Source organism: Streptomyces sp. 7N604, assembly GCF_052245475.1.
Taxonomy (GTDB): Bacteria; Actinomycetota; Actinomycetes; order Streptomycetales; family Streptomycetaceae; genus Streptomyces.
Genome location: NZ_JBQQBX010000020.1, coordinates 56,422 through 111,724 on the forward strand (window position 1 = coordinate 56,422; position 55,303 = coordinate 111,724).

The 55,303-nt window shown below is 71.0% G+C and carries 55 protein-coding genes, 4 tRNA genes, 1 other RNA gene and 1 pseudogene (2 of these 61 running past the window's edge); 32 read left to right on the plus strand and 29 right to left on the minus strand.

Annotated elements, in window-relative coordinates; genetic code table 11:
• From ACTWP8_RS22300 to ACTWP8_RS22325, 6 genes are all read left to right on the plus strand, one after another.
• Positions 1 to 207 carry the end of a bifunctional MaoC family dehydratase N-terminal/OB-fold nucleic acid binding domain-containing protein gene (locus ACTWP8_RS22300; protein WP_443323932.1) on the plus strand. It extends 762 nt beyond the left edge of the window, so only the last 207 of its 969 coding nucleotides appear in the window; its start codon lies off the left edge, out of view; its stop codon occupies positions 205 to 207.
• A gap of 4 nt (positions 208 to 211) precedes the next feature.
• On the plus strand, positions 212 to 628 hold the full coding sequence (locus ACTWP8_RS22305; RefSeq protein ID WP_443323933.1) for a MaoC family dehydratase: 417 nt from the start codon (positions 212 to 214) through the stop codon (positions 626 to 628).
• Complete coding sequence (locus ACTWP8_RS22310; protein WP_443323934.1) at positions 625 to 1,791, plus strand: lipid-transfer protein; 1,167 nt, start codon at positions 625 to 627, stop codon at positions 1,789 to 1,791. The genes ACTWP8_RS22305 and ACTWP8_RS22310 overlap by 4 nt, the downstream gene beginning before the upstream one ends.
• Positions 1,792 to 1,854: 63 nt before the next feature.
• Complete coding sequence (locus ACTWP8_RS22315) at positions 1,855 to 2,898, plus strand: DUF1906 domain-containing protein (protein ID WP_443323935.1); 1,044 nt, start codon at positions 1,855 to 1,857, stop codon at positions 2,896 to 2,898.
• Positions 2,899 to 3,079: 181 nt separating this feature from the next.
• Positions 3,080 to 3,610: a SigE family RNA polymerase sigma factor gene (locus ACTWP8_RS22320; RefSeq protein ID WP_443316316.1), complete on the plus strand. Its 531-nt coding sequence runs from the start codon at positions 3,080 to 3,082 to the stop codon at positions 3,608 to 3,610.
• 151 nt (positions 3,611 to 3,761) lie between these two features.
• Entirely contained in the window at positions 3,762 to 5,411 is a 1,650-nt protein-coding gene (locus ACTWP8_RS22325) for a long-chain fatty acid--CoA ligase (RefSeq protein ID WP_443323936.1), read from the plus strand.
• 170 nt (positions 5,412 to 5,581) lie between these two features.
• Here the strand turns inward: ACTWP8_RS22325 and ACTWP8_RS22330 are convergent, their stop codons facing one another.
• Together ACTWP8_RS22330 and ACTWP8_RS22335 are read right to left on the minus strand one after the other, a co-directional pair.
• Entirely contained in the window at positions 5,582 to 10,225 is a 4,644-nt protein-coding gene (locus ACTWP8_RS22330) for a PAS domain-containing protein (RefSeq protein WP_443323937.1), read from the minus strand.
• A 249-nt stretch (positions 10,226 to 10,474) separates the two neighbouring features.
• On the minus strand, positions 10,475 to 10,999 hold the full coding sequence (locus ACTWP8_RS22335; protein WP_443323938.1) for an SSI family serine proteinase inhibitor: 525 nt from the start codon (positions 10,997 to 10,999) through the stop codon (positions 10,475 to 10,477).
• Between the two features lie 291 nt (positions 11,000 to 11,290).
• Here ACTWP8_RS22335 and ACTWP8_RS22340 point away from each other — a divergent pair.
• A tRNA-Ser gene (locus ACTWP8_RS22340) sits at positions 11,291 to 11,380 on the plus strand.
• A 185-nt stretch (positions 11,381 to 11,565) separates the two neighbouring features.
• A tRNA-Arg gene (locus tag ACTWP8_RS22345) sits at positions 11,566 to 11,638 on the plus strand.
• A gap of 820 nt (positions 11,639 to 12,458) precedes the next feature.
• Here the strand turns inward: ACTWP8_RS22345 and ACTWP8_RS22350 are convergent.
• The 5 genes and pseudogenes from ACTWP8_RS22350 to ACTWP8_RS22370 all read right to left on the minus strand — a co-directional run.
• Complete coding sequence (locus ACTWP8_RS22350; protein ID WP_443323939.1) at positions 12,459 to 13,193, minus strand: ABC transporter ATP-binding protein; 735 nt, start codon at positions 13,191 to 13,193, stop codon at positions 12,459 to 12,461.
• Positions 13,190 to 13,747: a hypothetical protein gene (locus tag ACTWP8_RS22355; protein WP_443323940.1), complete on the minus strand. Its 558-nt coding sequence runs from the start codon at positions 13,745 to 13,747 to the stop codon at positions 13,190 to 13,192. The genes ACTWP8_RS22350 and ACTWP8_RS22355 overlap by 4 nt, the downstream gene beginning before the upstream one ends.
• Before the next feature lie 23 nt (positions 13,748 to 13,770).
• Positions 13,771 to 15,045, minus strand: a complete 1,275-nt coding sequence (locus tag ACTWP8_RS22360; RefSeq protein ID WP_443323941.1) for a hypothetical protein — start codon at positions 15,043 to 15,045, stop codon at positions 13,771 to 13,773.
• Between the two features lie 82 nt (positions 15,046 to 15,127).
• A complete protein-coding gene (locus ACTWP8_RS22365) occupies positions 15,128 to 15,577 on the minus strand; it encodes a hypothetical protein (protein WP_443323942.1) in 450 nt (149 codons plus the stop codon).
• 378 nt (positions 15,578 to 15,955) lie between these two features.
• A pseudogene (locus tag ACTWP8_RS22370) lies at positions 15,956 to 16,120 on the minus strand (IS982 family transposase); the annotation flags it as partial.
• Positions 16,121 to 16,215: 95 nt separating this feature from the next.
• Here ACTWP8_RS22370 and ACTWP8_RS22375 point away from each other — a divergent pair.
• The 4 genes from ACTWP8_RS22375 (at position 16,216) to ACTWP8_RS22390 (ending at position 18,457) form a co-directional block, all read left to right on the plus strand.
• On the plus strand, positions 16,216 to 16,719 hold the full coding sequence (locus ACTWP8_RS22375; protein ID WP_443323943.1) for an alpha/beta fold hydrolase: 504 nt from the start codon (positions 16,216 to 16,218) through the stop codon (positions 16,717 to 16,719).
• A 175-nt stretch (positions 16,720 to 16,894) separates the two neighbouring features.
• Positions 16,895 to 17,272: a helix-turn-helix domain-containing protein gene (locus ACTWP8_RS22380; RefSeq protein WP_443323944.1), complete on the plus strand. Its 378-nt coding sequence runs from the start codon at positions 16,895 to 16,897 to the stop codon at positions 17,270 to 17,272.
• On the plus strand, positions 17,269 to 17,925 hold the full coding sequence (locus ACTWP8_RS22385) for an IS630 family transposase (protein WP_443324017.1): 657 nt from the start codon (positions 17,269 to 17,271) through the stop codon (positions 17,923 to 17,925). Before ACTWP8_RS22380 ends, ACTWP8_RS22385 begins: the two co-directional genes overlap by 4 nt.
• The gene (locus tag ACTWP8_RS22390) at positions 17,915 to 18,457 is read left to right on the plus strand and encodes a plasmid pRiA4b ORF-3 family protein (protein ID WP_443323945.1); all 543 of its coding nucleotides are present in this window, start codon (positions 17,915 to 17,917) and stop codon (positions 18,455 to 18,457) included. The genes ACTWP8_RS22385 and ACTWP8_RS22390 overlap by 11 nt, the downstream gene beginning before the upstream one ends.
• Positions 18,458 to 18,485: 28 nt before the next feature.
• Here the strand turns inward: ACTWP8_RS22390 and ACTWP8_RS22395 are convergent, their stop codons facing one another.
• Positions 18,486 to 19,091, minus strand: a complete 606-nt coding sequence (locus ACTWP8_RS22395; protein ID WP_192583682.1) for a dihydrofolate reductase family protein — start codon at positions 19,089 to 19,091, stop codon at positions 18,486 to 18,488.
• A gap of 177 nt (positions 19,092 to 19,268) precedes the next feature.
• Here ACTWP8_RS22395 and ACTWP8_RS22400 point away from each other — a divergent pair, with 177 nt between their 5' ends.
• Positions 19,269 to 19,415, plus strand: a complete 147-nt coding sequence (locus ACTWP8_RS22400) for a hypothetical protein (RefSeq protein WP_443323946.1) — start codon at positions 19,269 to 19,271, stop codon at positions 19,413 to 19,415.
• Between the two features lie 67 nt (positions 19,416 to 19,482).
• Entirely contained in the window at positions 19,483 to 19,842 is a 360-nt protein-coding gene (locus ACTWP8_RS22405; protein ID WP_443323947.1) for an antibiotic biosynthesis monooxygenase family protein, read from the plus strand.
• An 88-nt stretch (positions 19,843 to 19,930) separates the two neighbouring features.
• On the opposite strand, the gene ACTWP8_RS22410 is transcribed toward ACTWP8_RS22405, so the two are convergent.
• Positions 19,931 to 20,815, minus strand: coding sequence for an LLM class F420-dependent oxidoreductase (locus ACTWP8_RS22410; RefSeq protein ID WP_443323948.1), 885 nt, complete (start codon positions 20,813 to 20,815; stop codon positions 19,931 to 19,933).
• A 139-nt stretch (positions 20,816 to 20,954) separates the two neighbouring features.
• Between ACTWP8_RS22410 and ACTWP8_RS22415 the strand changes: the two genes are divergently transcribed.
• From ACTWP8_RS22415 to ACTWP8_RS22430, 4 genes are all read left to right on the plus strand, one after another.
• On the plus strand, positions 20,955 to 21,692 hold the full coding sequence (locus ACTWP8_RS22415) for a response regulator transcription factor (RefSeq protein WP_443323949.1): 738 nt from the start codon (positions 20,955 to 20,957) through the stop codon (positions 21,690 to 21,692).
• 123 nt (positions 21,693 to 21,815) lie between these two features.
• Complete coding sequence (locus tag ACTWP8_RS22420) at positions 21,816 to 23,396, plus strand: sensor histidine kinase (protein ID WP_443324018.1); 1,581 nt, start codon at positions 21,816 to 21,818, stop codon at positions 23,394 to 23,396.
• A gap of 25 nt (positions 23,397 to 23,421) precedes the next feature.
• Positions 23,422 to 24,963 (plus strand): glycosyltransferase, encoded by a 1,542-nt coding sequence (locus tag ACTWP8_RS22425; protein ID WP_443323950.1) that lies wholly within the window; start codon positions 23,422 to 23,424, stop codon positions 24,961 to 24,963.
• Positions 24,960 to 27,248, plus strand: a complete 2,289-nt coding sequence (locus ACTWP8_RS22430; RefSeq protein WP_443323951.1) for an ArnT family glycosyltransferase — start codon at positions 24,960 to 24,962, stop codon at positions 27,246 to 27,248. Before ACTWP8_RS22425 ends, ACTWP8_RS22430 begins: the two co-directional genes overlap by 4 nt.
• A gap of 70 nt (positions 27,249 to 27,318) precedes the next feature.
• Here the strand turns inward: ACTWP8_RS22430 and ACTWP8_RS22435 are convergent, their stop codons facing one another.
• Entirely contained in the window at positions 27,319 to 28,206 is an 888-nt protein-coding gene (locus ACTWP8_RS22435; RefSeq protein ID WP_443324019.1) for an endonuclease/exonuclease/phosphatase family protein, read from the minus strand.
• Between the two features lie 392 nt (positions 28,207 to 28,598).
• Here ACTWP8_RS22435 and ACTWP8_RS22440 point away from each other — a divergent pair, with 392 nt between their 5' ends.
• Complete coding sequence (locus ACTWP8_RS22440; RefSeq protein WP_443323952.1) at positions 28,599 to 29,354, plus strand: TetR/AcrR family transcriptional regulator; 756 nt, start codon at positions 28,599 to 28,601, stop codon at positions 29,352 to 29,354.
• Between the two features lie 89 nt (positions 29,355 to 29,443).
• Here ACTWP8_RS22440 and ACTWP8_RS22445 read toward each other — a convergent pair whose 3' ends face one another.
• On the minus strand, positions 29,444 to 29,914 hold the full coding sequence (locus ACTWP8_RS22445; protein ID WP_443323953.1) for a PPOX class F420-dependent oxidoreductase: 471 nt from the start codon (positions 29,912 to 29,914) through the stop codon (positions 29,444 to 29,446).
• Here ACTWP8_RS22445 and ACTWP8_RS22450 point away from each other — a divergent pair.
• Positions 29,913 to 30,053, plus strand: coding sequence for a hypothetical protein (locus tag ACTWP8_RS22450; protein WP_443324026.1), 141 nt, complete (start codon positions 29,913 to 29,915; stop codon positions 30,051 to 30,053). The two genes, ACTWP8_RS22445 and ACTWP8_RS22450, sit on opposite strands and share 2 nt — an antisense overlap.
• A 36-nt stretch (positions 30,054 to 30,089) precedes the next feature.
• Here ACTWP8_RS22450 and ACTWP8_RS22455 read toward each other — a convergent pair whose 3' ends face one another.
• Positions 30,090 to 32,087, minus strand: a complete 1,998-nt coding sequence (locus tag ACTWP8_RS22455; RefSeq protein WP_443324020.1) for an MFS transporter — start codon at positions 32,085 to 32,087, stop codon at positions 30,090 to 30,092.
• Between the two features lie 94 nt (positions 32,088 to 32,181).
• A complete protein-coding gene (locus ACTWP8_RS22460; protein WP_443316328.1) occupies positions 32,182 to 32,649 on the minus strand; it encodes a MarR family winged helix-turn-helix transcriptional regulator in 468 nt (155 codons plus the stop codon).
• 149 nt (positions 32,650 to 32,798) lie between these two features.
• On the opposite strand from ACTWP8_RS22460, the gene ACTWP8_RS22465 reads away from it, so the two are divergent.
• Positions 32,799 to 32,999: a hypothetical protein gene (locus ACTWP8_RS22465; protein WP_443323954.1), complete on the plus strand. Its 201-nt coding sequence runs from the start codon at positions 32,799 to 32,801 to the stop codon at positions 32,997 to 32,999.
• Positions 33,000 to 33,087: 88 nt separating this feature from the next.
• Here ACTWP8_RS22465 and ACTWP8_RS22470 read toward each other — a convergent pair whose 3' ends face one another.
• The 8 genes from ACTWP8_RS22470 to ACTWP8_RS22505 all read right to left on the minus strand — a co-directional run bounded on the left by ACTWP8_RS22470 (position 33,088) and on the right by ACTWP8_RS22505 (position 38,121).
• Positions 33,088 to 33,933 (minus strand): hypothetical protein, encoded by an 846-nt coding sequence (locus ACTWP8_RS22470; protein WP_443323955.1) that lies wholly within the window; start codon positions 33,931 to 33,933, stop codon positions 33,088 to 33,090.
• Positions 33,934 to 34,015: 82 nt separating this feature from the next.
• A complete protein-coding gene (locus ACTWP8_RS22475) occupies positions 34,016 to 34,846 on the minus strand; it encodes an RNA polymerase sigma factor SigF (protein ID WP_443316331.1) in 831 nt (276 codons plus the stop codon).
• Between the two features lie 179 nt (positions 34,847 to 35,025).
• A complete protein-coding gene (locus ACTWP8_RS22480) occupies positions 35,026 to 35,862 on the minus strand; it encodes an RNA polymerase sigma factor SigF (RefSeq protein WP_443323956.1) in 837 nt (278 codons plus the stop codon).
• 175 nt (positions 35,863 to 36,037) lie between these two features.
• Complete coding sequence (locus ACTWP8_RS22485; RefSeq protein ID WP_443323957.1) at positions 36,038 to 36,331, minus strand: Dabb family protein; 294 nt, start codon at positions 36,329 to 36,331, stop codon at positions 36,038 to 36,040.
• A gap of 31 nt (positions 36,332 to 36,362) precedes the next feature.
• Positions 36,363 to 36,527: a hypothetical protein gene (locus tag ACTWP8_RS22490; protein WP_443323958.1), complete on the minus strand. Its 165-nt coding sequence runs from the start codon at positions 36,525 to 36,527 to the stop codon at positions 36,363 to 36,365.
• A 317-nt stretch (positions 36,528 to 36,844) separates the two neighbouring features.
• Positions 36,845 to 36,931, minus strand: a tRNA-Ser gene (locus ACTWP8_RS22495).
• Positions 36,932 to 36,941: 10 nt separating this feature from the next.
• A complete protein-coding gene (gene tadA / locus ACTWP8_RS22500; protein WP_443323959.1) occupies positions 36,942 to 37,469 on the minus strand; it encodes a tRNA adenosine(34) deaminase TadA in 528 nt (175 codons plus the stop codon).
• Between the two features lie 109 nt (positions 37,470 to 37,578).
• A complete protein-coding gene (locus tag ACTWP8_RS22505) occupies positions 37,579 to 38,121 on the minus strand; it encodes a tRNA adenosine deaminase-associated protein (protein ID WP_443316336.1) in 543 nt (180 codons plus the stop codon).
• 537 nt (positions 38,122 to 38,658) lie between these two features.
• On the opposite strand from ACTWP8_RS22505, the gene upp reads away from it, so the two are divergent.
• Positions 38,659 to 39,294, plus strand: a complete 636-nt coding sequence (gene upp, locus ACTWP8_RS22510; protein WP_443316338.1) for a uracil phosphoribosyltransferase — start codon at positions 38,659 to 38,661, stop codon at positions 39,292 to 39,294.
• Positions 39,295 to 39,445: 151 nt separating this feature from the next.
• Here the strand turns inward: upp and ACTWP8_RS22515 are convergent, their stop codons facing one another.
• The 8 genes from ACTWP8_RS22515 to ACTWP8_RS22550 all read right to left on the minus strand — a co-directional run bounded on the left by ACTWP8_RS22515 (position 39,446) and on the right by ACTWP8_RS22550 (position 45,113).
• Positions 39,446 to 40,081 (minus strand): LytR C-terminal domain-containing protein, encoded by a 636-nt coding sequence (locus ACTWP8_RS22515; RefSeq protein ID WP_443316339.1) that lies wholly within the window; start codon positions 40,079 to 40,081, stop codon positions 39,446 to 39,448.
• A 149-nt stretch (positions 40,082 to 40,230) separates the two neighbouring features.
• A complete protein-coding gene (locus ACTWP8_RS22520; protein ID WP_003986294.1) occupies positions 40,231 to 40,527 on the minus strand; it encodes a type II toxin-antitoxin system VapB family antitoxin in 297 nt (98 codons plus the stop codon).
• Positions 40,528 to 40,750: 223 nt separating this feature from the next.
• Entirely contained in the window at positions 40,751 to 42,259 is a 1,509-nt protein-coding gene (locus ACTWP8_RS22525; protein WP_443324021.1) for a M28 family metallopeptidase, read from the minus strand.
• Between the two features lie 351 nt (positions 42,260 to 42,610).
• Entirely contained in the window at positions 42,611 to 43,099 is a 489-nt protein-coding gene (locus tag ACTWP8_RS22530; RefSeq protein WP_443323960.1) for a hypothetical protein, read from the minus strand.
• A gap of 112 nt (positions 43,100 to 43,211) precedes the next feature.
• A complete protein-coding gene (locus ACTWP8_RS22535; protein ID WP_443323961.1) occupies positions 43,212 to 43,721 on the minus strand; it encodes a MauE/DoxX family redox-associated membrane protein in 510 nt (169 codons plus the stop codon).
• A gap of 72 nt (positions 43,722 to 43,793) precedes the next feature.
• On the minus strand, positions 43,794 to 44,360 hold the full coding sequence (locus ACTWP8_RS22540; RefSeq protein ID WP_443323962.1) for an SRPBCC family protein: 567 nt from the start codon (positions 44,358 to 44,360) through the stop codon (positions 43,794 to 43,796).
• 391 nt (positions 44,361 to 44,751) lie between these two features.
• On the minus strand, positions 44,752 to 45,006 hold the full coding sequence (locus ACTWP8_RS22545; RefSeq protein ID WP_443323963.1) for a TetR-like C-terminal domain-containing protein: 255 nt from the start codon (positions 45,004 to 45,006) through the stop codon (positions 44,752 to 44,754).
• Between the two features lie 19 nt (positions 45,007 to 45,025).
• Positions 45,026 to 45,113 (minus strand) — tRNA-Ser (locus ACTWP8_RS22550).
• Positions 45,114 to 45,210: 97 nt separating this feature from the next.
• Here ACTWP8_RS22550 and ffs point away from each other — a divergent pair.
• The 10 genes from ffs to ACTWP8_RS22600 all read left to right on the plus strand — a co-directional run.
• An RNA gene (gene ffs, locus ACTWP8_RS22555) (signal recognition particle sRNA small type) lies at positions 45,211 to 45,305 on the plus strand.
• A gap of 68 nt (positions 45,306 to 45,373) precedes the next feature.
• Positions 45,374 to 47,905 (plus strand): DNA polymerase III subunit gamma and tau, encoded by a 2,532-nt coding sequence (locus ACTWP8_RS22560; protein ID WP_443323964.1) that lies wholly within the window; start codon positions 45,374 to 45,376, stop codon positions 47,903 to 47,905.
• A gap of 280 nt (positions 47,906 to 48,185) precedes the next feature.
• A complete protein-coding gene (locus tag ACTWP8_RS22565) occupies positions 48,186 to 48,521 on the plus strand; it encodes a YbaB/EbfC family nucleoid-associated protein (RefSeq protein WP_443316344.1) in 336 nt (111 codons plus the stop codon).
• Between the two features lie 140 nt (positions 48,522 to 48,661).
• Positions 48,662 to 49,261: a recombination mediator RecR gene (gene recR / locus ACTWP8_RS22570; protein ID WP_443323965.1), complete on the plus strand. Its 600-nt coding sequence runs from the start codon at positions 48,662 to 48,664 to the stop codon at positions 49,259 to 49,261.
• On the plus strand, positions 49,254 to 49,925 hold the full coding sequence (locus ACTWP8_RS22575) for a DUF5063 domain-containing protein (RefSeq protein WP_443316346.1): 672 nt from the start codon (positions 49,254 to 49,256) through the stop codon (positions 49,923 to 49,925). The genes recR and ACTWP8_RS22575 overlap by 8 nt, the downstream gene beginning before the upstream one ends.
• 367 nt (positions 49,926 to 50,292) lie before the next feature.
• Positions 50,293 to 51,579, plus strand: a complete 1,287-nt coding sequence (locus ACTWP8_RS22580) for an aspartate kinase (protein ID WP_443316347.1) — start codon at positions 50,293 to 50,295, stop codon at positions 51,577 to 51,579.
• Positions 51,576 to 52,649, plus strand: a complete 1,074-nt coding sequence (locus ACTWP8_RS22585) for an aspartate-semialdehyde dehydrogenase (protein WP_443323966.1) — start codon at positions 51,576 to 51,578, stop codon at positions 52,647 to 52,649. The genes ACTWP8_RS22580 and ACTWP8_RS22585 overlap by 4 nt, the downstream gene beginning before the upstream one ends.
• Before the next feature lie 423 nt (positions 52,650 to 53,072).
• Positions 53,073 to 53,648 (plus strand): SigE family RNA polymerase sigma factor, encoded by a 576-nt coding sequence (locus ACTWP8_RS22590; protein ID WP_443316349.1) that lies wholly within the window; start codon positions 53,073 to 53,075, stop codon positions 53,646 to 53,648.
• Positions 53,645 to 54,856, plus strand: coding sequence for a hypothetical protein (locus tag ACTWP8_RS22595; protein ID WP_443323967.1), 1,212 nt, complete (start codon positions 53,645 to 53,647; stop codon positions 54,854 to 54,856). Before ACTWP8_RS22590 ends, ACTWP8_RS22595 begins: the two co-directional genes overlap by 4 nt.
• Positions 54,857 to 55,183: 327 nt before the next feature.
• Positions 55,184 to 55,303 carry the start of an SURF1 family protein gene (locus ACTWP8_RS22600; RefSeq protein WP_443323968.1) on the plus strand. The gene runs 741 nt beyond the window's last position, so the window shows 120 of its 861 coding nt (coding positions 1-120); its start codon is at positions 55,184 to 55,186; its stop codon lies off the right edge, out of view.

The following is a 55,303-nucleotide window of genomic DNA, read 5'->3' on the forward strand; positions in this document are numbered from 1 at the left end:
TACGTCGTCATGCACCACCCGCCGTTCCCCGCGTTCGACCCTCCCTACGCGGTGGCGCTGGTCGAGCTGGCCGAGGGCGTGCGGATGATCAGCAACATCACCGGGGTGCCGTACGACAAGGTCCGGATCGGCATGCCGGTGGAGCTCGGATTCCTCGAGCCCGACGAAGAGTTGACGCTGCCCGTCTTCCGGGGAAGCGAGGGCTGAAGCGATGACCCACGCCGGCGAGGAACTGCCGCCGCTGCGCATCCCGGTCACCCGCACGCTCATCGTCGCCGGCGCGATCGCGTCCCGGGACTACCAGGACGTGCACCACGACGCCGAAGCGGCCAGGGCCAAGGGCTCCCCCGACATCTTCATGAACATCCTCACCACCAACGGCCTCGTCGGCCGCTACATCACCGACCACTTCGGGCGCGGGGCCAGGCTGCGCAAAGTGGCCATCCGGCTCGGCGTCCCCAACTACCCGGGCGACGAGATGGTGTTGACCGGCACGGTCACCGAAGTGTCCGGCCGGGTCGCCGAGGTGCGGGTGACCGGCGCCAACGACCTCGGCCACCACGTCACCGGCACGGTCACCGTCGAACTCCCGGAGTGGGCCCAGCAGTCGCCTGAGGAGAGCGCATGAGTGTCCGCAACCGCGACTCCCTGGGAGGCAAGGCGGCCATCGCCGGCATCGGTGCCACCGAGTTCTCCAAGGACTCGGGACGCAGTGAGCTGAAGCTGGCGGTCGAGGCAGTCCGCGCCGCGCTGGACGACGCCGGGCTGACCCCCGCCGACGTCGACGGCATGGTCACCTTCACCATGGACACCAGCCCCGAGATCACCGTCGCCCAGGCAGCCGGCATCGGCGAGCTGTCGTTCTTCTCCCGGGTCCACTACGGCGGCGGCGCGGCCTGCGCCACCGTCCAGCAGGCCGCCCTCGCCATCGCCACCGGGGTCGCCGACGTGGTCGTCTGCTACCGCGCGTTCAACGAGCGGTCCGGGCGCCGCTTCGGATCCGGGGTGCAGCACCGCGAGCCCTCGGCCGAGGGCGCCGCGCTCGGCTGGTCGCTCCCCTTCGGCCTGCTCACCCCCGCCTCCTGGGTCGCCATGGCTGCCCAGCGCTACCTCCACACGTACGGGCTGACCCCCGAGGCGTTCGGCCATGTCGCCGTCACCGGCCGCCGCCACGCGGCCAGCAACCCGGCCGCGTACTTCCACGGCAAGCCGATCACGCTCGACGACCATGCCGCATCCCGCTGGATCGTCGAGCCCCTGCGCCTGCTGGACTGCTGCCAGGAGACGGACGGCGGGCAGGCGATCGTGGTGACCTCCGTCGAGCGGGCCCGCGACCTTCCGCACCCGCCCGCGGTCGTCACCGCTGCGGCGCAGGGCGCGGGCCGCGCCCAGGAGCAGATGACGAGCTTCTACCGCGGCGACCTGACCGGCCTGCCCGAGATGAGCGTCGTGGCGCGCCAGTTGTGGCGCAGCAGCGGCCTGCGGCCCACCGACGTCGACGTGGGGATCATCTACGACCACTTCACCCCGTTCGTTCTGATGCAGCTGGAGGAGTTCGGCTTCTGCCCGCCGGGCGAGGCGGCCGGGTTCGTCGCCGCGGGCGAGCTGCCGATCAACACACACGGCGGCCAGCTCGGCGAGGCGTATCTGCACGGCATGAACGGCATCGCCGAGGCCGTACGGCAGGTGCGCGGCAGCTCCGTGAACCAGGTGACGGGCGCTAGCACGGTCCTGGTGACGGCGGGAACCGGAGTTCCGACATCCGGGCTGCTGATTGGTGCGTACGGCTGACTTCTCTCCCCCATGTCGCGTGTCTGACGACTCTTCAGGTTGCGGGGGCCGTTCACTCGCCCTATGGAACGACGAAAGAAGATCATTCAATATGTGATCGCGCTGCTGGCGGCCATGGCGGCCGTACTGGGCGGGCTGTTCGCCGGAACCGGCGCTGCCGCGAAGGACCCGGGCGACGGCGACCCGCGGTCGGCGGGCGCCGAGGTCTTCACCGGACTGGCCTTCGACACCTGCGAGGCTCCGTCCCTCGGTTCCATGAACGCCTGGCGGAAGTCCCACTACCGGGCTGTCGGGGTCTACTTCGGGGGCCGCGGCCGGGCCTGCAAGCAGCAGACCCACCTGGGCCCGCGCTGGATCAGGGAAGTGCACAGGTCGGGCTGGAACGTGCTGCCGCTCTACGTCGGCTCGCAGTCCCCGTGCGTGTTCAACGACGGCAAGAAGCACGTGCCCATCGAGGGGGATCCCTGGACCCGGGGCGTCGAGGAGGCGCGCGACGCCCTCGAGCGGGCGGCCGCACTCGGCATGCGCGAACGCAGCGCCCTCTACCTCGACGTCGAGGCGTACGACCAGCGCGACGCCGAGTGCGCGGAGCACACGCTCGCCTTCGTCCGCGCGTGGAGCCGCGAGGTGCGCCGCCAGGGCTACTTCGCCGGGTTCTACTCCAGCTCCACCTCGGGCGTGGAGCACATCGAGAGCGCGCGGCGGCGCGGGGTGCGGGACCTCCCTGACATCCTCTGGTTCGCGCGCTGGAACGTTCCGCCTTCGCTGTACGAGGAGCAGGTGCTCGACCGCGCGGCATGGGGCCCGCACCGCCGCATCCACCAGTTCAAGGGCAACGTCGTGGAGGAATACGGCGGGGTGAAGATGAAGATCGACCCCAACCTGGTGGACGCGCCCGTCGCGGTCGTCGACCTGGACGAGCCCCTCGACGACGGCAAGTCCCCCAAGAGGCCCGGCAAGAAGCCCGCCCGGACGGCCGCCAAGAACCCTGCCCGGACGGCTGCCAAGAACCCCGCCAAGAACCCTGCCCAGAAGGCCGCCAAGAACGCCGCCAAGAACCCTGCCAAGAACCCTGCCCAGAAGGCGGCCCAGAAGACCGCTCAGTGAGGTCCCGGCCGGGCGCCCGCCCTCGACCCTGATCCAGGCCCGCGTACGGACCCTGACCCAGGGCGGAGACCCCTCCATCTGTGGGAGGTGGGGCCCGCCGCGCCCGTACAACCTGAGGCTGACCCTTCATCGGGACCTCCGGGCGATCCGCGGTGACCCCCGGCGCTCCTAGCTTTGGGGCATGACCACGCCAGTCTGCTCCAGCGCATCCGCCGCAGCTTTCCCGTCCTTCTCGTCGTACATGCGAGCACGCGGTCCCGTCCTGCTGCGCACCGCCCGCTCGCTGACCGCGAACCCGTGCGACGCCGAGGACCTGCTGCAGACCGCGCTGACGAAGACGTACCTGGCCTGGGAGCGGATCGAGGACCACCGTGCCCTCGACGGGTACGTGCGACGGGCGCTGGTGAACACCCGCACCTCGCAGTGGCGCAAGCGCAAGGTCGACGAGTTCGCCTGCGACGAGCTGCCCGAGCCCGACGCCGCCCCCGCCCCGGACCCGGCCGAGCAGCAGGTGCTGCGCGATGCGATGTGGCGCGCGATACTCCGGCTGCCGGACCGGCAGCGGGCCATGGTCGTCCTCCGGTACTACGAGGACCTGAGCGAGGCCCAGACCGCGGAAGTGCTCGGCGTCTCGGTCGGCACGGTCAAGAGCGCCGTCTCCCGTGCGCTGTCCAAGCTCCGCGAGGACCCCGAGCTCAGCCGCGCCGCCTGATCCGGCGCAGCATATTCCGTAAGCCGTGTCCCGGAAACGTGGGCGAGGCCACACCCCGTACGTAGTGCGCGGGGTAGTGACATACCAGATGGTATGGAAGCAGAATCACGTCACTATTACCTTCGCGTAACCGCGCCCTCGGGAGGCCTCGGTGCAGAGCACGATGCAGGACGTACCGCTGACAGTCAGCCGCATCCTGCGGCACGGATCGACCGTCCACGCAGGCTCGTATGTGACGACGTGGACCGGAGAGGGCCAACCGGAGCGCCGCAGCTTCGCCGAGATCGGCGCCCGCGCCGCGCAGCTGGCGCACGCTCTGCGCGACGAGCTCGGCGTGGTCGGCGACCAGCGCGTCGCCACCCTCATGTGGAACAACGGGGAGCACATGGAGGCGTACCTCGCCATCCCCTCCATGGGCGCGGTCCTGCACACTCTCAACCTCCGGCTGCCCGCCGAGCAGCTCGCCTGGATCGTCAACCACGCCGCCGACCGGGTGATCATCGTCAACGGCACGCTGCTCCCGCTCCTCGCTCCGCTCCTGGAGCACATGAAGCCGGTCGAGCACGTGGTCGTGTCCGGCCCCGGCGACCGCTCCCTCCTCGATGGGAGCCGGGTCCGCGTCCACGACTACGAGGAGCTGATCGCCGACCGCCCCACCGACTTCGCCTGGCCGGAGCTCGACGAGCGTGAGGCCGCCGCCCTCTGTTACACCTCCGGAACCACCGGCGACCCCAAGGGCGTCCTCTACAGCCACCGCTCGATCTACCTGCACTGCATGCAGGTCAACAGCGCCGAGTCCTTCGCGACGACGCCCGCGGACACCGTGCTGGCCGTCGTCCCCATGTTTCACGTCAACGCCTGGGGGCTGCCGCACGCCGCCTTCATGGGCGGCACCGAGCTGCTCATGCCCGACCGCTTCCTGCAGCCCGAGCCGCTGGCCGAGATGATCGAGACCGTGCGGCCGACCCTGGCCGCCGCCGTTCCGACGATCTGGCAGGGGCTGCTCGGCGAGCTCGACGCCAAGCAGCGTGACGTGTCCAGCCTGCGGACCGTCGTCATCGGCGGGTCGGCCTGCCCGCCGGCGCTCATGAAGGCGTTCGAGGAGCGGTACGACATCCGGGTCGTGCACGCCTGGGGCATGACGGAGACCTCGCCGCTCGGCTCCGTCGCCCACCCGCCGGCCGGGCTCACCGCCGACGAGGAGTGGCCGTACCGCCTCACCCAGGGCCGCTTCCCCGCGTCCGTCGAAGCCCGGCTCGCGGGGCCGGGCGGCGAATTCCTGCCGTGGGACGGGGAGTCGGCCGGTGAGCTGGAGGTGCGGGGCCCGTGGATCGCGGGCGCGTACTACGGCGGGTCGGACGGAGAGCCGCTCCGGCCCGCGGACAAGTTCAGCGAGGACGGCTGGCTGCGCACCGGCGACGTCGGCACCATCACCCCGGACGGCTTCCTCACCCTCACCGACCGGGCCAAGGACGTCATCAAGTCCGGCGGCGAGTGGATCTCGTCGGTCGAGCTCGAGAACCACCTGATGGGTCACCCGGAGATCGCCGAGGCGGCGGTCGTGGCCGTACCCGACGAGAAGTGGGGCGAACGGCCGCTGGCCACCGTCGTCCTGAAGGACGGCGCCGCTCCCGACTACGAGGCGCTCAAGGCGTACCTGGGGGAGCGGATCGCGCGCTGGCAGCTGCCCGAGCGATGGGCCGTCATCCCGGCCGTGCCGAAGACCAGCGTCGGCAAGTTCGACAAGAAGGTGCTGCGCAGGCAGTACGCGGACGGGGAGCTGGACGTCACCGAGGTGTGAGGAGTGATGGGCAGGGCGGGGCGGTGGCCAGCGTTGGCCACCGCCCCGGCGCATGCGCGCATGCAGGGGGTCGGCCCTGCACACGCGCGCGTACCTGTGCCCGTACACGCGCGCGTCCTGTGCCCGTGCATGCGCGCGTGCCCCGGGGCCGCCTGTGCGGGGGCTGAGTCTCAGTTGGCGCCGATCTTCGCCAGCAGGTCCACGATCCGGTTCTGCACATCCGGGCTCGTCGAGCGCTCCGCGAGGAACAGGACCGTCTCGCCCGAGGTGAGCCGCGGCAGCTCGGCGGGGTCCATGTCGGCGGAGGTGTAGACGACCAGCGGGGTGCGGTTGAGCAGCCCGTTCGCCCGCAGCCAGTCGACGATCCCGGCGCGCCGGCGGCGCACCTGCATCAGGTCCATCACCACCAGGTTCGGCCGCATCTGGGCCGCGAGCGTCACGGCGTCCGCGTCCGATGCGGCACGCGCGACCTGCATACCGCGCCGCTCGAGCGTTGCCGCGAGCGCACCCGCGATGGCGTCGTGCGTCTCGATCAGCAGCACGCGCGGCGGGTGTTGCTCGCTGTCGCGCGGAGCGAGCGCCTTCAGCAGTACGGCGGGGTCGGCGCCGTACGCCGCCTCCCGCGTCGCCTGCCCGAGCCCGGCCGTCACCAGCACCGGAACCTCGGCCGCCACCGCCGCCGTACGCAGCGACTGCAGCGCCGTCCTGGTGATCGGCCCGGTGAGCGGGTCGACGAACAGCGCCGCAGGGTAGGCCGCGATCTGTGCGTCCACTTCTTCGCGGGAGTGAACGATGACGGGGCGGTAGCCGCGGTCGCTCAGCGCCTGTTGGGTGGAGACGTCGGGCGCGGGCCAGACCAGCAGCCGCCGCGGATTGTCGAGCGGCTCCGGCGGCAGCTCGTCGTCCATCGGCGGGGCGGCCTGGGAGTCGGTGACGTCCACGGCGCCGTTCGGGCCGTCCAGCGGCTCCGGGCCCTCGGAGCCCTCGTCCGGCGCGCCGATGGCGTACGCCCGGCCCTCCTGCGTGTCCAGCAACCGCGGGGGCTGCTGCGGCTGTTGCGGTTGCTGTGGCAGTTGCGGTTCACGCGGGCGTGCGGCGGGCTCGAGCGCGCCGGCGGGCGTCCGCTCGCCCTCCTCCTGCGGCGGGGCGGCGAGCTTGCGCCGCCTGCCGGACCCGGTGGGCGGCTGCGGCATCTGGGGGCGCTGCTGATCGGCGACCTGCTGCGCGAAGGGCACGCCCTGACCGAGCGTCCGCACGCTGATGGCCCGCGACTGACCAGCGACAGGGCCCTCGGGAGCGGCGGCCGAGGGCTGCTGCTGCGGTTGGGGCTGCGGTTGCTGCGCGGGAGCGGGGGCCTCGGCGGGCAGGGGCTGTGCGGGGGGCAGGGGCTGTGCCGCGCGCGTGCCGTACGGCGGGGACTGAGGCTCGGGTTGGGCCGCTGTCCGGGGCTGGGGCGCGGCCTGCTGCGGGGGAACCGGAGCCGCCGGACCCGCCGGGTCCACCGGCTCGGGCAGGGCACCGGGCATGCCGGTTCCCTGGGGCGGGGTGCCGGGGCTCGCGGCGTCCTGGGCGGGAACTCCCTGCGACGGGCCCCCCTGGGCGGGGATGGCCTGCGGCGGTGTTGCCGGAGCCGGGACGCCCTGCGGGGGAGCGTCCTGGGCAGGAGTGCTCTGGGCAGGAGTGCTCTGGCCCGGTCCGCCTGCCATGTTCTGGGCCTGCTGCTCCTCGGCGGGATCCCGCCGTGCGCGACGGCGGCCGGTGGGCACCGGGTGCGCCCGCGGCGGCGTGTGGTCGGCGTCGACGGCGGAGGGTGCCAGGTCGTGACGGCCCTGCGCGTCCGCGTCCCAGGCACCCGGCTGCCCGGCGCCGGCGGCCCCGGCCTTCTGGTCGGCCTCGGCGGGCGGCAACGCGAAAGCCCGGCGGCTCCCGCCCGTCCCGCCTCCTGCGGCCTGCTCCTCACCCGATTCCGGTCCCGGTCCGGGAACAGCCCGATCGAGCCCGCCGTCGGCCAGCGCCCGACGCGCCCTCCGCCCCGCGGGCCTGCCTCCCGCCGGAGGCTGCGCCTGGTCGTCGCCCTCGGGCCCGTACGGCTGCGGCTGCTGCTGCGGCTCAGGACCGGCGAGTGCCGGCGGCGTGCCCTGGGAGGGCGGGGCGACCCGGCGTCCACGTCGGCCGGTCGGTTCGGCGGAACCGCTGTCCTGGGCGTACGGCTGTCCGGCAGCGAGGTCGTCGTACGGCCCCGGCCCGGGCCCCGGCACGTCGTCGCCGGGAGCGGTGGGGCCGGGCGCTGCCCCGCCCCCGGGCGGGAGCGCGACGGCGGACGACTGGGGTTCCGCGGGCGTGGCCTGCGCGGACGCCCCGGCCCGGCGGGCGCGGCGGCCTGTCGGCTCCGCGGGCGCGCCCTGCCGCTCGGGGCCGGTGCCCTGGGGCGGTACAGGTGTGCCGGAGCCGTTCAGCGCTGCCGGACGCAGTTGTGACGGTACCGGGCTGAGGCCCTGCTGACCCGGGCCCTGCCCCTGGTTGCCGGGATTGGCCCAGCCCGTCTGCTGCCCGTTGTCCGCCGGCGCCCCGGGCAGGGCAGGCAGCGCGGAAGCCTGCGGCTCGGATCCCGTGCCCTGGGCCGGTACGGCGACCACGCCGTTTGCACCAGCGACGTACGAACCGTTCTGTGCGGCGCGGCCCGAGCCGTCCGCGTCCTGCTCCGGCCGCTCGTCCGCCGCGGTGGCCAGCGAGCCGTACGACTGGTCCTGCGAGCCGTATGACTGGTCCTGACCGCCGCCGCCGTGCCGGGCGCGGCGGCCCGTCCTCGGTCCTGCCGACCGCGCGGCGGCCTCCTGGCCCTCGCTTTCGGCGGGACTGGGCCGCCCGCGCCGCCGCCCGGTCGGCTTCGGGTCTGCCGGGACCTGCGCGGAGCCCGAAGCCTGTGCGGCGGCCCCGTTCGAGCTCTGTGCCGCGCTGTTCCACGTCTCGGGAACCTGCGATTCCACGGCCGACAGGTCAGGGAGGGATCCGCCCTGGGCCGAGCCCTGCCCACCGGAGTCCGCTTCCGGATCGCGTGGATCGACGACCGGACCGGGTGCGGCCGCGGCCGCGTCGGCGAGGCTCTGCGAGCCGGTCGACTGCGCGGGGACCTGCCCGGCGGCGCCACCGAAACTGTTGCCCGCGTCAACGCCCGCGCCCGCGCGTGGACCCGAGTCCGTACTCGCACCGGCGTCCGGGTCCACGCCGGAGTCTCCGCCGTCCTGCGCCGCGTCCGGCGCCTCCGCCGTGCCGCGCGCCCGCTCCCTCGGCACCGGCATCACGGTCGTCGCGTTGTCACGGTCCTGGACGTCGGCGGGCGGCCGCTCCCCCGCTGTGCCACCCCCGGCGGCCAGAGGTACCTCGAGAACGTACGAGCTGCCGTTCGTCCCCGGCACCTCGTGCGTCTGCAGCACGCCTCCGTGCCGCTCCACGATGCCGCGCACGATCGGCTCGTGCACCGGGTCGCCCCCGGCGTACGGCCCGCGCACCTCGATGCGTACGACCTCGCCGCGCTGTGCGGCCGCCACCACGATCGTCGAGTCGCCGGCGACGCCGCCGACCGGGGCCTTCCCCGTCGCGTCGACCCCGGCCACGTCCGCGATCAGGTGCGCGAGGGCCTGGGCCAGCCGCTTGGCGTCGACCTCGGCCTCGATCGGCGGCGCGTGGACCGCGAACTGCGCGCGCCCGGGACCGATGAGCTCGATCGCCCCCTCGACACCGGCCGCCACCACTCCGTCGAGCGAGACCGGCTCCCGGTCCAGCCGGTCGCGCCCGGAGTCCAGCCGCTGGTAGCTGAGCACGTTGTCGATGAGCGTGGTCATCCGGGCGTACCCGGCGGTCAGGTAGTGCAGGATCTGGTTGGCCTCGGGCCACAGCTGCCCGGCCGGGTCGGCGGCGAGCGTGCCCAGCTCCGAGCGCAGCTGGTCGAGCGGCCCGCGCAGCGCCTCGTCCAGCACGGCCAGCAGCTGCGCGTGCCGGGCGGCCACGGCGTCGTACTTGCGCCGGTCGGTGAAGGTCATGACCGCGCCGACGAGCTGGTCCCCGTCCCGTACGGGCGCGGTGGTCAGGTCGACCGGCACCGCGCGGCCGTCCTTCGCCCACAGCACCTGGCCGCGGACGCGGTGCTTGCGACCGGAGCGGAGGCTGTCGGCGAGCGGCGACTCGTTGTACGGCAGCGGGGTGCCGTCGGGCCTGGAGTGGTGGATGAGCGGGTGCAGTTCCTTGCCGCCGAGGTCGCTGGCGCGGTAGCCGAGGATCTGCGCGGCCGACGGGTTGACGAGGACGACCTTGCCGTCCGTGTCGACGCCGACGACGCCCTCGGCCGCGGCGCGCAGGATCATCTCGGTCTGGCGCTGCTGGCGGGCCAGCTCGGCCTCGGTGTCCACGGTCCCCGACAGGTCCCGTACGACCAGCATCAGCAGCTCGTCGCCCGTGTAGTGGTGCAGGGACAGGTCCGCGTACGGAGTGCGGCCGTCCTCCAGATTTGCGCTGGTCACCTCGACCGGGAACTCGGAGCCGTCGGTGCGCCGTGCGACCATCCTGGTCGGCTTGGTCCTGCCCTCGTCGTCGTCCGGCCGCCGCATCGAGCCGGGGATGCGCTTGGAGTCGAAGGACGGCAGGAGATCGAGGAGGCCGCGGCCGACGAGCGCGGTGCCGGGCGACTCGAAAGTCTCGAGGGCGATGGTGTTGGCGTTGACGACCGTGCCATTGCAGTTCACCAGCAACAGGGCGTCGGGGAGCGCGTCGAGTATGGCGGCAAGCCGAGCAGCGCCTCGGGATGGCCTGCTGCTCACGACGACCATTCCTCCCTGATCACTGCATCTTGCCGACAGCCCCGGCCATTCTGCCGCGCGTCCCGGGACATGTCACTGGAGGGAGTCTACGGGCAGCCGTTGCGGCGGCAACGGCGGATGAGGGGAGGACGGGCGACGACTTTGTGCCACTCACCGCACATCCGACATAAGCCACGAGAGATGGCGAAGGGCCAGGAAAGGGCCCCTTCCAGGGTTCACTTCCCGGGTCCGCCGGGGGCCGCGCCGGGCTCAGGCGCCGGCCTCCGGCAGGACCGGCCTGAGCTTGTTCCAACGGGCGATCTCGCAGCCGTTCCTGCGGTCGAAGCGCGCGTCGACCGGGCGGCCCGCCCACGTGCCGGTGATACGTGCCGTGGTCGGACCGCCGTACATCATCGTGCAGTTGGCGCGCGGCTCGACGGGCGCGAAGGGGTCCTCGCCCCACCGGGACATCTCGTCGAGCCGGTCGCAGGCGGCCCTGGCTTCGCGGTGCGTACCGCCCGTGGGGTGGCAGTCGAGGGTGTACCTCCCGTCGACCGCGCGGTTGCCGCTGTTGCTGATGGTGACGGTGAGCCGGTCCTCGCCTGCCGGGGCCAGGGTCAGGGGCGGCGGGAGCAACCGTCTGGTCACCTGCTCCGGGAGGGGTACGGGGTGCGGCATCGGTACCGCGGCGGCTCCGGCGGCCGGGGCGGCGGCCATGGCGGCGGTGGACAGCGCGGTGACGGTGAGGCGGCGGAGCAGCATCGGGGACTCCTGGGGGTACGGCTCACTGCTCACGGCTCGGAGCGAGAGCGGCTGGGGCGGCTGGGGCCGCTGACGCGAGCCCGTCATTACTAACGCTCCGCCCGGCGAGGCGTTGCGCAAGCCACCGGGGTCCCGGGGGGTGACCCGGCCGGGGTTGGGAGAGGGAGGGGGAGGCCCGGTCCCGCGGCGTCCCCGACCCGGCGCGACCAGGAAGGGCTTTGCTCTGCTGCACGCGCGCCTAGTACCGTAGGGTGCGATTGGAGACAGCCCGTAGGGCTGTGCCATCATCTGCACACACCACCTCGCGTTCGCGCGGGTGTGTATGGAGGCTTCGCCTAGTCTGGTCTATGGCGCCGCACTGCTAATGCGGTTTGGGGTAACCCCCCATCCCGGGTTCAAATCCCGGAGCCTCCGCTCGATCTCCTTGATCACCGAAGCCCCGGCTCCCGACGGCCGGGGCTTCAGCCGTTCTTGGCCGCGGTGAAGGCTGTTTTCGCAGGTCAGGCGGAGGATTGTTAACGGATTTCGTCAGTGGCTGCGGGTCATGTAATGTTGTTCCCGCAACGCGGACCGGCCCGGAATGATCGCCGGAAAGCCAAGCGCTCGTAGCTTAACGGATAGAGCATCTGACTACGGATCAGAAGGTTGCAGGTTCGAATCCTGCCGAGCGCGCACAGCTCAGAGGCCCTGCCGAGTGGTCGGCAGGGCCTTTTTGATCTTGCTTGCTAACCCTCCTGCTAAATCGGGCTTCGCCGTCCCCACCCGTCGTCGCCGTAAGTCTCGGTCATCAGGATCCGTCCGTCACGCTACGTGTTTACGCGCACGTCATCAGGGAGCGCGCGACGGATGTCGCCGTGGTCTTCGAGAGCGCCATGGGGGCATGCTCATCAGCGGTTCCTCTGCTTGCCCCTGCTTCGAGTGGGCCGTCGTTACGTCATTCACGCAAACGGAGCAGGAGAGCACCAGCGGGATGTACGAGCTGGGCTCTGGCCGAACCGTGTGTCCGGAACAGTCACCGTCGATGATGACCGGGACAACTCCGCACCGACGTGTGGGAGTTGACGCTCACAAGCTGCCCAGTTCAGCCATCTCCGACCATGACGTTCTGTGGCAGATCACGCCGTACCACCTGACCGCCGGCGAGCGGTCCCCGGACTCCATAGCGGTGCTCGTGATTCAGACTCACCGGGCCGTCTCTGGGCCGACCGAGGCCGATCGGCAGCGGCTAACGACGACCAATGACGACCAGTCCGGAGCAGGCCGCTAGCGCTGGGATCAGCGGATACCGAGGTCGCCAAGGTCCCTGGCAAGACCCAGGGCAAGAAGACGAGTTCTTGACCCACCCATCGAGACTCCACCGACCGCGTGAGGTGGGCCCGGGGCCCAGCGAAGGGGGTTCCGCCGGCGGATCGGAGCCCGGCCTGTCGCTGGGCCACGCGCTTACGGATCACGTGCAGTTGATCAACACTCGGTGCAGGGCGCAAAAACGAGTTCAGGGCTGGGTGAGCGCGGTGTAGGCGCCTTCCGCACGTCGCGCTTGCGGGGTGTCCCGCGGGGCCTGTGCCAGGAACTCGTCCGTGGTCCCGTGGAAGCGGATCACCCCCCCGGTCAGCACCGTCACATTGTCGGCATCCTCGGCGAGGTCAGCCACATCGTGCGTGGACATGAGGATCTTCACCCCGTCCGCTTCCGCAACGGCGGTGAGCACGTCGCGGAAGGCCCGCCGCTGCGTAGGGTCCATTCCAGCCGTGGGCTCGTCCAGCAGCAGCACATCGCACTCGTGGACTAGAGCGGAGGCCACACCAAGGCGCCGCAGCTGTCCGCCGGAGAGACTGGTGGCCTTGGCGTCGGCCTTCTCCAGCAGGTTGACGACCGCCAGCACCTCGCGGGCCTGACTCCACGCATGGGAGCGATTCATGCCCTTTAGCCAGCCGGTGTACGCGACTTGCTCACGCGAGGTCAGCCCGGCCATCGCGGTGATGTGCTGCGGCATCCACGCGACGTGCTTGCGGAACTCGCGGCTGCGTGAGCTGATGCCGTCCACGCCGATGCGCCCCGAATGGGGCTTGATCACCGAGGCGGCGAGCTTGAGCGTGGTGGACTTCCCAGCGCCGTTCGGGCCGAGGAAGATCGTGACGCCGTCCGGTACGCGGTAGGAGAAGTCCTCCAGCACGGGCCGGTAATTGCGCCCATAGCGGTAGGTGCAGTTGGTGAAGACGATGCTCACAACGGGTTCCTGGAGTGGTAGGTGAGGAGGAGGCCGAGGGCGAGCGCCGCTGCAGCGGATGCGGCGGCGAGAACGCTGCCGTGGGGCTGGGCGGTCAGCGCCCACTCGTAGTAGGTGGTGCCGGTCCTCCGCCCGAAGAACACGACGGCGAAGATCCAGGCCAAGGGCAGGATGATGCCCGAGCGGCGCACGAAGAACCGGGCGCACAGCATCATTCCGACCAGAAAGCAGGTGTTGCGCCCGGCCGCCAGGACGGCTTCGGAACCGGTGGCCCAGCCGCCCATCACGGACACTGCCGTCGCGGCGCCCATGGCGGCGGCGATGAGGGCAGTGTCCATCCACCGCACGGGACGGGTGCCGGACTCCTCGGCCGAGATGAGCCGGTTGTCGAGTACCTCGGCGAGGGTGCCCACCACGATGACGGGAGTGAAGAACGCCAACACGGTGGGGTTGCCGACGGAGAGAGTGATCGCGGGCAGAAGCACCGTAGAGTCCTGCACGAGGAGCGTGATCGCGGCGAAGGCAAGCATCCCGCAGGTGAGGTAAGGGTGCACGCGTCGCGTTTTCAACCACCAGATCACGGGCGGCCCTCACATGCCCTCTTGGATGTCGCCCGGTACCAGGACTTCTGCTGTGCGGCCGGGAGGGCGGAGGCCCCGTCCACCTCGGCCATGACCTTCTTGTGCTGCCGACGGGTGTAGTAGGGATCCGACTTGACGACTTTCTCGAAGGTCGGGTTGCCGCCGAGCTTCTTTGACAGCCAGAAGCTGATGGTCCGCTGTTCCTCTAGGTGGGGGATCTCGCAGGGAAGTCGGACCGAGTCCTCGACGACATCGGCGACCAGGTGCCGGTCGCGGTAGGCGACGGCCAGCGGCAGGAAGCGGGTGCTGGGGGTGGGGTCCTGGGTGAAACGACCGTAGAGGAGCTGGTCGTTGATGACGGCCGGGGGGTGGTCGATGACCCCGAAGGTCTCCAGCATCGAATAGGTCCTCACCATCTCGTCGCGGACAGCCGTGATGGTTCCGGATGCCTGCTCGGGCATGCAGATCCTCGGTGCCTGTCCCTGGCAGACCTTGGCGACTGTGATGTTCAGGGGTGGGTTGGCGCCCCAGGTTCTGACGATGCTGTACGAGGCGAAGGTGGAGACCGCAACCAGGGCGACAGCGAGAGCGGCTCGGATGAGGGCGTGACCGCGTACCCAGAACAGGGCGGCTGCGCCGCCTGCGGCTGCGGTGGGCAAGAGGTCGGCGAGCATGGAAAGGGCGGTCGCTGATTCGGGGAACCCGAGCATGGGCGTGTATTCGCCCATCACGTGGCGCAGCCACAGCGGTTCGACGGCGTGGGAGAACGCCACGACGATGAACACCAGGCACAGCAGGACGGGGGCGGCGATCAGGGGCTTGATCTTCTGGCCGATGGTGAAGCCGATCAGGGCGTGGGCGACGACGAGGGTCATGCCGAGCAGAAGCGGCGGGAGACTCGCGGGGGTGGGCCAGGTGGGGGCCTGGATGAAGGCCATGGTCACAGGGACAAGGAACATCAGCCAGCCGAGCGCGATGATCGGCGCGAGAACGGCGGCGATGACCTGCCAGATGCGCCGGTAGGGGGCCGCGTTCCACACCCCCGAGTCCTTCAGACGCGCGCCTTGCCAGGCGGCGGCTGCGGAGACAACCGCGTAGGTGACCGGGTACATCGGCTCGATGGGGCGTTCCACGAGGAGCGGGGCGTAGGGGTAGGGGAAGAAGGCGATCTGACGGGAGGTGCTGGAGACGTAGTAGAGGGCGACCAGCCCGATGGCCAGGGGCAGGGCGGGTAGCGCGCTGGAGGTGCGGAGCAGAGTTTTCAGGCGCATGGCGTCGTGTCCTGTGAGGCATGAAAGACGGCGCACAGGACGCGGGGTCCTGTGCGCCGACGACCGTTTCGGATGGTGTTCCTTAGTCGGCCAGGGAAGTGTCCTGGTACACCTCGGAGACGAACAGCAGGCAGCAGGAGCCCCCCGACCCGATCTTGTCGGCCTCGAAGTAGAGGGTCACGTCACCCGAGGGAACGTCGGTCCACTCGCCGTTGCTCCAGTAGTTGTCGCGGTTGAAGCAGTTGGTGAAGACCTTGCGGTCGAGCTGCCTGTCCGGGGAGAAGGAGATGTCCTGCCACATCAGCAGGTCGACTCTCTGGTTGCTGGACGAGGCGTACTGGGCGAAGCAGTCCCGGAACAGCACCTGGCTGTAAGTGCCCTGCTCGTCCGAGTGGCGGGACTCTTGGCCGTCGGTCCAGCTGCTGATGGAGCTGGTCCAGTTCGCCGAGGCGAACGGGGCGTTGAGGAATGTCCGGGCGCTGGCGGCGGCCAGGACCGCGCCGGCCTTCTTCGCCCGGGAGGACACGTGCATGGTGTCCCTTCGTATCGAACACATGATCACGCGGGGGGGCGGCACAAAGGTAAACAGCTGGTTAGACGAAGTCAACTGCTTCCATAACAAGGAAAGGCTTACTCAAAGACATGGCAGAACAACGCAGTTCAGGAGGAAAGTATCTGAATGTCGGTCATTTAGTAGATGACCGATATAGGGGTGGGTCGGATCCCCGTAGACGGCCACAGCCGACACCCTGGCTGTCCCCTCGGCCCCCCTCGCTGGGCACTATGCCTACTCGCTCGTGGCGACAGGGGGTCGCTACGGTCGTTCTCGTGTCCGGCGCGTGCCGGTTGGCCAGTCGTAGTTGCGCGCGGCGGTGGATCGCGCACGACTAGACGAGTGTGTCCGATGTGATCAGTGGTCGTACGCGATCAGGGATCGCGTGACCGGGGCTCCGGTCTTGCGGTTGTGCCAGATCGCCGCAGCCATCGCAAGGATGCGCTGGGCGACCCGGATGGCGACGCCCTCGAAGGTCCGACCGCCGTGTTCCAGGTCAAGCTGGCCTTTGAGGACTCTGTTGGCCGATTCGGTGAATCGCTTTTCTGATCTTGAGCGGTGGGCCAGTCTGGTGGGGTTCGGCTCCATCTTGCGGGGAGGCAAAGGAGGACTTGGCGATGTCGCTGCGTCCTGTTCCCGCCCCGCCCGTTCCCGAGGCCACAGCGCTGCGCACGCCGCAACGGGTCCGCAAGCTCGCTCTCCTCGATCCCACCCAGTGCTTCGCCGGATACAAGGCCGGGTACCTGCTACGCGCCCTTCCCCTGCTCATCCGGCCCACCAGCCGACGGGCCCGCGCGTTCCTCGCTTGGGAAACCCGCGGCGCAGAAGTCGACCCCTCCTGGCTGGACCTATACGGGCTCGCCGCCGAATTCCCGCGCACGAAGGTCGTCGTGGGCAACCGCCCGACGTTCCGGCAGCTGCGGGGCTCGACGATCCCGACGCTGGTCCTGCTTGCCGGGGACAGCAAGGCGCACGACATTCGGCGCGTCGAGGCGGCGGCGCGGCTGCACCTGCCACACGTCGAGACCGCGGTACTCCCCGGCCTGTCGCACCACGGCGTCCCGTTCACCCGGGCCGCCGCAATCAACAGCATGCTCCTGGACTTCCTCGGCAAGCCCTGAACCGGGGTGGGAGGCTCCACATCATTCCCGGACTCAGCACCACCGGAGGCCAGAAGGAGACATCGGACTCACTCATCTAGTGCTGCGCCGCGGAAGTTCCGCCGATGGGCATCAACTCGTTGACCGGGAATGGTGCTTGATCCTGGTGACCGGCGTGTGCTGGAGGAACGGGTACGTGCGCATACCACCCCGCAGCGCGTGGCCCCGCCGTGCACACATAGTCCTGCTGGCTGCTGGGGGGTGCCCGGCCTGGCGGATAGCGGAGATCGTCCGGGTGGATGTCTCCACGGTGGTGCGGTGGCGGGACCGGTACGCCGATCAGGGGCTGGCCGGGCTGGAAGACCGGCCCCGTTCGGGTAGACCGCCCGTCTACGGGCCCGAGGTTCGGCTGCGGATCGTGGCGACGGCCACCAGCACCGCGCCCCACCCCTACGACGGCTGGTCGCACCGGCTGATCGCCGATCACCTCGCGGACACGGGCATCTCTGTCTCCCAGGTCGGCGGGTTCTCGCAGCGCTCCAGGTCAAGCCGCACCGGGTCCGTGGCTGGCTGACCCGGCCCGCCGACCCGCAGTTCTTCACCAAGGCGGCCGAGGTGTGCGACGTTTACCGCAGCTGTCCACCGCGTTCGGTGGTGGTGTCGGTGGATGAGAAGACCGCGATGGCCGCCCGTTCCCGCAAGTACCCCGACCAACCGCCCGGTCCCGGGCGGGCGCGCCTGCGGGAGTTCGAGTACATCCGTCACGGCACCGTCTCGGTCACCGCGGCGCTGGATGTCCACACCGGGCAGGTCGTCGTGGAAGAACTGCCGCGCAATGACTCCGCGCACTTCATCAGGTTCCTGGCCCGGCTGGAGAGGTCCATCCCCACCGGTCTGACGATCCATCTGGTCCTGGACAACGGCTCCTCGCACACCTCCAAGACCACTCGGGCCTGGCTGGCGAAGCATCCGCGGATCGTGGCGCACTACACCCCCAAGCACGCCTCCTGGCTCAACCAGGTGGAGATCTTCTTCTCCCTCCTGGCCCGCGCCGTCCTGCGCCACGGTGACTTCTCCTCCCGCGACGACCTGCTGGAGAAGGTCATCGACTTCACCGTCGTCCACAACGAGACGGCTCGCCCGTTCCGTTGGAACTACGCGGGCCGGCCCCGCCAGACTGAGGGCGAGAGCGCCGCCGCTGTGAAGGAACCGTGCCATGCCCGCTGACTCCGTCCTGCAGATCAAGGTCACCCTGGCCGACATCCGCCCGCCGATCTGGCGACGGCTGCAGGTCCCGGCCGACCTCACTCTCGACCACCTGCACCTGGTGATCCAGACCGCGATGGGCTGGGAGAACTACCACATGCATCTCTTCCAGACCCCGGCCGGCGACTACGGGCGCCGCGACAGCGAGCTCGGGCACCGCGACGAACGCAAGGTCCCGCTCTACGCGGTCGCGCCCGCCGCCGGGGACACCATCAGCTACACCTACGACTTCGGCGACGACTGGGTGCACCGCATCGAGGTGGAGAAGGCCCTGCCCAGGGAACCGGGAACGGCCTTCCCCCGCTGCCTCACCGGCCGCCGGGCCTGCCCGCCGGAGGACTGCGGCGGCCCGTGGGGCTACGCGAACTTCCTCGAGGCCATCGCCGACCCCGGGCACGAGGAGCACGACGAACTCCTGGAATGGGTCGGCGGTGCCTTCGACCCCAGCCAGTTTGACGTCGAGGACATCAACAAACACCTCACCGCCCGATAGCCATCAGCGAAACTCCCGCGGCGCAACACTAGTAGCTGTCGTAGCTGGGCTTACCGTTCGGCCGGTAGACGCCGACGATGGTGCCGCCCTTCGTCGTCGAGACGCTGACCGGCTCCAGCGCAGTGGGGATCGCTCCGTCGGCGAACAGCCGCTTGCCAGTACCGATGATCACCGGATGGATGGTCAGCCGGTACTCGTCGACGAGGCCGTGCTGCATGAGGGTCTGGGCGAGGTCGCCGCTGCCGACGACGTTGATGTTGCCGCCGTCGGACGCCTTCAGCTTGCGTACGGCATCGACGATGTCGCCCTCCAGCAGCGTGGAGTTCTGCCACTCGACGGACGTCAGGGTCCGAGACGCCACGTACTTGTGCATGCTGTTCATCCGATTGGTGAACGGGTTGTCGGGATCGGCGGTCGGCCAGTACGACGCGAAGATCTCGTACGTCTTGCGGCCGAGCAGCATCGCGTCGGAGTGCTCGTACCAACCGGCGATGGCCGTGCCGACCTCGTCGTCGGCCACCGGTTTCTGCCAGCCGCCGTGCTCGAAGCCGCTCTCAGCGTCCTCGTCCGGACCGCCCGGCGCCTGCATGACGCCGTCCAGCGTCAGGAACGTGCAAACGATGATCTTGCGCATGGTGCGCTCCCTTCGTCGACGGGTAGACGGCACAACCGCCGGAAACTCATCGGCGGAACTTCCGCGGCGCAGCACTAGGGAGCTGGCACTTGCCCGTCGGCGGACTGGACAGCGAAGGTGCGGAATTGATCCCGCTTCGGGGCGGGGCCCGACCTTCATCTCGGAACGGAGGACGGGGTGCTGGTGCTCGACGGGCGGCTCATGGCGGGATGGCGGCTGCGAGCCGCGGACCCGGGGCAGCGGAGCACGGCGGCCGTACGGGATCTCGCCGCACGGCGGACGCCGGACGATGGGGGCCAGGGCGTCCAGGACGGGCTTTTCTGACGCCTGTCAGTGGCCGGTGCGATGCTGGCGGTGCAGCAGTCGCCCCCGGCCCGGCAGGAGCGCAGACGTGTCAGAACCGCAGATCACCCCCCTTCCCGAACCCCCTTACTACGCCGTCGTGTTCACCTCGGTGCGGACGGCGGGCGACAACGGCTACGGCGAGACCGCCGCCCGCATGGCGGAGCTCGTCAGGGACCAGCCGGGCTTCCTGGGGATGGACACCGCCCACGAGCCGGGCGGTATCGGCATCACCGTCGGCTATTTCAGGGACGAGGAGTCCATACGGGGCTGGCGGCAGCAGATCGAGCACGCCGCGGCCCGCAAGCGCGGGCGCGCGGAGTGGTACGAGAGCTTCGCTGTGCACGTGGCCAAAGTCGAGCGGAATTACGCGTTCGAGCGTCCTGCGGCGGTCGGCGAGGAGGGCTGAGGCGCAGCGTCGCTGCTGCCGCCGCGGGGAGCAGCGGCTTCCAACCGCTCAACCGCTCAATCACTCAACGGCTCAATCGCTCAACGGCTCAGTCGGACAGAGGCAGAGCCGCGGCCAGGCGGCGCCACGCGTCGCGCGGCAGGTCCCGGGTGGGGTCGCCGGTCACCACCTGGATCGCGAGGTGGTCGGCGCCCGCGGCCAGATAGGCGCCGGCCCGCTCGGCGATCGCGTCGGCGTCACCGGTCGCGAACACCGCGTCGATCAGCCGGTCGCTGCCGCCGTCGCGGAAGTCGCCCTCGGTGAAGCCCAGCCGCACCAGGTTGTTGGTGTAGTTGGGCATCGGGAGGTAGAAGCCGAGGTAGTCGCGGGCGGTGCGGCGGGCGCTGTCCGGGTCCGGGTCGAGGACGACCTTGAGCTCCGGGGCGAGCAGCGCGTGGTCGCCGAGGACTTCACGGGCCTTTGCGGTGTGCTCGACGGTCACGAGGTACGGGTGCGCGCCCGCGGCACGGACCCGGGACAGCTCCAGCATTTTCGGACCGAGCGCGGCCAGCACCCGCCCTTCGGCCGGTACCGGTTCCGGGGCGGCGTCCAGCGCGGACAGGTACTCCTTCATCGCCGAGTACGGGCGCCCGTACCGCTCGGACAGGTGGCCGTGGCTCACGCCCAGGCCCAGGGCGAAGCGGCCGGGGTGGGCGCGCTCCAGCCCGGCGCGCTGCGCGGCGACATCCGCCGCCGTGTGCTGCCAGATGCTGAGAATGCCCGTGGCCACGGTGATACGGGAGGTCGCCTCGAGGAGCGGCGCCGCGTGCGCGACGCCAGGGCTGCCGCCGATCCAGATCGTCCCGTAGCCCAGGTCGTCCAACTCGGCCGCGGCATCCGCGATTTCGCCTTGGCGTTCCGGATCTTCCGTCTTCAGGGCGCTGCTCCAGATGCCGGTCCGCCCGAATCGTCCAAGGGTGCGCTCAGTGGTCATGATCCGCGCAACCGGAGACCCGGTCCGGTTATTCCGGCCCGCAGACACCATCCGAGGAGGCGGCCCACCGCGGATTTTCTCAGGCAATTCACAGGCTGGGGAAAGGAAGCTCTCAGCCTGCGGCCCGAAGGTCGGGAGCATGACCACGACCTCGCCCAACGAGCGCTCCGCACTGCTACGGCCGGACGGCAGCCCTGTCCGCATACTCGTCGTGGACGACGAGACCGCACTCGCCGACCTGCTCTCCATGGCCCTGCGCTACGAGGGGTGGAAGGTGCGCAGCGCCCGGGACGGGGCCGAAGCCCTGCGCACCGCCCGGGACTTCCGCCCGGACGCGGTCGTGCTCGACATCATGCTGCCCGACCTGGACGGGCTCGCCGTGCTCGGGCGGCTGCGCCGGGAGATCCCCGACGTACCGGTGCTGTTCCTCACCGCCAGGGACGCGGTGGAGGACCGGATCGCCGGGCTCACGGCGGGCGGCGACGACTACGTGACCAAGCCGTTCAGCCTGGAGGAGGTCGTCGCGCGGCTGCGCGGGCTGCTGCGGCGCGCCGGTGCGCAGGCCGCCCGGGCGGAGTCGCAGTTGGTCGTGGGCGACCTGGTGCTCGACGAGGACAGCCACGAGGTGGAGCGGGCGGGGGAGCCGATCCACCTCACGGCGACCGAGTTCGAGCTGCTGCGCTACCTCATGCGCAACCCGCGGCGGGTGCTCAGCAAGGCGCAGATCCTCGACCGGGTCTGGAGCTACGACTTCGGCGGGCAGGCCAACGTCGTCGAGCTCTACATCTCGTATCTGCGGCGGAAGATCGACGCCGGGCGGACGCCGATGATCCATACCCGGCGGGGGGCCGGATATCTGATCAAGCCGGGGAATTGAGCCGTGCACATTCCGCCGCGGCCCGCGTACGCCCCCGGCGACCGCGAGCCGCCCCACGCCCCGCCCGCGCACGCCCCCGTCCGCCGGAAGCGGCGCCGCTTCACCGAGCGGCGCCGCTGGTCGCTGCGCACCCGGCTCGTCGTGTCGTCCGTCGCCCTGATCGCCGTGGTCTGCGCGATCATCGGCAGCGTCACCACGATCACGCTGCGCTCCTACCTCGTAGGACAGCTGGACAGCCAGCTGCGCGGGGTCGCCGAGCGTGCCCTCCGCCCGCCCCCGCGGGCCGTGGACGACGACCGGCTGGGCTTCATCCTGGGCCCCGGGCAGCCCCCGGGCACCATCGGTGCCGAGTTGATCGGCGGCGAGGTCAGGTCGGCGGAACGGAGCACCGACCGGGGTGAGTCGGAGGCGCTGACCTCTCAGCAGGCCGATGCCATCGAGTCGTCCACCACGGACGGGGGTCCGCAGACCGTCGACATCCCGGGCATCGGCAGCTACCGGCTGCAGGCCGTCCCCGATCACGACATGGACGGCGGCAGCCGTGTCGTCGGCCTTCCGCTGCGGGGCGTGCAGGACACGGTCGACACGCTGGTCGTGGCCGAGCTGTGCGTGGCGGCTGCCGGACTCGCTGCCGCCTGCCTGGCCGGTACGGCGATGATCCGCATCGCCCTGCGCCCGCTGCGCCGGGTTGCCGCGACCGCGACCCGTGTCTCCGAACTCCGCCTGGACCGCGGCGAGGTGGCGCTCCACGAGCGCGTGCCCGAGCGGGACACCGATCCGCACACGGAAGTGGGGCAGGTGGGCGCTGCGCTCAACAGGCTGCTCGGACACGTCGGTTCTGCGCTCGCGGCCCGCCAGGCGAGCGAGACGCAGGTCCGGCAGTTCGTCGCGGACGCCAGCCACGAGCTGCGGACCCCGCTGGCCTCGATACGCGGTTACGCCGAACTCACGCGCCGGGCCCACGAAGAGACGGGCCCGGACACTCGGTACGCGCTCGGCCGTATCGAGTCCGAGGCAGGCCGGATGACCACCCTCGTCGAGGATCTGCTGCTGCTCGCCCGGCTCGACGCGGGTCGGCCGCTCAGCCTCGCCGAGACGGATCTGTCCCCGCTGGTGGCGGACGCGGTGAGCGACGCCCACGCGGCCGGTCCGGCACACCGCTGGCGGCTGGAGCTGCCCGACGAGGCCGCACTCGTACGCGGTGACCCGGAGCGGCTGCACCAGGTGCTGGTCAATTTGCTGGCCAACGCCCGTACGCACACGCCCGCCGGGACGACCGTCACCGCGCGCGTGCTGCGGGTCGGCGGTCGCTCCGTCGGCGGACCAGGCACCGGCGAGGTGCTGCTGGAGATCGCCGACGACGGGCCCGGCATCCCGCCCGCGCTGCTGCCGCACGTCTTCGAGCGCTTCGCGCGCGGGGACGCCTCACGCGCGCGTGCGGCCGGAAGTACGGGGCTGGGCCTGGCCATTGTGCAGGCGGTGGTGAGCGCGCACGGGGGGCGCGTGGAGGTGACGAGCGCGCCCGGCCGTACGGTCTTCGCCGTCCACCTGCCTCCGGCCGACGCGGGCCATGCGCCGGTGCCGGGTCCGGCTCCGGTGCCCGTTCCGCAAGCGCACCCGCAGGAGGACCGGCCGCACCCGCTTCCGCCGCCGCACCCTCATCCGTACTCACAGGCAGCGCACAGGCGGATCACACAGGCGTGACAGCGCGGCCGCCGAGTGTCGGGGCATGCGAACCGATACCCCGCCGGGCACTCTGCCCGCACGCGCACACCTGTCGGCGGTTCAGCGCTGGGAAGGCCGCCGCGGAGAGCCCGTGCTCGATGTCGTCATCCCCGTCCACAACGAGGAGGCGGACCTCGAGCCCTGCGTCCGCCGCCTCCACAGCCACCTCACCCGCACCTTCCCGTACGCCTTCCGGATCACCATCGCCGACAACGCGAGCACCGACCGTACGCCCGAGGTGGCGGCGTGGCTCGACAACTGGATCGACGAGGTCACGGCCGTACGGCTGGAGGAGAAGGGCCGCGGGCGGGCGCTGCGCACCGTCTGGTCGATGTCGCCCGCGCCCGTGCTCGCCTACATGGACGTCGACCTGTCCACGGACCTCAACGCGCTGCTGCCGCTCGTCGCCCCGCTGATATCCGGCCACTCCGACCTGGCGATCGGCTCACGCCTCGCCCGCAGCTCCCGCGTCGTCCGCGGCCCCAAGCGGGAGTTCATCTCGCGTGGCTACAACCTCATCCTCCGGCGCAGCCTGGCGGCCCGCTTCAGCGACGCGCAGTGCGGGTTCAAGGCCATCCGGCAGGACGTGGCGCAGCGGCTCCTGCCGATGATCGAGGACCCGGGGTGGTTCTTCGACACCGAGATGCTGGTGCTGGCGGAGCGGGCCGGGCTGCGGATCCACGAGGTGCCGGTCGACTGGGTGGACGACCCGGACAGCCGGGTGGACATCGTCCGCACGGCCGTCGACGACCTGAAAGGCGTCTGGCGGGTGGGGCGCGCGCTGGGTACGGGCACGCTGCCGCTCGCGCGCCTGCGCCGCCCCTTCGGCGACGACCCGCGCGACCGCGAGCTGCTCGATGTGCCGCAGGGCCTCGCGCGTCAGCTGCTCGGCTTCTGCGCGGTCGGCGCGCTGAGCACCCTCGTCTATCTCGCGCTGTACTCGCTGCTGCGGCTCGGTACCGGGCCGCAGGCCGCCAACGCGCTGGCGCTGCTGCTGTCCGCCATCGGCAACACGGCCGCCAACCGGCGGTTCACCTTCGGCGTACGGGGGCGGGAGCGGGTCGTACGGCACCAGGCCCAGGGCCTGCTGGTCTTCGCCATCGGCCTGGCCCTGACCAGCGGTTCGCTCGCGGCCCTCCACCTCGTGGGCGGCGGCAGCCCGTCGCACGGCGCGGAACTCTCGGTGCTCGTCGCCGCGAACCTGGCCGCGACGGTGCTGCGCTTCCTGCTCCTGCGGGCCTGGGTCTTCCCGTCCCAGCGGGATGACCTCGCCGGGCGGGCGGGGGCGGCGGGCGCGGCCGGCCCGTGGCCGGGCGCTCAGCAGGACGCGCCCGCGCACGAGGGCCATGCGGGCCCCGCTGCTCCCGTGTTCGGTGCGCCCGGCGCCGACCCGTGCACGACCGGGCGCCTCCGTGCGGCGGACCCGGCGGCCCGGCCGGGCCCGGTGGACCCGGCGGGCCCTGGGGACCCGATGGCCGCTGCGGAGCCGGCAGATCTCAACGGCCACGGCGGCAACGGCTACGACGACTTCAGGAGCGCCCGATGACTACGCCCCGCAGCCATCAGTATCCGATGAACGGCGGTTCGCCGCCCTCACCGGCGTACGCCCCGCCCGCGGCGGGGGCTGGCGCGGGCGGGCAGGGCACCGCCCGGCCCGGCCGCCGCGCTCGCCCCGCGGACCCCCGCTGGGCGCGCCCCGCGCTCCTCGTTCTCCTGCTGGCGACAGCGGTGCTCTACCTGTGGAATCTGAGTTCGTCCGGCTACGCCAACTCCTTCTACTCGGCAGCGGTCCAGGCAGGCAGCGAGAGCTGGAAGGCCTTCTTCTTCGGGTCGTCCGACGCCGCGAACTCCATCACCGTGGACAAGCCGCCGGCCGCCCTCTGGCCCATGGCCCTGTCCGTCCGGATCTTCGGGCTCAACTCGTGGGCGATCCTCGTCCCCGAGGCGCTGATGGGCGTCGCGACCGTCGGCGTCCTGTACGCGGCCGTGAAGCGCCGCTTCGGCCCGGCCGCCGGGCTGATCGCGGGCGGGGTTCTCGCGCTCACGCCCGTCGCCGCGCTGATGTTCCGCTTCAACAACCCGGACGCTCTCCTCGTCCTCCTCATGACGGTCACCGTCTACTGCGTGCTGCGCGCACTGGAGGCCGGGCGGACGAAATGGCTGGTGTGGGCCGGAGTCGCGGTGGGCTTCGCCTTTCTCGTCAAGACGCTGCAGGCGTTCGTGATCCTGCCGCCGCTCGCGCTGCTGTACGCGGTGTGCGCGCCCGTGCCCGTACGGAAACGGATCGGCCAACTCGCCCTCGCCGGGCTCGCGATGGTCGTCACCAGCGGCTGGTGGGTCGCGATCGTCGAGCTGTGGCCCGCGTCCTCCCGCCCCTACATCGGCGGCTCGCAGAACAACAGTTTCCTGGAGCTGACCTTCGGCTACAACGGCCTCGGCCGGATCAACGGAGAGGAGACCGGCAGCGTGGGCGGACGCCTCGGTCCCGGCGGTCCCGGCGGTGCCGGAGGCGGCGGAGGCGGCGGCCGCTGGGGCGAGACCGGCATCTGGCGCATGTTCAACGAGTCGGTCGGCGGCCAGATCTCCTGGCTGCTGCCCGCCGTGCTGGTCCTGCTCGTCGCGGGCATCGTCCTGACCTGGCGTAACCGTCGTACGGACGAACAGCACGCGGCCTTCCTCGCCTGGGGCGGCGCGCTGCTGATCACGGTCGCGGTCTTCAGCTTCATGGCCGGGATCTTCCACGAGTACTACACCGTCGCCCTCGCCCCGTACATCGCGGCGCTCGTCGGCATGGGAGCCGCGGCGCTGTGGGAGCGGCGCGCGAACCCCGCCGCCTCGGCGGCGCTGGGCGGGGCGGTCGCGGTCACGGCGGTCTGGTCGTACGTCCTGCTGGGGCGGAGCGCGGACTGGCTGCCGTGGCTGCGCTGGGCGGTGCTCGTCGCGGGCCTCGCGGCGGCGGCCGGACTCGCGCTCGCGGGCCGTATGAACCGCCGACTGGCGTTGGGAGCCGCGGGGTTGGGGCTCGCGACCTCGCTGGCGGCGCCGCTCGCGTACACGCTGAGCACCGTCGACAGCGCGCACTCCGGCTCGATCGTGATGGCGGGGCCGCGGGTCGCGGGCGGGATGGGGGGACCTGGGGGACCGGGCCGTCGCCTGGGAGTCGGCATGCAGCCGCCGGGCCGGCAGGGCCAGAACAACCAGCAGGGCCAGGGAAACCAGGGCAATCAAGGAAACCAGGGCAACCAGCGGGGCAGCGGCGTCCCCGGAGGACCGCAGGGTGGTCCGCCCGCCATGGGCCAGGGAAGCCCCCAGATGCCTCAGGGCCAACAGGGCCAGCAGGGCAAACAGGGTCAGCAAGGCCCCCAGGGTCAGCGAGGCCGGCCGGGCCAGCGAGGGCAGAACTTCCCGCAGGGCGGCGGATTCCCCGGCACCGAAGGCGGCGCGCGAGGCGGCGGGACGGGCGGGCTGCTGGGCGGCCAGGACGTGAGCGACGAGGTCGCCACGAAGCTCCAGCAGGACGCCGGTGACTACACCTGGATCGCCGCCGCCATCGGCTCGCAGCACGCCGCGAGCTACCAACTGGCCACCGAGAATCCGGTGATGCCCATCGGCGGCTTCAACGGCAGCGACCCGTCCCCGACCCTCGCGCAGTTCAAGGAGTACGTGAAGCAGGGGAAGATCCACTACTTCATCGCGAGCGGCGGCATGACAGGCGGCCCCCGGGCCGGAGACTCCGGCTCCCGCTCCATCACCACCTGGGTGGAGGACAACTTCACCAAGGTCACCGTGGACGGCACGACCCTCTACGACCTGACCGAACCGACCGACTGATCAGCTCCACCGAGCAGCTCTGCCGGCCGGCTCCTCTGACCAGCTCGCATGACCAGCGGCATGACGCGGATCAACTCCCGCGCCGCACCAGCAGGTCGGCCACGAGAGGGCGGTGGTCCGAGGCGAGGGTCTCGGCCACCGCCGCGTCGCGTACCCGGATCCCATTCGACACCGTCACGTAGTCGATCCGCTTCAGCGGGTCCTTGGCCGGGTAGGTCAGCCCGCCGTCCCGCGGCACCGCGTCCGTCAGCCGCTCCCACAGCGGCGCCAGCTCCGCCGCCCCCGGCTCCGCGTTGAAGTCGCCGACCAGCACCTGCCGCGGGCAGCGGCCGCGCCGGTCGCAGTCCTCGGCCATGATCCTCCGCGTGTCGGCGACCTGTGCCCGCCGTACCGCCGGATCGGTGCGGTAGTCCAAGTGCGTCGCGTAGACGTGCACGTTCACCCCGTGCGCCCGTACGACGGCCTCGCCGAAGCCAGGGGCGGGCGCGGGAACCGGGTTCGGGTCCTGCGTCGACAGCCGGGTGATCTCGTGGTTCGTGGTGCTCAGGATGGGGAAGCGGGACAGCACCGCCACGCCGTACTCGCGCCGGGGCGCGCCCGGCGCCGGCGGGTCCAGGCTGTAGATGGGCGCGAAGTAGATCCGCATGCCCAGCGACCGGGCCAGCTCGCGCGCGAGGTCGCGCCACTCGCTGCGCTCACCCCAGTGGACGTCGACCTCCTGCAGGCCGATGACATCGGCGTCGAGTGCGCGGATCGCCTGCGCCGTGCGCTGTATGTCGAAGACCTGGTCGTATCCGGCACCCGCGTGAATGTTGTACGTGGCCACGCGTAGCGGTGCATACCGGCCGTCGACGGGCGGCTCGCGCACATCGGCGGCGTGCGCCGCGGGCGGCGCGGTCATCGCACTCAACACCCCTGCGGTAAGCAGCAGTTGAGCGATACGACGGCGCACTGGCATCCCGGCTGGCATCCCGGCCTCCTTGATCGCTTCGGTGTCGACGACCGTATCGAAGGCCCTGACCAAAATCTCGCTGTACGGCGTAAAAGGTCGCGCTCGCCATGCCTTCCCGATGGCCACCGGTCATGAGCGCGAACCCGCCGGAAGAGGGCGGGCGCGAGTGCGGGGGCGGGGCGGTGTGGGCACGGGGGCGGGGGCTGCGCTGAACTCCCGGTTCGCCGCGCTCGTTTCCCTCACTGGAGGGGCAGCTCGTGCCCGCCGCGCCCGCCGCCGTGCTGCTGTGCACGGCTGAGCGGGCAGACTCACCTGGGAAGCCGACATAGCATCGATGCGGGCGGACGGACCGGAATATTCTGGTCCGCTTGTCTGTACGAGCTGGAGGAGGGTGCGCCATGGCAGGTGCCGACCGCGGAGCGGGCCGCGCGAGGACCAGTGTGTGGCTGGAGGGCCGCCCGGCGCCCAGACGCAGGAGCGAGCAGCCCGAGGGACTGGACCGCGACAAGATCGTCGCGGCGACCGTACGGCTGCTCGACTCCGAAGGGCTCGCGAAGTTCTCGATGCGTCGGCTGGCCGCCGAGCTCGGCGTCACGGCCATGTCGGTCTACTGGTACGTCGACACCAAGGACGATCTGCTCGAGCTCGCCCTCGACGCCGTCACGGGCGAGCTCGCGCTGCCGGAGGAGAGCGAGGGCGACTGGCGGGGCCAGCTCTGCCAACTGGCCTCGGAATACCGGAAGTTGCTGGTCACCCACCCCTGGGTGGCCCGGCTCGTGGGCGAGTACCTGAATGTCGGGCCGAGTGCCATGGCCTTCGCGGACGCGGCGCAGCGTGTGCTGCGCAGCAGCGGGCTCTCCCCCGAGCAGCTGCCAGGCGCGGCGTCCCTCGTCTTCCAGTTCGCCTACGGCTTCAGCACTATCGAGGGCCGGTTCGCCGCCCGCTGCCGTGAGGCGGGCATCAGCCAGGACGACTTCTTCCGGAAGGTGATGGACACCGTCGAGGACCGGCAGGAGTTCGAGGGGGCCAGGGATCTGATGGAGGCGCGGGGCGGCGCGTCGGTCGAGGAGATGCGCAGGCGCGACTGGGACTTCGCACTGGGCTGCGCGATCGCGGGCATCGAGGCCATGAGGGACCGCGTGGCCGAGCGCTGAGCACGGGGGAGCGCGGAGCAGCGCGAGGCAGTACAGAGCAGACCGTCAGCTCTGTACTGTCCGTCGCTCTCCGTCGCTGTCCATCCCAGTCAGTCCTGGGGCGCCAGGCGTGCCGGGAAGCCGCCCGTGGCGATCGGGCCCCAGCGCTCCGGGGTGATGCGGATCAGCGACTTTCCCTGCCTGATCATCGCGGCCCGGTACTCGTCCCAGTCCCGGTGCTCGCCCGCGATGTTGCGGTAGTACTCGACCAGCGGCTCGACCGACTCCGGTGGGTCGATCACCTCCGCAGTCCCGTCGATCTGCACCCACGGTCCGTTCCACTCGTCCGACAGGACGATCAGGCTCGCTCGCGGGTCGCGCCGCGCGTTGCGGCTCTTGGCTCGCTCGGGGTACGTGGACACCACCAGCCGCCCGGAGTCGTCGACTCCGCAGGTCAGCGGGGAGCCCTGGGGGCGGCCGTCGGCGCGGGCCGTCAGCAGGATGGCGCGGTGCCTGGGTCGTACGAACTCCAGCAGCCCTTCGAGGTCCACCGTCGTGTTGGTCGCGATGTTCGGAGCCATGACCGCAGCCTACGACCGGATCACACCTCCGTTCGGCGCCTCGGGCTTCTACTGGCACTCGGACTTCGAGACCTGGCACGCCGAGGACGGCCTGCCCGGCGGGCGGATTCCGGTGCCGCAACGACCTGGTGTGGCGTAGTTCGACGGTCGCGCGGAACGCAGCCCACATCCTCGGTCACTCGCCGGGATGGGTGAGTTCGATGTCGCAGCCGTCCAGGCCGCCGCCGGTCACCACCACCGGTGTCGCGACCGGCGGATAGCCGCTCGCGATGACCGTGTAGTCGCCCGCATCGAGGTCGCCGAAGGTGTACGCCCCGTCCTCCCCGGTCGTGGACGTGGCCACCATGTTCCCGGCGGCGTCGGTCAGCGTCACGCGCGCGTGCGCCAGCGGACGGCGTCCGGAACCGGCTCGTACGGTGCCCTGCACCACCGCGCCCGACCTCAACTCGACTCCCGCTGCGCCATGGGCGACGGGCTCCGGCCGAGCAGCCGCGCTGTCCGCACCAGCCGTCACATCTGCCGTACCCGGGGCAGCCGCGCCCGCGCCGGCGCGGGCGCCCCTCTCCCCGCCGGAGGCGAGCTTCGTCTTCAGCGGTACTTCTCTGATGAGGAGCACCGTCACCAGCGCGACCACCGCGATCGGTGCCGCGTAGAGGTAGATGTCCGCGATGCCGTGCCCGTACGCGCTCTCGACGACCGTGCGGATCGGGGCGGGCAGCTTGTCCATGTCGGGGATCGCGCTGCCGGTGCCGCCGCCCGCGGAACCGTCGGAACCACCGCCCGCGGCGCCGCCCTTCGCGCTGCCCAGCCCGGCCATCCCGTCCCGCACGTAGTCCGTGATCCGGTGGGCGAGCACGGCACCGAGCGCCGAGACGCCGACCGCGCCGCCGAGCGAGCGGAAGAAGGTGACGACCGAGCTGGCCGCGCCGAGGTCCTGCGGAGCCACCTGGTTCTGGGTGGCCAGGACCAGGTTCTGCATCATCATGCCGATGCCGAGGCCCAGGAGCGCCATGAAGATCGCGATGTGCCAGTACGCGGTGTCGTACCGCATCGTGCCCAGCAGGCCCAGGCCCGCGGCCACCAGCACCGCGCCCGAGACCAGCCACGCCTTCCAGCGACCCGTCCTGGTGATGACCTGCCCGGAGACCGTTGAGGAGACGAACAGCCCCGCGATCATCGGGATGGTCATCACCCCGGACATCGTCGGCGACTCGTCGCGCGCCAGCTGGAAGTACTGGCTCAGGAAGACGGTCGCGCCGAACATCGCGACACCGACGAAGAGGCTCGCGAGGGAGGCGAGCGTGATCGTCCTGTTCCGGAAGAGCCGAAGCGGGATGATCGGCTCGCTCGCCTTCGCCTCGACGAGGACGAAGATCAGGCCGAGTACGACCGAGCCGCCGACCATCGCGTAGGACTGCCAGGACAGCCAGTCGTACGCGTCCCCGGCCAGTGTGACCCAGACCAGCAGCAGAGAGACCGCGGCCGTCACGAAGAAGGCGCCCGTCCAGTCGACCTTGGCCTCACGCTTCACCACGGGGAGCTTGAGCGTCTTCTGCAGCACGATCAGCGCGATGACGGCGAAGGGCACGCCGACGTAGAAGCACCAGCGCCAGCCGAGCCACGAGGTGTCGGTGATGACGCCGCCGAGCAGCGGGCCGCCGACGGTCGCGATGGCGAAGGTCGCGCCGAGGTAGCCGCTGTAGCGGCCGCGCTCGCGCGGGGAGATCATCGCGGCCATCACGATCTGGGCGAGCGCGGACAGGCCGCCGACGCCGATGCCCTGGAAGACCCGGAAGGTGATCAGCGTCGCCGGGCTCTGCGCCAGGCCCGCGCCCGCGGACGCCAGGACGTAGATGATCAGCGCCAGCTGAACCAGCGTCTTCTTGCTGGTCAGGTCGGCCAGCTTGCCCCAGAGCGGGGTGGTCGCGGTCATGGCGAGCAGCGAGGCGGTCACCACCCAGGTGTACGTGCTCTGCCCGCCGCCCAGATCGGAGATGATCTCCGGGAGCGCGTTGGACACGATCGTCGACGACAGGATCGCGACGAACATGCCGAGCAGCAGCCCGGAGAGCGCCTCCATGATCTGCCGATGGGTCATGGGCGCGGGGTGCCCGATGTGCGTGCCGGCGGGTGCCGTGTCTCCTCGCACACCGGCTGGTGTGGTCGTTGCCATGCTCTTCCTTGTCTTGGCGCCGCTCTGTGCGCCGCGGTTCAGGTCGCTGCTCACGTCACCGTTCAGGTCGCTGTTCACGTCGCTCGTCATGTCGTCACGCGGGTTCGGGCGTTGACGCGGTCGTACGGGACGGCCGGCAGTCGCCGAAGCCGTCCCGCAGCCGGGCCAGCAGGGAGTTCAGCTGTCCGACGTCCTCGTCGGACCAGTCGCCGAGCGCCTCGGCGAGTGCGGCCACATAGCGGTCGGAGACGTCCCGCAGGACCTTCTCGCCGCCGGCGGTGAGCCGGAGCAGCCGGGACCGCTTGTCGAGTGGGTCCGGCTGCCGGTCGATCCAGCCGCGCTCCGCCAGGTGCGCGACATGCCTGCTGGTCACCGACATGTCGATGGCCAGCAGCTCGGCGAGCCTGCTCATCCGCATCTCGCCGTGGCGGTGCAGCAGCGTCAGTACGGCGGCGGAACCCGCCTGGCACTCGTGCGGAAGATTGCGGGCGAGACCGCGCTTGACGGCGCCGAAGGCGCTGAGCTGCCGGGCCAGTTCCTCGTACTGACTCTGCGCTGCCATGGGGCACTCCTGGACCTGTTTCTCCCGGATATCAAGTTGCTTAGAGCAACCATACGTACTGTTGGTTGCTGAAGGCAAATTAATGAGCGGGCGTCAGGCATGGGCCTGAGGGTTGGGGCGGAACCGCCGGTTCGCTAGGGTCCTGGGCCATGACGAACAACCCGCACGCCCCCGAGGGCAATTACGACCCGGCCGGCAGCACCCAGATGTTCCGCGCCTTCGTCGACGAGGCCCAGCCACGGCGGCAGGCCAGCCCGGCCCAGACGACCGGTCCGCGCCTCGGCGTGGCCTTCGGCGTCCTCGTCGTGGTCGCGATCATCGCCGCGGTCGCGTGGCTCGCACTGAGCTGACCCCGATAGCGTCCGCTCGCGCCGAGCTGACCCCGATCACTCACTGACGCATGCAGCGCTTGCCCGCCGCGTACGGAGTGTGCGCCGGTCACTTCCAGTCGACGTCGACATCCTGGGTCTCGATGTGCATGCCCAGCGGGACCCGCCACTCGTCCACGCACACGGTCCAGGTCTCTTCCGTGTGCTCCCCGCCCTCGATCGGGACGGGCAGCTTCTGGGCCGACTCGATGGTCGCCCAGTCGATGCCGAGCGCGCCGATGATGTGGGTCGCGAAGGTGACCGTGCCGGACTTCACAGGCTTGTCCCCGGTGTTCCGCAGCTCCAGCGTTACCTTCTCGCACCAGCGCTTGTCCGTGGGCGTGCGCTCGATGGGGCTGACGGAGAGCGCGGCAGGGCTCTGAGGCCTGGGTTCCGTGTCGGGGGAGCCGGGGCCCGGATCCGCGGGCTCCTCGTCCGTAGCGCCCCCGCCGCCGGATCCGCCGCTGCCCGCGGACGTTCCGCTTCCGCCCCCGGGCTCGGCAGTGCCATCCGCGTCGGACGCGCTCCCGACAGGCGACCCGTCTCCCTCGCCGGCCGCGGCCGATGCGCCCGCGCCATCGGGCGCGTCCGATCCCTCCGCCGGCGCCGGCCCTCCGCTCCCGCCCGGTTCGCCGCCGCCCCGTGACCCGTCGAGCGGAATCAGCGACACGTCACCCTCGGGCGGCACGGCCTTCGCCGAAGGCCCCTCGCTGCTGGGCCCGACCGCGCCGACCGCCACGTACCCGTCGTCTCCGCCGCCGCTGCCGCATCCGGTGAGCAGCGCCCCCAGACAGAGCACGGCCGCCGAGGAGGCGATCACCGCCCCCCGGCGGCCGTCGAACCGTGCGAGATGCCGTACGGGAAGTCGTACGTGCTGCCGTACGGGAAGCCGTATGCCTCGCGTCGTCCGTCGCATCGGCCCAGTGTGGCTGACGGTATGTCAGCTGTGAAGCGGCTGGGTCCGGTCGGCGGCTCGGGCCGCGGGCATGGGCTCGGGCTCAGTCCGCGATGAGGCCCTCCCGCAGTTGCGCGAGCGTACGCGTGAGCAGCCGGGAGACGTGCATCTGCGAGATGCCGACCTCCTCGCCGATCTGTGACTGCGTCATGTTCGCGAAGAACCGGAGCATGATGATCTGCCGTTCCCTGGGCGGGAGTTTGGCCAGCAGCGGCTTCAGCGACTCGCGGTACTCCACGCCCTCGAGAGCCGAGTCCTCGTAGCCGAGCCGGTCGGCCAGCGAGCCCTCGCCGCCGTCGTCCTCGGGCGAAGGGGAATCCAGCGAGCTCGCCGTGTACGCATTGCCGACCGCGAGCCCGTCGACCACGTCCTCCTCCGACACGCCCAGGCAGGCGGCGAGTTCGGGGACGGTGGGCGAGCGGTCCAGCTGCTGCGCGAGCTCGTCGCTGGCCTTCGTCAGCGCCAGCCGGAGCTCCTGAAGTCTGCGCGGCACCCGCACCGACCAACTCGTGTCCCGGAAGAAGCGCTTGATCTCGCCGACGACGGTCGGCATCGCGAACGTCGGGAATTCCACGCCCCGTTCGCAGTCGAACCGGTCGATCGCCTTGATCAGACCGATCGTGCCGACCTGGACGATGTCCTCCATCGGCTCGTTGCGGCTGCGGAAGCGGGCCGCCGCGTAGCGCACGAGGGGGAGGTTGAGCTCGATCAGGGTGTCGCGGACGTAGGCGCGCTCCGGGCTGTCCCCCTCGAGCGTGGCGAGCCGCAGGAACAGGGAGCGGGAGAGGGTGCGGGTGTTGATGGCGTCGCAGTCTTCGGGCACGGTCGGTGCCTCATTGGTGAGCACCTTCGAGCTGCCCAGGTCTACGGACATGCCACCCCCTTGAGGTCGCGGACGGGTCGCAGCGCCCTCGATCGGCGAGTGACGCAGCCTCCAACGTGAATACCGGAGGCGGCGCTGCGGCAAACGCGCTTCCTGCAGAATGTCACATGTCGGCAACACGCTGTAGCGCCAAGTCGACATATCAGTGCTGGAAAGGTACCTCGTACCGGTTACATCTCGATCCGATTTGCGGATCTCAGCCGGGCGAAGCTCCGGGACAGCAGACGGGACACATGCATCTGCGAAACGCCCAGTTCCGCACTGATCTGTGACTGCGTCAGATTGTTGTAGTAGCGCAGCAGCAGGATCCGCTGCTCGCGCTCGGGCAGCTGGACGAGCAGATGGCGTACGAGGTCACGGTGTTCGACGCCGGCCAGCGCCGGGTCCTCGTAGCCGAGCCGGTCGAGCAGCCCCGGCAGCCCGTCCCCCTCCTGGGCCGCCTCGAGCGAGGTCGCGTGATAGGAGCGGCCGGCCTCGATGCAGGCGAGCACATCCTCCTCGGCGATTTTCAGCCGCTCGGCGATCTCGGCCGTCGTGGGCGTACGGCCGTTCTGCACCGTCAGATCCTCGGTGGCGCCGTTCACCTGGACCCACAGCTCGTGCAGCCTGCGCGGCACGTGCACAGTCCGTACGTTGTCCCTGAAGTAACGTTTGATCTCGCCGACCACGGTGGGCATCGCGAAGGTCGGGAACTGCACCCCGCGCTCCGGGTCGAACCGGTCGATCGCATTGATGAGCCCGATCGTGCCGACCTGGACCACGTCCTCCATCGGCTCGTTGCGGCTGCGGAAGCGGGCCGCGGCATAGCGCACCAGCGGCAGGTTCGCCTCGATGAGCGCCGCTCGCACGCGCGCGTGCTCCGGCGTGCCCGGCTCGAGCCCCGACAGCTCCTTGAAGAGCACTTGGGTCAGCGCCCGGGTGTCCGCGCCTCTGCTCTCGCGGGTTTTTCCGGCGCCTTCGCCCTGGGGCGGCGTCGCTTCGGACGCGGTACGGGCCGACGCGGTCATGCCACCCCTTCAGATCTCTCGGTCCACTCATCCGGCAAAAGCGGTCATAGCATCACAAGACATGTGCACTGTGTGCAAGCACCGTATATACCCGTGTTGGCGGCAAGTTGGGGCCATTTGCAACATGCGAAAAGGCCCCTGCCAAGGAGGCGAGGGGCCCGGAAACCCGTACGGGTCAGAACTCGTAGTCGGCCACCACCCAGGTGGCGAATTCCCGCCACTGCGCGACGCCCGCCTGGTGCGCCGGGTGCTCCAGGTACCGCTGCAGGGCGGCCTTGTCGGCGACGGCCGAGTTGATGGCGAAGTCGTAGGCGATCGGCCGCTCCGAGATGTTCCAGGCGCACTCCCAGAACTCCAGCTCGGGGATCAGCCCGCCGAGCTCCTGGAAGGCCTTCACCCCGGCGACCACCCGCGGGTCGTCGCGCCTGACGCCCTCGTTGAGCTTGAAGAGAACCAGGTGGCGGATCATGCGGACACTCCTCGGGACGACGCTCGGCCGGTCAGCTCACCAGCGCGGTCATGAATTCGCCGACACCCTTCGCGGCGCTCGATATGCCCTCGAACCCTATCTGGACCAGATCCGCGGCCCGGTCCGGGGACGTGATGATCGTGTACAGCACGAAGACGATGACCATGTAGAGCGCGATCTTCTTCGTTTGCGCCATGCCGTGCTGCCTCCCCTGCCGCGGTGTCCCTGCCGCCTGTCCGCCGACGGTCGCGTGAGTCTATCCACACATACGGTCGACGCGGCGAGCCGCCGCGTCCCGCTTCCTCCGCGCGCGGCCCACCCGCCGTCCGCCCCTCGACTCGCCCTCGATCCGACTTATATGGACCAAAGCCCCGGCAATCGGGGCCCTTTGGGCCGCGTCCGCCGACGCACGCGCGCGAGGTAACCGGAGCACGCGCGCGAGGAACGCCGCTTCCCAGAGCCAGACGTGAGGAAGGCCCCCGCCGGAGATCCGCCGGGGGCCTTTCCTTGGAGCGGTAGCGGTGGGATTTGAACCCACGGAGGAGTTGCCCCCTCACACGCTTTCGAGGCGTGCTCCTTAGGCCGCTCGGACACGCTACCGAGAGAGAGCTTAGCGGACTGGCGGCCGTGCTCCGAAATCGGTATCGATCCGCCCGGTCCGGCGGAAGAAGGCCGTGAGCAGCTCCGAGCACTCCTCGGCCAGCACCCCGTTGATGACCTCCGGCCGGTGGTTGAGCCGCCGGTCACGTACGACGTCCCACAGCGAGCCGACCGCGCCCGCCTTTTCGTCGACCGCGCCGTAGACCACCCGCTCGACCCGGGACAGCACGCTGGCGCCCGCGCACATCGTGCACGGCTCCAGGGTCACCACGAGCGTGCAGCCGGACAGCCGCCACGACCCGCCGGCCCGCGCCGCCTCGCGCAGGGCGAGGACCTCGGCGTGCGCCGTCGGGTCGCCGGTCGCCTCGCGCTCGTTGTGACCGCGCCCAAGCACCCCGCCGTCCGGACCGAGGACGACGGCGCCGACCGGCACGTCCCCGGTCTCCGGGGCCCGTACGGCCTCGGCCAGGGCCAGCCGCATCGGCGCGTGCCAGGGGTCGCGCAGGGGATCGGGCCGTACGGGGGTCGAGGGGGTCATGGGGACAGTGTCGGTCACGGGCGGGCCAGCGGCGTGCTCCGGGCCGGACGAGGCGGTACGGCCGGGGTGCGGGACGGGCCGCCGGGTGCGGGCCGGCGGCGCAGGCGCGTCAGCGGACTGCCTCCAGGACCTCCCCGCACCCCAGCACATCGGCGATCTCGCTGAGCGCGTCACCGTCCAGGGCCATCAGCTCCTTGCTCGTCATCCCCAGGTCTTCGAGGATCTCCGAGTCGCCGATCGGGCCCGGCGGCACGGCGTCATCGGCGGCCGCGGGCTCGTCATCGTCGTCCTCTGGCTCGCCGTCCTCCGTGCCGTCGAGGTCCACCAGGCTGTCGAGGTCCTCTTCCGGCTCGCGGCCGAGCAGCTCGTCCGTGAGCAGAATCTCGCCGTACGAGCTGCGGGCCGCGGCCGCCGCATCCGAGATGTAGATGCGGGGGTCCTCCTCGCCGTCCACCCGGACGACGCCGAACCACGCGTCCTCCTGCTCGATGAAGGCGAGCACCGTGTCGTCGTCGACCGATGCCTCCCGCGCCAGATCCGTCAGATCGGCGAGGGTCTCCACATCGTCGAGCTCTGTGTCGCTCGCTTCCCACCCGTCTTCGGTGCGCGCGAGCAGTGCGGCGAAGTACACCGTGACTCTCCCACTGGTCATAGGCGTTTGCCGGGTCCGGCGGGACCAGGGGCTTTTCTTCCTCTGGGCCCGCCCACTCGGAATCGTGGCAGAAACGAAGCCATCGCGAGAGGTCTTCCGCTGTGCGTCGTGCACCAGTCCTGCAACCGGACGGCGATCCGGCGGCTGCCCGGGCTACCAGCGGAAGGTCCTCATCCGCATCTGCTGGCGCATCCGGGCCGCTCGGGCCCGCCGCGGCTGCACCCGTTCACGCAGTGCTTTGGCCTCGTTGAGTTCTCGAAGGAATTGGGCGCGTCGGCGGCGCCTCTCCGCGTCGCTCTCCACCAGCGCGGGGTCCGCCGGCGCGGGTTCGCCACTGGGCCGGTTCCGGTCCGGCACGGGTGCCAACACCTCCCCAAGCTGGTCCTTTCGTCCCCCGACCGTGCGGGCGCTGCTGCCCCGTACGGGCGTACGTGCCCACTTTCCCCCGAACAGGTGGTTTGATGCCAGTGCAGCCACAGACTGCGCGGGGGTGATGGGGCGTATGGGGCGCGGCCCTGCTCGGCTACTGTCAATGCCATGCGGACCCACGTCGTCGACCACCCGCTGGTGGCGCACAAACTCACCACGCTGCGCGACCAGCGCACCGACTCCCCCACCTTCCGGCGGCTGGCCGACGAGCTGGTCACCCTGCTCGCGTACGAGGCGACCCGCGAGGTGCGCACCGAGCAGGTCGACATCGAAACTCCCCTGACGACGACGACCGGTGTGCGGCTGGCCCGCCCGCGCCCGCTGGTGGTGCCGATCCTCCGGGCAGGTCTGGGCATGCTCGACGGCATGGTCCGGCTGCTGCCGACGGCAGAGGTCGGCTTCCTCGGCATGATCAGGGACGAGGAGACACTCCAGGCGTCCACGTACGCGACGCGGATGCCGGAGGACCTCTCGGGCCGCCAGGTGTACGTGCTGGACCCGATGCTGGCGACCGGCGGCACGCTCGTCGCGGCGATCAACGAGCTGATCTCGCGCGGCGCGGACGATGTCACGGCGATCTGCCTGCTGGCCGCTCCGGAGGGTGTGGAGGTCATGGAGCGCGAGCTGGAGGGCACGCCGGTCACGGTGGTCACGGCGGCGGTGGACGAGCGCCTCAACGACCACGGGTACATCGTCCCCGGCCTCGGCGACGCGGGTGACCGCATGTACGGGACGGCCGACTAGCCGGCCGCAGCCGGTGGACCGCGGCCGACGAGCCGCGGAAGACCGACCGCGGCCGTCGGCTCGTACCGATGTCACCCGCGCGGCCGTCATCCGGTCAGCGGGGAGGCCCGGCGCGGACGCCTCGGGGCGGGGCCCGTAGGGCGCGGACCGGTCAGCACTTCGCGGACGCCGAGGGCGCCGGGGAGGGGTTGGTCAGGGAGACCAGCGCCTGGTCCGCGGCCTGCTTCTCGGCGAGGGCCTTGAAGCCGTCGCCGATGATCAGGTCGACGTCCGCGCCGGTGCGCTTGTCCGCCTCCGTCTCGGTCCCGGGGAGCTGCGTGCCCAGCACCTTGAACGGCCCTTCGGTGGCGTTCGGTGCGCCGAGCAGTATCCCGGTGCCCTTGACCTTCTTGTCGTATGCGACCGGGGCGTTGCCGACCTTGCCGATCTTGAAGCCGCGCTTCTTGAGCTCGTCCGCGGTCTGCTTGGCCAGGCCGGTGCGCTGCGTCGCGTTGTAGACGTTCACGGTGATCTCGCCGGGCTTCGGCAGCGGCCTGGCCTGTGCGCTCGGGCGGCTCTCCGGCTTATCGCAGCCCGCTGCCTTGCCCGCCGCGCGGGCCTTGCCACCGCCGCCGGTGAACACGTCGATGAGCTGCAGCGTCCCCCAACCGGCCATCCCGACGGCGGCTGCCGCCCCGATCACGGCGACCGCGATCCGGCGGCGGTTACGGGGCCGGCGCATACGCGGGTACCTGTCACCCGTGATGCGGTACTTACCGCCCATGCCGGGGGGAGTCAGCATGCTCATGAAGCGCAGCGTAATGCGGGTCGACCGCTCTGCCTACTAGATGATCAACGCGTGGCGCAGAGGCCAACCCAAAAGGGGCAACATGTCGATATTGGGGCGGAAGCGCGGAAGCGTCCCTGCTGTCCGGTCCGTGACCAGGCCGGGTGGCGTCAGCCCAGCTCAAGCACCCGCGCGTGCAGCACTTGGCGCTGCTGGAGCGCCGCCCGTACCGCCCGGTGCAGCCCGTCCTCCAGATAGAGGTCGCCCTGCCACTTCACGACATGGGCGAAAAGGTCCCCGTAGAACGTCGAGTCCTCGGCGAGGAGCGTCTCGAGATCCAACTGCTGCTTGGTGGTGACCAACTGGTCGAGGCGTACCGGGCGTGGAGCGACATCCGCCCACTGGCGGGTGCTCTCCCGGCCGTGGTCGGGGTACGGCCGCCCGTTTCCGATGCGCTTGAAGATCACACGGAAAGCCTACCGGTCCTGACGCTCCGGGCGCAGCCGTGGCGCAGGAGTGGAAAGGCGGCGAAGTGGATCAAACCGGGAGCGAGTCGGTAGCACGTCGGGAGCGAATCGGGAGAGTCAGGAGTGGAAGCGACGGCTCCGCCGGAACCACCGGCACGGAGGGCTCGGCGCCTGCGGGAGGGGCCCGGTCCGGGTGCGGACGGCTCGGCAGGGTTCGGTCGGGTCACGCGGTGACGGAGTCGTACGGCCCGTGGTCGTCGTGCAGTCCGCCGCCGCTGCCCGCGTCGCCTTCGGTCGGCACGCTCCGCACCGGCTCGCTCAGCGAGCCGAGGTCGTACGCGTACGTGCCGACGGCATCCGCGATCACGTCGACGTTGGTGTCGAAGGCCGCCATGGCGATGTTGGACAGGTCGTCGCAGGCCGCGTGGTAGCAGGCGTCGTACGGGGCGCCCGCTGTGCCGCCGAACTTCGTCGCCTGGGCCTCGGTCTTGATGCCCTCGGCGCCGGTGAACGTGCCGCCCGACGGGATGCCCACCGCGATGAACGGCCCGTAGTCCGAGCGGCCGGTGAAGTCCGTGCCCTCGTGCGGCTTGCCCTGGCGGTCGAGAAAGCCGTTGATCCGCTTCTCGAGCTGGGCCGAGCCCTCGGGGCCTGGGCCCGCGCCCCTGCCGTCCGAGTCGTCGCCGTCGTACACGAACTGGCCGTGGTTCGGCGACGCGATCATGTCGAAGTTGAGGTAGAGCACGATCTGCTTCCTCTGCTGCTCGGTCAGTCGCGCCACATAGTCCGCGGAGCCGACCAGGCCCAGCTCCTCTGCCGACCACCACGCGAAGCGGATCGTGTTCGCCGGCTTCTGGCCCGTCTTCGCCAGCTCCAGCGCCACCTCCAGCAGCCCCGCCGAGCCCGAGCCGTTGTCGTTGATGCCGGGGCCCGCGGCGACGGAGTCGAGGTGGGAGCCGAGCATCACCGTACGGGCCGGGTCGCCGGCGCGGGTCTCCGCGATGACATTGCGGGTGGTTCGCTTCTCCCGCAGCTCGCGGATGTCGAGCGAGACCGTGACCTCGGCTCTCGCGGACTCGGCGGCGAGCGCCCGGCCGTCCTGCTGCGTGATTCCGCCGGTGGGTATCCTCCCGGCGGCCGGGTCGCCGATCGTTCCGGTCAGCGCGCCCTCGGCGTTGTTGTAGACGATCGCGCCCACCGCGCCGGCGTCGGCCGCGGTGGCCTGCTTCTGGGCGAAGGGGCAGCCGCCGCGCTGGATAAGTGCGATCTTCCCGGTGAAGGACGCCGCGGCGTAGTCACCGGCCTCGCACCCCGGCGACGCGTCCACCGGCACGGCCGCGACCGGTGCCTTGATGCCGCCTTCGGGGGTGCTCTTGGTGTACGTCATCGCCTTGATGGCGATGTCCCGCGGGCTGGGCGTGAGGACCGAGAGCTTCTCGGCGAGCGTCTCGGTGTAGGTGAACTCGAAGGCGTCGTACGACACCTGGTATCCGGCCTTCTGCAGCTGCCGGTACACGTACGCCGCCGATGCGTCGTGCCCGAGCGTGCCGGCGGCCCGGCTGCCTCCGCCGGAGTCGGCGATGGCCTGGAATCTCTTCAGGTGTGTGTGCGCGTCCTCGGCGGATGATCCCGCCACGAGGGTGCGGGCGAGCTTCTCCGCCGTCGCTGTCTTATCCGGCCGCCCTGCTGCGCTGTCGCCGTGGCGGGCGGTGGCGGGCGAGGCGGTGGCCATGAGCAGCGGTGCGGTGAGCGCGGCGGCGGCCAGCACGGCTATCGCGCTGCGGGGGTGTCGTACGTCCACGGGAGTCCTTCCGGCAGGCGGGCGGGGCGGGGCTGTTCCGAGTGGGCTCACTGGGAACGTATGGGGCACAGGCCACTTGTGCCTCTTGGGCCGCACGGGACGCTGCTTCCCCCGCCGGAGCAGGTGGAAGGGCCCGGGCAGCTCTCCGGGCTTGGCCGCGCCGGTGTCCGGTGATGCCGTGGGCGGCTCCGAGGAGGGCGTGCCCGCGGCGGAGCGATGCGGCCGCGGGCGAGGCGGAGCAGGCGGCCGCGGCCGGCGAAGTTGCGCAGGACCTTGTGGTGGTCAGGCGGACTTTGCGGCGACGAGGGGGACGTAGCCGATGATGCCGTCGGCCACTGCTGCACGGGCTGCGTCGAGATACGCGCGGGGCGGTGTCCGGCCGGCGGTGTCGGCGGCGGAGTAGTCCACGCCGTCGCCCCGTACTTCGTACGCGTCGGCCAGCAACATCACGACCTCCGCCTCGCCCTCGGACTCGACGAAGACATCCAGCATTCGCGCACACTGCTCGTGGGTGATGGCGCAGCCTCCCCCGGACTCCGTCCGGGAGGTGCCCCCAGGCTGGTGGCCGGAGTCGGCGAAGCGGATCGGGCAGTCCAGGTTGCAGCCGGTGTTGACCTCGATGATGCCCAGGCAGGCGTGCTGCTCGTGCTCCGGGCACAGCCCGCAGTCCGTAGGGCAGCCGTCCTTCACCTCGGTCTGGAACGTCAGGGGGATCGTCCCGGGCTTGTTGAAGCGGGCCGAGGACACGTACTCCTGCGCGTCCCCGTACACCAGAGCCTCGAACTGCCCGTGATCGCGGCAGCGTTTTCGCAGAGCCGGTCCCGCTTCCGACCCGGCGGTCGGCGCGCGGATGGGTCGGCCGAGCGGGCCGTCTCGTCAACCGTCATTGCTTCTCCGTTTCCGCGACGTCGTGGGGGTCCCCGTTGCCGTTCCCATGGCCTTTCCCGTCGCCGCTGCCGCTGCCGCTGCCATCGCGCGGTGCGGCCGGGACCGGTCCGCGGCGGGCACCGTGCAGCAGTACGGCGGCGTAGAGCAGCACCAGCGCGTCCTGGGCGAGGACGATCCAGCTCAGCGACTGCGGCAGATACACGCCGAAGCAGCCGCAGTTCTCGACGGCGAGCCCGCGGGCGTACGCCTGCACCGCCAGCGTGCTCCAGATCAACGACACGGCGGTGTACACCCACACCGGAGCGATCGCTCCCGAGCGCGGCCGGGTCAGGAACCAGGTGCCGCAGATCAGCTCCCCGATGATCAGCACCACGGCGAGGGCGGTCGCCGCACCGCCGGCCACCAGCCCGTAGGCGGCGAGGATGCTGGGCATCTCCTCGAAGGAGGCGAGCTGCCCGACCGCCATCGCCGTGAACACCGCGCCGAGCGCGGTCCGCAGCACCATGCTCCGACGGTACGCGCCGGTCGGCAGGCTCTTACGTAAGCGCGCTCACCGACTCCGACTCGCCTTGACCGGTCATCTGCGGGCCGCTCGCCGCTCCGCCTCGTCCTTGACCGACGCGAGCGAGGCCGCCACGGTCTCCTCCCAGCGGCGGGCCACGACCTGCCCCCACCGCTCGCCGAGGCTCCACAGGTCCGTGCCCATCTCGCCCCGGTACACCAGCCGGGTGCCGGTCTCCTGATCGATGAGGACGAAAGACTCGGTCACATGCGGCACGGGTCCGCGCACCAGACGGAAATCGACGCGCTCGGGCCGGGCGAACCGCACGGTCTCCACCGTCGTCGCCGTGATACGGCCGCCCACGGGCGTGAAATGCGCGGCCAGCACCATGTCACCGCCGCGCTCCAGCACCTCGACCTTCTCGCGCAGCGCGTGGGTGGGGCGGCCCAGATACGGCTGCGCCACGACGTCGAAGACCAGCTCGCGTGGCGCCTGGATGTCGACCGCCTGGGGACCGAGCGGGCGCGTACGCCTGCCTGCCCCAAGGTCGACCGGAACGGCGCCGGTCACCAGCCCGAGGTATCCCGCGGCCGCGACCCCGGCACCCGTTGCCGCCACGCCCAGCCGTACCGGCCAGCCCATGTCCCGTCCCTTCCCTTGTCCCTTGAAGACCCGTCCCTTGAAGGTCCCATCCCTTCCTTGATCCGTTCGGCTCCGACGGTATGCCGCCCAGCTGTTACCCGCAGGGCGGGTTGTTCGGACTCAGTCCTCCGCCCCTCGACCTGCTCGACCTACGCTGGAACAGAGGCCGGAAAGGGAAGAGCGGCTATGTGCATCGAGAGGGGCCTGGACAGTTCCACGACCCGCGATGTCCTGACGGAGCAGGTCAGGCGGTTGGAAGCCCGTGCCTCCGAGGCGGAGGCCAGGGGGCAGGCGGGGAAGGCAGCCAGACTGCGGGCCAAGGCCGAACGCTGCCGGGCCCCGACTCACTCGTCAGGGCGACCATCCACGTCCGGTGCATCCCGTGCGTGAGTCAGTGACGGGTCGCGAGGCCCAACGACCGGACCAACTGGGCCAGTTCCTCGCGGTAGAGCTTGTCCGGGTCGAGTGTCTGGGTGAGCAGGTGGCCGTAGATCTCCAGTGAGACCAGGCCGTGCAGGTGGCCCCAGATGCACAGCGCGAGCGCCACGGCGGCAGGGCGTCGTTCGCTCAGGCCGGCCCGCGCCCGACCACGGCGACTGCAACCAGAGCACGACGATGGCCCGGACCGTGGAACGGTCCGGGCCATCGTTTTGGCTGGTCAGCCGTGGCGGAGGATACGAGATTCGAACTCGTGAGGGGTTGCCCCCAACACGCTTTCCAAGCGTGCGCCCTAGGCCTCTAGGCGAATCCTCCGCCGGAAACAATACAAGACCGAAAGCAGTGCTCGCGAACCCGTTCCCAGGCCCCCACCCCTGGCCCGCCCACCCCCGTCGATCCGCTAAGGTGGGGGTCAGCCCCTCACGCGGCGCTATATCACCGAACTCCCCCAGGGCCGGAAGGCAGCAAGGGTAAGTGAGCTCTGGCGGGTGCGTGGGGGGCCCTTGCGTGCTCGGGGGCCGCGGTGAGGGTCGCGGCGCGGCCGGTTGTCGGTGGGGGCCGATATCGTCGTAGGCGTGTCGTCCCTTGCGCTGTACCGCCGCTATCGCCCCGAGACCTTCGCCGAGGTCATCGGGCAGGAGCACGTGACCGGTCCGCTGCAGCAGGCGCTGCGGAACAACCGGGTCAACCACGCGTATCTCTTCAGCGGGCCGCGCGGCTGTGGCAAGACGACCAGCGCCCGGATCCTGGCCCGCTGTCTGAACTGTGTGCAGGGGCCGACGCCCACGCCCTGCGGTGAGTGCCAGTCCTGCCGGGACCTGGCGCGGAACGGGCCCGGGTCGATCGATGTGATCGAGATCGACGCGGCGTCGCACGGCGGCGTGGACGACGCCCGGGAGCTGCGCGAGAAGGCCTTCTTCGGGCCTGCCTCCAGCCGCTACAAGATCTACATCATCGACGAGGCGCACATGGTCACCTCGGCGGGGTTCAACGCTCTGCTGAAGGTGGTCGAGGAGCCGCCGGAGCATCTGAAGTTCATCTTCGCGACGACCGAGCCCGAGAAGGTCATCGGGACGATCCGGTCGCGTACGCACCACTATCCCTTCCGGCTGGTGCCCCCCGGGACCCTGCGCGACTACCTCGCCGAGGTCTGCGAGCACGAGGCGATCCCGGTCGAGGACGGCGTGCTGCCGCTGGTCGTACGGGCCGGGGCCGGGTCCGTACGTGACTCGATGTCCGTCATGGACCAGCTGCTGGCGGGCGCGGGCGAGGACGGCGTGACGTACGCCATGGCGACGGCGCTGCTCGGCTACACCGACGGGTCGCTGCTCGACGGAGTCGTCGACGCCTTCGCGGCGGGGGACGGCGGCGCGGCTTTCGAGGTCGTGGACCGGGTGATCGAGGGCGGGAACGACCCGCGGCGGTTCGTCGCCGACCTGCTCGAGCGGCTGCGGGACCTGGTGATCCTCGCTGCGGTGCCCGATGCGGCGGAGAAGGGGCTGATCGACGCCCCTGCGGACGTGATCGAGCGGATGCAGGCCCAGGCCTCGGTCTTCGGCGCGGCGGAGCTGAGCCGGGCGGCCGACCTGGTCAACGAGGGGCTGACCGAAATGCGTGGCGCGACGTCGCCGCGGCTGCAGCTGGAGCTGATCTGCGCGCGCGTGCTGCTGCCCGCGGCCTTCGACGACGAGCGCTCCGTACAGGCCAGGCTCGACCGCCTGGAGCGGGGCGCCGCGCTCGCGGGCGGCCTGTCAGGGGCGGGGGCCGGTCCCGCCATGGGGTACGTCCCGGGGCCGGACGCTCACGCCGCACCGCCCCAGGCGGCCGCCGGTCCTACGGGCCCGGCGGCGGCCCGCGCGGCTCTGCCACCGCGTGGCGCGGCGGCGGGCGGCGCGACAGCGGGCGGGGCGGCGGCTGCGGCGGGAGCGCAGCCTCCGGCCGGCCCGGAAGCACAGCCGCCTGTCGAGGCCGGGGCGGCTGGTCAGGCCGCCCAGGGCGCCCAGGCCTGGCCCGCGGGCGCGCAGCCGGGGACTCCGGCTGCCGGGGCTTCTCCTGGTGCGGGGCAGCAGCCCAGCGGCCAGGGCGGTGAGGGCGCTGAGGGCCCGGGCGGGCAACGGCCCGGCGCGTGGCCGGGCGCGGGACCCGCTGACGGGCCCGCCGGGCACGGCGGTCCGAGCGGCGGTGCGGGGATGCGGCCCGGTGCGTGGCCTGCGGGTGCGCAGTCGGCCCCTGCACAGTCGGCCGGTGCGCCGGGCGGGGATGCGTCGCAGCAGGCAGGCGGTACTGGGGGCGACAACGCGGCAGCGCAGCAGCCCGGCGCGTGGCCTGCCGGTGGGTCGCAGACTGCGGGGGCTCCGGCGGGCAGTGCTGCCGGAGGGGGCGGACAAAGGCCGGGCGCGTGGCCCGGTGGCAGTGGGGCATCATCGGGCGGTGCATCGGACTCCGGTGCGCCCGCGGCCCAGTCGGGTCGGCCCGCCCAGCCGACTCAGCCCGCTCCCACCCCTTCTCCCGCTGCAGGCGGCCCCGCCCAAGGTGCCCTGCAGATCCGGCAGATGTGGCCCGACATCCTCGAGGCGGTCAAGAACCGGCGCCGCTTCACATGGATCCTGCTGAGCCAGAACGCCCAGGTCGCCGGGTTCGACGGCACCACCCTCCAGCTCGCCTTCTCCAACGCGGGCGCACGGGACAGTTTCGTCGGCGGTGGCAGCGAGGACGTGCTGCGGCAGGCCCTCAGCGAGTCGCTCGGCGTGCAGTGGAAGATCGAGGCGATCGTCGACCCGTCGGGCGGCGCGGCCGCGCAGGGCGGTGCGCCCGCGGGGCCGCGGCCCTCCGCTCCGGCCCCGCAGCCGCCCCCGGCCGCACGACCCGCGGCGCCCCAGTCCACCTCCGCCCCCGCCGCGCGGCCCGCGGCCCAGGCTTCGGCCCCCGAGCCGAGGCCTCGCCCCGAGGTCAAGCCTCACCGCGAGCCGGAGCCCCCGCCGGTCGCGCCCGAGGACGACATGCCCGCCGAGGACGACCCGGACCTCGACGACACGGCCCTGAGCGGCCACGACCTGATCGTCCGCGAGCTCGGCGCCACGGTCCTCGAGGAGTACACGAACGAATAGGGGCCGCTATGCCGCTGCCCCCCGCTCCCCCGTTGCGTCACCGGCTCGCCACACCGCGTAACCGGCACCCGGCAACCCCTGAGAGCACGCCTCAGCCACCAAGGCCGCGGCCTTACGCACGACCTCCGCACGCCCACACGTACGCCCCCAACCCCCGCCCCATAGCAGGCGACCCCGCCGGGCCGACTCCTCCGCACGGCGTACGGCGCGGGGTCCCCGGAGCACGTAGGCTCGGGCTACCGAAGAAAGAAGAAAGTCGTCGAACGCCAGGAGCGAAGCCGTGATTCCCGGTGGTGGGCAGCCCGATATGCAGCAGTTGCTGCAGCAGGCCCAGAAGATGCAGCAAGACCTCGCCGCGGCCCAGCAGGAACTGGCCGAGACCCCAGTCGAGGGCTCCTCGGGCGGCGGCCTCGTCAAGGCCACAGTGACCGGTACCGGAGAGCTCCAGGGCCTGGTCATCGACCCGAAGGCCGTGGATCCTGAGGACACGGAGACCCTCGCGGATCTGGTTCTCGCGGCCGTACGGGACGCGACCGGCGCCGCGCAGGAGCTCCAGGAGCAGAAGCTGGGCCCGCTCGCCCAGGGCCTCGGCGACATGCCGGGACTGCCCTTCTGAGCGTGAGCGCGAGGGCGTGAGGGCGCGTGAGCGTGGCGAGGGCGTGCGAGCGGGCCGAGCCCTGTGAGCCCGTACTGATCCGGTCCTTAGAACGGATCAACTAGCGTACGTAGCGGGAAAGAAGAAGGAGACGGCGTTCCGTGTACGAAGGCGTGGTCCAGGACCTCATCGACGAGTTGGGCAGGCTGCCCGGCGTCGGTCCCAAGAGCGCGCAGCGGATCGCCTTCCACATCCTCCAGGCCGAGCCCGCCGACGTCCGCCGGCTCGCCCAAGCGCTGACCGAGGTGAAGGACAAGGTCAGGTTCTGCGCCGTCTGCGGAAACGTTGCGCAGGAGGAGCGGTGCCGGGTCTGCCAGGACCCGCGCCGCGACCCGGCGGTGATCTGTGTCGTCGAGGAGCCCAAGGACGTCGTCGCGATCGAGCGGACCCGTGAGTTCCGCGGCCGCTACCACGTACTCGGCGGGGCGATCAGCCCCATCGAGGGCGTGGGCCCGGACGACCTCCGGATAAGGGAGCTGCTGGCCCGGCTCGCCGACGGCACCGTCACCGAGCTGATCCTGGCCACCGACCCGAACCTCGAGGGGGAGGCCACGGCCACCTACCTCGCACGCATGGTCAAGCCCATGGGACTGAAGGTCACGCGACTGGCCAGCGGGCTCCCTGTCGGGGGAGACCTGGAGTATGCCGACGAGGTCACGCTGGGCCGTGCCTTCGAAGGGAGACGACTTCTCGATGTCTGACGCCACGCTCCACGACGCCAAACAGGACCCGGACGACTTCGCGGTGCAGATCGCCGACCAGGTCGAGAGCTTCATCGTCGCCGTCACGGAAGTGGCGAAGGGCGACGAGCCCGGCAGCGCGATCCCGTACCTCCTGCTCGAGGTGTCCCAGCTCCTCCTCGCGGGCGGCCGGCTGGGTGCGCACGAGGACATCGTCCCGGACGAGCGGTACGAGGCGGACACGGGCCCGGAGCCGGACGACGTCGACGAGCTGCGCGAGCGCTTCGCCGCGCTGCTCGACCCCGCGGACGTCTACTCCGAGGTCTTCGACCCGTACGTGCCGCGCAGCGCGCCCGTGGCCTGCCGGATCTCCGACGACCTGGCGGACATCATCACGGACCTGCGGCACGGCATGGCCCACTACCGGGCGGGCCGGGTCACCGAGGCCCTGTGGTGGTGGCAGTTCTCCTACTTCTCCAACTGGGGCCCTACCGCGTCGGCCGCGCTCCGCGCCCTCCAGTCGCTGCTGGCCCACATCCGTACGGACAGCCCGCTGGACGAGCTCGACGGCCTGGACACGGACGAGGCCGCGGCGGCGGACGACGGGTCGCTCGAGGAGGAGGCAGGCCGCGTGATGGCCGCCGAGATCGCCGCCCCGCTGGGGCTGAAGCCGGCTCGCCGGTAGCCACCGTCCGCACCCACGGGCCGCAGGCACCGGCCGCACCCACGGGCCGCAGCCACAGGCCGTACTCGTTGGCCGTACCCGCCCGCCTCCATCAGCGGCCCACCAGCACCGATCAGCACCCGTCAGCGCCCGCGGCGAGCACCCGGTCCGTGTGAACTGAATTACGTTCCCGTGTGCCTCGCCCGGCAGCGGGCAGGGGCCATCGCGGAGCGGGCACGGCGGTTGAGAGCTCTCTTGATGATCACGTAGTGAGCACTGCGTCTCACGATGCGATACAGGGATAGTTCATTCCGCCTGCTCGTTAGACTGAGCCGACCGAAGGATCCTGATTCGGGTCCCCGGAAAGACAGAGTTGCGAGGAGCGCACGTGGGCCTTGTCGTGCAGAAGTACGGCGGCTCCTCCGTTGCGGATGCCGAGGGCATCAAGCGCGTCGCCAAGCGGATCGTCGAAGCCAAGCGAACCGGCCACCAGGTGGTCGTCGTGGTCTCGGCGATGGGTGACACGACGGACGAGCTGATCGATCTCGCCCAGGAGGTATCTCCGATGCCTGCCGGGCGCGAGTTCGACATGCTGCTGACCGCCGGAGAGCGAATCTCCATGGCGCTGCTGGCGATGGCGATCAAAAACCTCGGACACGAGGCGCAGTCGTTCACCGGCAGCCAGGCGGGAGTCATCACCGACTCCGTCCACAACAAAGCGCGGATCATCGACGTCACGCCGGGCCGTATCAGGACCGCGTTGGACGAGGGCAACATCGCCATCGTCGCCGGCTTCCAGGGTGTGTCCCAGGACAAGAAGGACATCACCACCCTCGGACGGGGCGGGTCCGACACCACCGCGGTGGCGCTGGCCGCCGCGCTGGACGCCGAGGTGTGCGAGATCTACACCGACGTCGACGGGGTCTTCACCGCCGACCCGCGGGTCGTGAAGAAGGCCCGCAAGATCGACTGGATCTCGTTCGAGGACATGCTGGAGCTCGCCAGCTCCGGCTCCAAGGTGCTGCTGCACCGGTGCGTGGAGTACGCACGCCGATACACCATCCCGATCCACGTGCGGTCGTCGTTCTCCGGCCTCCGCGGCACGTGGGTCAGCAACGAGCCGCACGAATCGCACGGACAAGGGGACCAGCCGATGGAGCAGGCGATCATCTCGGGGGTTGCCCACGACACGTCCGAGGCCAAGGTCACGGTCGTCGGCGTCCCGGACAAGCCGGGCGAGGCAGCGACGATCTTCCGGGCCATCGCGGACGCCGAGATCAACATCGACATGGTGGTGCAGAACGTCTCGGCGGCCTCCACCGGCCTCACCGACATCTCCTTCACCCTCCCCAAGAACGAGGGCCGCAAGGCCATCGACGCGCTGGAGCGGGCGAAGAGCGCCATCGGCTTCGAGGCGCTGCGCTACGACGACCAGATCGCCAAGATCTCGCTGGTCGGCGCCGGCATGAAGACCAACCCGGGCGTCACCGCGACCTTCTTCGAGGCGCTTTCGAACGCGGGGGTCAACATCGAGCTGATCTCCACCTCGGAGATCCGGATCTCCGTCGTGACCCGCGCCGACGACGTCAACGAGGCCGTCCGCGCCGTGCACACGGCCTTCGGTCTCGACAGCGACTCCGACGAGGCCGTCGTGTACGGGGGTACGGGCCGGTGAGCGCCGCACCCGCGCCGGCGCCCAAGCCCACCCTCGCCGTCGTCGGCGCCACCGGCGCCGTCGGCACGGTCATGCTCGGCATCCTGTCGGAACGCGCCGACATCTGGGGCGAGATCCGGCTCATCGCCTCGCCGCGCTCGGCCGGCAAGAAGCTCACCGTGCGCGGTGAGGAGGTCGAGGTCATCGCGCTGAGCGAGGAGGCCTTCGAGGGCGTCGACGTCGCGATGTTCGACGTGCCGGACGAGGTCTCGGCGGAGTGGGGGCCCGTGGCCGCGGGCAAGGGCGCGGTCGTCGTCGACAACTCCGGTGCCTTCCGGATGGACCCGGACGTGCCGCTGGTCGTGCCCGAGGTGAACGCGCACGCCGCCCGGGTCCGCCCGCGCGGCATCATCTCCAACCCCAACTGCACGACGCTCTCGATGATCGTCGCGCTGGGCGCGCTGCACGCCGAGTTCGGGCTGAGCGAGCTGATCGTCTCCTCGTACCAGGCGGTTTCCGGCTCGGGCAAGGAGGGGGTCGACACCCTCCGCGAGCAGATCTCCAAGGTCGCCGGTACGGAGCTGGGCACGCAGCCCGGTGACGTACGCCGTGTGGTCGGCGAGCTCGGCCCGTACCCGGCGCCGATCGCCTGCAACGTGGTTCCCTTCGCGGGCTCGCTGAAGGACGATGGCTGGTCCTCCGAGGAGCTGAAGGTCCGCAACGAGTCCCGCAAGATCCTGGGGCTGCCGGACCTGCGGGTCACCGCGACCTGCGTCCGTGTGCCTGTGATCACCACGCACTCGCTGACCGTGCACGCCCGGTTCGAGAACGAGGTCACGGTCGCCAAGGCGCACGAGATCCTCTCCACCGCGCCGGGCGTGGTGCTCTACGACAACCCGGCCGAGGGCGAGTTCCCGACTCCGGCGGACGTCGTCGGCACGGACCCGACCTGGGTGGGCCGGGTGCGGCGTTCCTTGGACGACCCGAACGCGCTCGAGCTCTTCGTGTGCGGCGACAACCTCCGCAAGGGGGCGGCGCTGAACACCGCCCAGATCGCGGAACTCGTCGCGTCCGAGTTCTCCGCGGCCTGAGCGGCCTGAGGGGCGTGAGCGGCCTGAGGGGCGTGAGCGGCCTGAGGGGCGTGAGCGGCACAAAAAGATCCGCGGCCGCTTCACCGCGTCTGTGAAGATTGTGTGAGCAAGTCGTTGGTCCGTACCACTTGATCTGCGACCTTGGTCTGTTCGACTATTTCGCTCCCCGCCTACTGCAACCGGCAGTTGGGCGGGGAGCGTCTTTGCTGCCGTCGATCAGAGTCGCTGCGACAAATGGGGCATTCAAGAAAGAATGGTGCGCATGAGGGCATTTAATCCGTCGTCAAAAGCGGTGGCTCGCGCGTACAACCCTGACGGGGGGAAGTGTGTCCAACAGGTGTGGCAGAGGTTTTCGGCATTGCAGCGACTCATGGGGGCGGCGCGGCGGTTCTGCGTCCGATCGGTCCCCGCGCGACCGGTGGCATGCCGGTGATCGCGCCCATGCCCGCCGTGCCCCCCACCCGTATTCCGTCGCAGCGCGAGGGCTCTGACGACGCGATGACCGCGGGCACCACAGTCGACCACCTCACCGAGACCTACCGCGCCCACTACCGGTCGCTGCTCGGTCTCGCGGCCCTCCTCCTCGACGACACGGCCTCCTGCGAGGACGTCGTCCAGGAGGCGTTCATCCGCGTGCACTCCGCGCGCAAGAGGGTCCGCGAGCCCGAGAAGACCCTCGCGTATCTGCGGCAGACCGTCGTCAACTTGTCCCGCTCCGCGCTGCGCCGCCGCATCCTCGGACTGAAGCTGCTCTCCAAGCCGATGCCCGACATGGCGAGCGCCGAGGAGGGGGCGTACGAACAGCTGGAGCGCGACGAATTGATCAAGGCGATGCGCGGTCTGCAGCGCAGGCAGCGCGAGGTCCTCGTGCTGCGCTACTTCGCCGACATGACCGAGGCGCAGGTCGCCGAGACGCTCGGCATATCGCTCGGCTCGGTCAAGGCGTACGGTTCGCGGGGGATCGCGGCGCTTCGGGTCGCCATGGAGGCCCCGGCATGAGCAAGAAGCACAACGGACCTGACGGCCCTGAGGGGCTGGACGGTCTGCTGCACGAACTGCGGGAGCTGAACGACCTGCGGGAACTGGGCGACCTGCAAGGTCAGTCCGGTCCGGCCGGTGAGTCAGGTCGTCAGTCCGGCTCGTCTGGTTCGGGTGGCTCGTCTGGTTCCGACGAACGGCCGGACGAGGACCTGTACTTGAACGGACCGGACGACGGATCGCGGGTGGACGAGGACGCGCTGCGGCGGCTGCTGCACACCGCCGTCGACGAACTCGAGCCCTCGCCCGCCGCCCTCGACCACCTGCGGCGCGCCATCCCGGCCCGGCGCGCCCGCAAACGGCAGGCGCTGGTCGGCGCTGCGGCCGCCGTGCTGCTCGTCGGCACGGCCGTGCCCGCGCTGGTCCATGTCGCGCAGACCGGCGGCGTCACCGAGGACCGCCCCGCCAACGCCGGGCACGGCGAGCGGGCCCACGGAGGTGTCGCGGGTGGTGCCATGACCGACGAGGAGGACGGCCCGAAGGACCGGGAGCCGTCCGGGAAGGCCACCAAGGGTGGCGAGAAGGGCGGCAAGAGCGGCAAAGGGGACGGCACGTCCAAGCAGCCGGGCCGCAGCACGGCCGGGAGCGGGGCCGACCCGTCCGAGACCATGGCCGCCACCTCGCCCGTCTGCGCCCGCAGCCAGCTGTCCAGCGGCGTCGTCTCACCCGGCACGATGGACGGCGCGAGCACGTTCTACGGCTCGTTCCGCGTCTCCAACACCTCGGGCACGACGTGCGCGGTCGATGGCGGCGGGCACGTCCTCGCGGCGGCGCAGGGGAGTGCCGATGGCAGCCGGATCAGCGTGGTCGACCACACGGCGGGAGACGCGGCCACCGGACTGCCCGACCCGGCCACCGCGCCGGAGCAGGTGATCCTGCAGCCGGGAGTGGCCTACGAGATCAAGTTCGCCTGGATACCGGCTGAGGAGGGCTCGGGCGGCTGCCCGAACCCTGGGGCTTCGCCTGACCCGGGCAGTTCGGGCAGCGCGGGCGATTCGGGTGCGGAGCCCGCGGCGGAGACGGCCGACGACGACCCGGGCACCCAGCCATCGGGCAGCGTCGAGCTCAGCCACACACCGCAGGCGGGCGACCCGGCTGCCGCGAGCGCCACGATCAACAACGCCTGTGCCGGCACGATCTACCGCACGGGAGCCCTGGAGGCGTCCTGAGCGGGGTGTGCCGAGCAGGGTTTCCTGAGCGCGGTTTCCTGAGCGCGGTTTCCTGAGCGGGTTTCCTGAGCGGGGTGTGCCGAGCGGCGGTCCTGAGCGCGGTACGGCGCCCCGTGCGGCGGACCGACTCCGTGAGACCTCGGGAGGGGAGGAGCGCGGGGTGGGTCGGCCATCAAGGCCCGCCCCGCAGGCCGGGACTCCCCTCCACCATCCGTCCACCATCCGTGGCGGCGCGCCGTGTGCGCCCGCGGTACGCGGCGTGTCCCGGCCGCCCATGCGCCCACCCCCGGCGGGGGCCGCCCGGCCGGGGGCCCGTACCGTGGTGGTGTGTACCGGTTCCTGCTGACGCCCCGCTGGTGGGGGATCAATCTCTTCGTCGTGCTGGGCGTGCCCTTCTGCCTGTTCATGGGCAGCTGGCAGCTCGGGCGCTTCGAGGCGCGGGTGGAC

Excerpts from the sequence above, each read along its gene's own strand:
- ACTWP8_RS22305 (WP_443323933.1), top strand. The coding sequence starts at position 212 with ATGACCCACGCCGGCGAGGAACTGCCGCCGCTGCGCATCCCGGTCACC.
- ACTWP8_RS22310 (WP_443323934.1), top strand. The coding sequence starts at position 625 with ATGAGTGTCCGCAACCGCGACTCCCTGGGAGGCAAGGCGGCCATCGCC.
- ACTWP8_RS22315 (WP_443323935.1), top strand. The coding sequence starts at position 1,855 with ATGGAACGACGAAAGAAGATCATTCAATATGTGATCGCGCTGCTGGCG.
- ACTWP8_RS22320 (WP_443316316.1), top strand. The coding sequence starts at position 3,080 with ATGACCACGCCAGTCTGCTCCAGCGCATCCGCCGCAGCTTTCCCGTCC.
- ACTWP8_RS22360 (WP_443323941.1), bottom strand. The coding sequence starts at position 15,045 with ATGCGCCTGAAAACTCTGCTCCGCACCTCCAGCGCGCTACCCGCCCTG.
- ACTWP8_RS22365 (WP_443323942.1), bottom strand. The coding sequence starts at position 15,577 with ATGCACGTGTCCTCCCGGGCGAAGAAGGCCGGCGCGGTCCTGGCCGCC.
- ACTWP8_RS22375 (WP_443323943.1), top strand. The coding sequence starts at position 16,216 with ATGTCGCTGCGTCCTGTTCCCGCCCCGCCCGTTCCCGAGGCCACAGCG.
- ACTWP8_RS22390 (WP_443323945.1), top strand. The coding sequence starts at position 17,915 with ATGCCCGCTGACTCCGTCCTGCAGATCAAGGTCACCCTGGCCGACATC.
- ACTWP8_RS22395 (WP_192583682.1), bottom strand. The coding sequence starts at position 19,091 with ATGCGCAAGATCATCGTTTGCACGTTCCTGACGCTGGACGGCGTCATG.
- ACTWP8_RS22410 (WP_443323948.1), bottom strand. The coding sequence starts at position 20,815 with ATGACCACTGAGCGCACCCTTGGACGATTCGGGCGGACCGGCATCTGG.
- ACTWP8_RS22415 (WP_443323949.1), top strand. The coding sequence starts at position 20,955 with ATGACCACGACCTCGCCCAACGAGCGCTCCGCACTGCTACGGCCGGAC.
- ACTWP8_RS22425 (WP_443323950.1), top strand. The coding sequence starts at position 23,422 with ATGCGAACCGATACCCCGCCGGGCACTCTGCCCGCACGCGCACACCTG.
- ACTWP8_RS22430 (WP_443323951.1), top strand. The coding sequence starts at position 24,960 with ATGACTACGCCCCGCAGCCATCAGTATCCGATGAACGGCGGTTCGCCG.
- ACTWP8_RS22435 (WP_443324019.1), bottom strand. The coding sequence starts at position 28,206 with ATGCCAGTGCGCCGTCGTATCGCTCAACTGCTGCTTACCGCAGGGGTG.
- ACTWP8_RS22440 (WP_443323952.1), top strand. The coding sequence starts at position 28,599 with ATGGCAGGTGCCGACCGCGGAGCGGGCCGCGCGAGGACCAGTGTGTGG.
- ACTWP8_RS22450 (WP_443324026.1), top strand. The coding sequence starts at position 29,913 with ATGACCGCAGCCTACGACCGGATCACACCTCCGTTCGGCGCCTCGGGC.
- ACTWP8_RS22445 (WP_443323953.1), bottom strand. The coding sequence starts at position 29,914 with ATGGCTCCGAACATCGCGACCAACACGACGGTGGACCTCGAAGGGCTG.
- ACTWP8_RS22455 (WP_443324020.1), bottom strand. The coding sequence starts at position 32,087 with ATGGCAACGACCACACCAGCCGGTGTGCGAGGAGACACGGCACCCGCC.
- ACTWP8_RS22460 (WP_443316328.1), bottom strand. The coding sequence starts at position 32,649 with ATGGCAGCGCAGAGTCAGTACGAGGAACTGGCCCGGCAGCTCAGCGCC.
- ACTWP8_RS22465 (WP_443323954.1), top strand. The coding sequence starts at position 32,799 with ATGACGAACAACCCGCACGCCCCCGAGGGCAATTACGACCCGGCCGGC.
- ACTWP8_RS22470 (WP_443323955.1), bottom strand. The coding sequence starts at position 33,933 with ATGCGACGGACGACGCGAGGCATACGGCTTCCCGTACGGCAGCACGTA.
- ACTWP8_RS22475 (WP_443316331.1), bottom strand. The coding sequence starts at position 34,846 with ATGTCCGTAGACCTGGGCAGCTCGAAGGTGCTCACCAATGAGGCACCG.
- ACTWP8_RS22480 (WP_443323956.1), bottom strand. The coding sequence starts at position 35,862 with ATGACCGCGTCGGCCCGTACCGCGTCCGAAGCGACGCCGCCCCAGGGC.
- ACTWP8_RS22485 (WP_443323957.1), bottom strand. The coding sequence starts at position 36,331 with ATGATCCGCCACCTGGTTCTCTTCAAGCTCAACGAGGGCGTCAGGCGC.
- ACTWP8_RS22490 (WP_443323958.1), bottom strand. The coding sequence starts at position 36,527 with ATGGCGCAAACGAAGAAGATCGCGCTCTACATGGTCATCGTCTTCGTG.
- tadA (WP_443323959.1), bottom strand. The coding sequence starts at position 37,469 with ATGACCCCCTCGACCCCCGTACGGCCCGATCCCCTGCGCGACCCCTGG.
- ACTWP8_RS22505 (WP_443316336.1), bottom strand. The coding sequence starts at position 38,121 with ATGACCAGTGGGAGAGTCACGGTGTACTTCGCCGCACTGCTCGCGCGC.
- upp (WP_443316338.1), top strand. The coding sequence starts at position 38,659 with ATGCGGACCCACGTCGTCGACCACCCGCTGGTGGCGCACAAACTCACC.
- ACTWP8_RS22515 (WP_443316339.1), bottom strand. The coding sequence starts at position 40,081 with ATGAGCATGCTGACTCCCCCCGGCATGGGCGGTAAGTACCGCATCACG.
- ACTWP8_RS22525 (WP_443324021.1), bottom strand. The coding sequence starts at position 42,259 with ATGGCCACCGCCTCGCCCGCCACCGCCCGCCACGGCGACAGCGCAGCA.
- ACTWP8_RS22535 (WP_443323961.1), bottom strand. The coding sequence starts at position 43,721 with ATGGTGCTGCGGACCGCGCTCGGCGCGGTGTTCACGGCGATGGCGGTC.
- ACTWP8_RS22540 (WP_443323962.1), bottom strand. The coding sequence starts at position 44,360 with ATGGGCTGGCCGGTACGGCTGGGCGTGGCGGCAACGGGTGCCGGGGTC.
- ACTWP8_RS22545 (WP_443323963.1), bottom strand. The coding sequence starts at position 45,006 with ATGGCCCGGACCGTTCCACGGTCCGGGCCATCGTCGTGCTCTGGTTGC.
- ACTWP8_RS22575 (WP_443316346.1), top strand. The coding sequence starts at position 49,254 with ATGTCTGACGCCACGCTCCACGACGCCAAACAGGACCCGGACGACTTC.
- ACTWP8_RS22590 (WP_443316349.1), top strand. The coding sequence starts at position 53,073 with ATGCCGGTGATCGCGCCCATGCCCGCCGTGCCCCCCACCCGTATTCCG.
- ACTWP8_RS22595 (WP_443323967.1), top strand. The coding sequence starts at position 53,645 with ATGAGCAAGAAGCACAACGGACCTGACGGCCCTGAGGGGCTGGACGGT.